This window comes from Nocardia sp. GP40, assembly GCF_050434125.1.
GTDB lineage: Bacteria > Actinomycetota > Actinomycetes > Mycobacteriales > Mycobacteriaceae > Nocardia > Nocardia albiluteola.
The window spans coordinates 114908-172578 of record NZ_JBNPVW010000018.1; the positions used below are offsets into that span (position 1 = coordinate 114908).

The 57671-nt window shown below is 69.4% G+C and carries 42 protein-coding genes and 1 pseudogene (2 of these 43 running past the window's edge); 17 read left to right on the forward strand and 26 right to left on the reverse strand.

What is annotated here, in order from left to right:
- From ABH933_RS39030 to ABH933_RS39055, 6 genes are all read right to left on the reverse strand, one after another.
- On the reverse strand, nucleotides 1-180 hold the beginning of the coding sequence (locus tag ABH933_RS39030; RefSeq protein WP_429419383.1) for an ATP-binding cassette domain-containing protein. 813 nt of this gene lie to the left of the window's left edge; the window shows 180 of its 993 coding nt (coding positions 1-180); the start codon lies at nucleotides 178-180; its stop codon lies beyond the left edge, outside the window.
- Nucleotides 177-14018: an amino acid adenylation domain-containing protein gene (locus ABH933_RS39035; RefSeq protein WP_429419381.1), complete on the reverse strand. Its 13842-nt coding sequence runs from the start codon at nucleotides 14016-14018 to the stop codon at nucleotides 177-179. The genes ABH933_RS39030 and ABH933_RS39035 overlap by 4 nt, the downstream gene beginning before the upstream one ends.
- A gap of 371 nt (nucleotides 14019-14389) precedes the next feature.
- Complete coding sequence (gene lnt, locus ABH933_RS39040) at nucleotides 14390-16348, reverse strand: apolipoprotein N-acyltransferase (protein ID WP_429419379.1); 1959 nt, start codon at nucleotides 16346-16348, stop codon at nucleotides 14390-14392.
- A 127-nt stretch (nucleotides 16349-16475) separates the two neighbouring features.
- Nucleotides 16476-18074, reverse strand: coding sequence for an amidohydrolase (locus ABH933_RS39045; RefSeq protein WP_429419377.1), 1599 nt, complete (start codon nucleotides 18072-18074; stop codon nucleotides 16476-16478).
- Nucleotides 18075-18219: 145 nt separating this feature from the next.
- Nucleotides 18220-19080 carry an alpha/beta fold hydrolase gene (locus ABH933_RS39050; RefSeq protein ID WP_429419375.1) on the reverse strand — a complete coding sequence of 287 codons (861 nt, stop codon included), beginning with the start codon at nucleotides 19078-19080 and terminating at the stop codon, nucleotides 18220-18222.
- 82 nt (nucleotides 19081-19162) lie between these two features.
- Nucleotides 19163-20332 carry an alpha/beta hydrolase family protein gene (locus tag ABH933_RS39055; RefSeq protein ID WP_429419374.1) on the reverse strand — a complete coding sequence of 390 codons (1170 nt, stop codon included), beginning with the start codon at nucleotides 20330-20332 and terminating at the stop codon, nucleotides 19163-19165.
- A gap of 110 nt (nucleotides 20333-20442) precedes the next feature.
- Between ABH933_RS39055 and ABH933_RS39060 the strand changes: the two genes are divergently transcribed.
- On the forward strand, nucleotides 20443-21045 hold the full coding sequence (locus tag ABH933_RS39060) for a TetR/AcrR family transcriptional regulator (RefSeq protein WP_429419372.1): 603 nt from the start codon (nucleotides 20443-20445) through the stop codon (nucleotides 21043-21045).
- 21 nt (nucleotides 21046-21066) lie between these two features.
- Here ABH933_RS39060 and ABH933_RS39065 read toward each other — a convergent pair whose 3' ends face one another.
- The 4 genes from ABH933_RS39065 to ABH933_RS39080 all read right to left on the reverse strand — a co-directional run bounded on the left by ABH933_RS39065 (nucleotide 21067) and on the right by ABH933_RS39080 (nucleotide 24412).
- Nucleotides 21067-21549 carry an FxsA family protein gene (locus ABH933_RS39065; RefSeq protein WP_429419370.1) on the reverse strand — a complete coding sequence of 161 codons (483 nt, stop codon included), beginning with the start codon at nucleotides 21547-21549 and terminating at the stop codon, nucleotides 21067-21069.
- Nucleotides 21550-21634: 85 nt separating this feature from the next.
- Nucleotides 21635-22294 (reverse strand): response regulator, encoded by a 660-nt coding sequence (locus ABH933_RS39070; RefSeq protein ID WP_215916984.1) that lies wholly within the window; start codon nucleotides 22292-22294, stop codon nucleotides 21635-21637.
- 54 nt (nucleotides 22295-22348) lie between these two features.
- The gene (locus ABH933_RS39075) at nucleotides 22349-23575 is read right to left on the reverse strand and encodes a sensor histidine kinase (protein ID WP_429419368.1); all 1227 of its coding nucleotides are present in this window, start codon (nucleotides 23573-23575) and stop codon (nucleotides 22349-22351) included.
- A gap of 159 nt (nucleotides 23576-23734) precedes the next feature.
- Entirely contained in the window at nucleotides 23735-24412 is a 678-nt protein-coding gene (locus ABH933_RS39080; protein WP_429419366.1) for a TetR/AcrR family transcriptional regulator, read from the reverse strand.
- 267 nt (nucleotides 24413-24679) lie between these two features.
- On the opposite strand from ABH933_RS39080, the gene ABH933_RS39085 reads away from it, so the two are divergent.
- From ABH933_RS39085 to ABH933_RS39105, 5 genes are all read left to right on the forward strand, one after another.
- Entirely contained in the window at nucleotides 24680-26206 is a 1527-nt protein-coding gene (locus ABH933_RS39085) for a TldD/PmbA family protein (protein ID WP_429419364.1), read from the forward strand.
- A complete protein-coding gene (locus ABH933_RS39090; protein WP_429419362.1) occupies nucleotides 26203-27597 on the forward strand; it encodes a metallopeptidase TldD-related protein in 1395 nt (464 codons plus the stop codon). Before ABH933_RS39085 ends, ABH933_RS39090 begins: the two co-directional genes overlap by 4 nt.
- A 184-nt stretch (nucleotides 27598-27781) precedes the next feature.
- Nucleotides 27782-28207 carry a hypothetical protein gene (locus ABH933_RS39095; RefSeq protein ID WP_215916981.1) on the forward strand — a complete coding sequence of 142 codons (426 nt, stop codon included), beginning with the start codon at nucleotides 27782-27784 and terminating at the stop codon, nucleotides 28205-28207.
- Nucleotides 28204-30939 (forward strand): hypothetical protein, encoded by a 2736-nt coding sequence (locus tag ABH933_RS39100; RefSeq protein ID WP_429419360.1) that lies wholly within the window; start codon nucleotides 28204-28206, stop codon nucleotides 30937-30939. The genes ABH933_RS39095 and ABH933_RS39100 overlap by 4 nt, the downstream gene beginning before the upstream one ends.
- Nucleotides 30939-31721 (forward strand): ESX secretion-associated protein EspG, encoded by a 783-nt coding sequence (locus tag ABH933_RS39105; RefSeq protein ID WP_429419359.1) that lies wholly within the window; start codon nucleotides 30939-30941, stop codon nucleotides 31719-31721. The genes ABH933_RS39100 and ABH933_RS39105 overlap by 1 nt, the downstream gene beginning before the upstream one ends.
- Nucleotides 31722-31922: 201 nt before the next feature.
- Here ABH933_RS39105 and ABH933_RS39110 read toward each other — a convergent pair whose 3' ends face one another.
- Nucleotides 31923-32684, reverse strand: a complete 762-nt coding sequence (locus tag ABH933_RS39110) for an SDR family NAD(P)-dependent oxidoreductase (protein WP_429419356.1) — start codon at nucleotides 32682-32684, stop codon at nucleotides 31923-31925.
- A gap of 463 nt (nucleotides 32685-33147) precedes the next feature.
- On the opposite strand from ABH933_RS39110, the gene ABH933_RS39115 reads away from it, so the two are divergent.
- Nucleotides 33148-34107 (forward strand): S1C family serine protease, encoded by a 960-nt coding sequence (locus ABH933_RS39115; protein ID WP_429419354.1) that lies wholly within the window; start codon nucleotides 33148-33150, stop codon nucleotides 34105-34107.
- Between the two features lie 102 nt (nucleotides 34108-34209).
- On the opposite strand, the gene ABH933_RS39120 is transcribed toward ABH933_RS39115, so the two are convergent.
- Nucleotides 34210-34473 carry a helix-turn-helix transcriptional regulator gene (locus ABH933_RS39120; RefSeq protein WP_429419352.1) on the reverse strand — a complete coding sequence of 88 codons (264 nt, stop codon included), beginning with the start codon at nucleotides 34471-34473 and terminating at the stop codon, nucleotides 34210-34212.
- Nucleotides 34474-34571: 98 nt separating this feature from the next.
- Between ABH933_RS39120 and map the strand changes: the two genes are divergently transcribed.
- The gene (map, locus tag ABH933_RS39125; protein WP_429419350.1) at nucleotides 34572-35339 is read left to right on the forward strand and encodes a type I methionyl aminopeptidase; all 768 of its coding nucleotides are present in this window, start codon (nucleotides 34572-34574) and stop codon (nucleotides 35337-35339) included.
- 236 nt (nucleotides 35340-35575) lie between these two features.
- The gene (locus ABH933_RS39130) at nucleotides 35576-35959 is read left to right on the forward strand and encodes a PPOX class F420-dependent oxidoreductase (RefSeq protein WP_429419348.1); all 384 of its coding nucleotides are present in this window, start codon (nucleotides 35576-35578) and stop codon (nucleotides 35957-35959) included.
- A gap of 59 nt (nucleotides 35960-36018) precedes the next feature.
- Here the strand turns inward: ABH933_RS39130 and ABH933_RS39135 are convergent, their stop codons facing one another.
- The 3 genes from ABH933_RS39135 to ABH933_RS39145 form a co-directional block, all read right to left on the reverse strand.
- Nucleotides 36019-36408, reverse strand: coding sequence for a PPOX class F420-dependent oxidoreductase (locus ABH933_RS39135; protein ID WP_429419347.1), 390 nt, complete (start codon nucleotides 36406-36408; stop codon nucleotides 36019-36021).
- A 133-nt stretch (nucleotides 36409-36541) separates the two neighbouring features.
- Nucleotides 36542-40180 carry a cobaltochelatase subunit CobN gene (gene cobN, locus ABH933_RS39140; protein WP_429420174.1) on the reverse strand — a complete coding sequence of 1213 codons (3639 nt, stop codon included), beginning with the start codon at nucleotides 40178-40180 and terminating at the stop codon, nucleotides 36542-36544.
- Nucleotides 40181-40655: 475 nt separating this feature from the next.
- Entirely contained in the window at nucleotides 40656-40919 is a 264-nt protein-coding gene (locus tag ABH933_RS39145; protein ID WP_429455239.1) for a thiamine pyrophosphate-binding protein, read from the reverse strand.
- 44 nt (nucleotides 40920-40963) lie between these two features.
- On the opposite strand from ABH933_RS39145, the gene ABH933_RS39150 reads away from it, so the two are divergent.
- Nucleotides 40964-41566, forward strand: a complete 603-nt coding sequence (locus tag ABH933_RS39150; protein ID WP_429419345.1) for a muconolactone Delta-isomerase family protein — start codon at nucleotides 40964-40966, stop codon at nucleotides 41564-41566.
- A gap of 115 nt (nucleotides 41567-41681) precedes the next feature.
- On the opposite strand, the gene ABH933_RS39155 is transcribed toward ABH933_RS39150, so the two are convergent.
- From ABH933_RS39155 to ABH933_RS39185, 7 genes are all read right to left on the reverse strand, one after another.
- Entirely contained in the window at nucleotides 41682-42212 is a 531-nt protein-coding gene (locus tag ABH933_RS39155) for an SDR family oxidoreductase (protein WP_429455244.1), read from the reverse strand.
- Nucleotides 42158-42607, reverse strand: coding sequence for a hypothetical protein (locus ABH933_RS39160; protein ID WP_429419343.1), 450 nt, complete (start codon nucleotides 42605-42607; stop codon nucleotides 42158-42160). Before ABH933_RS39160 ends, ABH933_RS39155 begins: the two co-directional genes overlap by 55 nt.
- Nucleotides 42489-44087 (reverse strand): nitrilase-related carbon-nitrogen hydrolase, encoded by a 1599-nt coding sequence (locus ABH933_RS39165; protein WP_429419341.1) that lies wholly within the window; start codon nucleotides 44085-44087, stop codon nucleotides 42489-42491. The genes ABH933_RS39160 and ABH933_RS39165 overlap by 119 nt, the downstream gene beginning before the upstream one ends.
- Before the next feature lie 65 nt (nucleotides 44088-44152).
- Nucleotides 44153-44818, reverse strand: a complete 666-nt coding sequence (locus tag ABH933_RS39170) for a response regulator (RefSeq protein WP_429419339.1) — start codon at nucleotides 44816-44818, stop codon at nucleotides 44153-44155.
- Entirely contained in the window at nucleotides 44815-45975 is a 1161-nt protein-coding gene (locus ABH933_RS39175) for a sensor histidine kinase (protein WP_429455241.1), read from the reverse strand. Before ABH933_RS39175 ends, ABH933_RS39170 begins: the two co-directional genes overlap by 4 nt.
- Nucleotides 45976-46185: 210 nt before the next feature.
- Complete coding sequence (locus ABH933_RS39180; RefSeq protein WP_429419335.1) at nucleotides 46186-47166, reverse strand: LLM class F420-dependent oxidoreductase; 981 nt, start codon at nucleotides 47164-47166, stop codon at nucleotides 46186-46188.
- A 551-nt stretch (nucleotides 47167-47717) separates the two neighbouring features.
- Entirely contained in the window at nucleotides 47718-48401 is a 684-nt protein-coding gene (locus ABH933_RS39185) for a CPBP family intramembrane glutamic endopeptidase (RefSeq protein ID WP_429419333.1), read from the reverse strand.
- A 345-nt stretch (nucleotides 48402-48746) separates the two neighbouring features.
- Between ABH933_RS39185 and ABH933_RS39190 the strand changes: the two genes are divergently transcribed.
- A complete protein-coding gene (locus tag ABH933_RS39190; RefSeq protein ID WP_429419331.1) occupies nucleotides 48747-49967 on the forward strand; it encodes a sensor histidine kinase in 1221 nt (406 codons plus the stop codon).
- Nucleotides 49958-50365: pseudogene (locus ABH933_RS39195) on the forward strand (response regulator transcription factor). The gene ABH933_RS39190 and the pseudogene ABH933_RS39195 overlap by 10 nt, the downstream one beginning before the upstream one ends.
- Nucleotides 50366-50522: 157 nt before the next feature.
- Here the strand turns inward: ABH933_RS39195 and ABH933_RS39200 are convergent.
- Nucleotides 50523-50930 (reverse strand): hypothetical protein, encoded by a 408-nt coding sequence (locus ABH933_RS39200; RefSeq protein WP_429419329.1) that lies wholly within the window; start codon nucleotides 50928-50930, stop codon nucleotides 50523-50525.
- Between the two features lie 257 nt (nucleotides 50931-51187).
- Complete coding sequence (locus ABH933_RS39205) at nucleotides 51188-52159, reverse strand: AraC family transcriptional regulator (protein WP_429419327.1); 972 nt, start codon at nucleotides 52157-52159, stop codon at nucleotides 51188-51190.
- An 80-nt stretch (nucleotides 52160-52239) separates the two neighbouring features.
- On the opposite strand from ABH933_RS39205, the gene ABH933_RS39210 reads away from it, so the two are divergent.
- Nucleotides 52240-53088: an NAD(P)H-binding protein gene (locus ABH933_RS39210; protein ID WP_429419325.1), complete on the forward strand. Its 849-nt coding sequence runs from the start codon at nucleotides 52240-52242 to the stop codon at nucleotides 53086-53088.
- Between the two features lie 406 nt (nucleotides 53089-53494).
- Here the strand turns inward: ABH933_RS39210 and ABH933_RS39215 are convergent, their stop codons facing one another.
- On the reverse strand, nucleotides 53495-54091 hold the full coding sequence (locus ABH933_RS39215; RefSeq protein WP_429419323.1) for a hypothetical protein: 597 nt from the start codon (nucleotides 54089-54091) through the stop codon (nucleotides 53495-53497).
- A gap of 306 nt (nucleotides 54092-54397) precedes the next feature.
- Between ABH933_RS39215 and ABH933_RS39220 the strand changes: the two genes are divergently transcribed.
- From ABH933_RS39220 to cobG, 3 genes are all read left to right on the forward strand, one after another.
- A complete protein-coding gene (locus tag ABH933_RS39220; RefSeq protein WP_215916973.1) occupies nucleotides 54398-54652 on the forward strand; it encodes a hypothetical protein in 255 nt (84 codons plus the stop codon).
- A gap of 10 nt (nucleotides 54653-54662) precedes the next feature.
- Nucleotides 54663-54992: a hypothetical protein gene (locus ABH933_RS39225; protein ID WP_429419321.1), complete on the forward strand. Its 330-nt coding sequence runs from the start codon at nucleotides 54663-54665 to the stop codon at nucleotides 54990-54992.
- A gap of 71 nt (nucleotides 54993-55063) precedes the next feature.
- Nucleotides 55064-56314: a precorrin-3B synthase gene (gene cobG, locus ABH933_RS39230; protein ID WP_429419319.1), complete on the forward strand. Its 1251-nt coding sequence runs from the start codon at nucleotides 55064-55066 to the stop codon at nucleotides 56312-56314.
- A 91-nt stretch (nucleotides 56315-56405) separates the two neighbouring features.
- Here the strand turns inward: cobG and ddaH are convergent, their stop codons facing one another.
- Nucleotides 56406-57278 carry a dimethylargininase gene (ddaH, locus tag ABH933_RS39235; protein ID WP_429419317.1) on the reverse strand — a complete coding sequence of 291 codons (873 nt, stop codon included), beginning with the start codon at nucleotides 57276-57278 and terminating at the stop codon, nucleotides 56406-56408.
- A gap of 139 nt (nucleotides 57279-57417) precedes the next feature.
- Between ddaH and ABH933_RS39240 the strand changes: the two genes are divergently transcribed.
- Nucleotides 57418-57671, forward strand: the 5' portion of a protein-coding gene (locus tag ABH933_RS39240; protein WP_215916970.1) for an Lrp/AsnC family transcriptional regulator. The gene runs 184 nt beyond the window's last position; only the first 254 of its 438 coding nucleotides appear in the window; the start codon lies at nucleotides 57418-57420; the stop codon falls past the right edge of the window.

Below are 57671 nucleotides of genomic sequence, written 5' to 3' on the forward strand. Positions count from 1 at the left end.
CGTGCCCGCGGTCGGCCGCAGCAGCGTGGTCACGATGCGCACGGTCGTGGTCTTACCGGCGCCGTTCGGGCCCAGTAACCCCATCACCGTGCCGCACGGGATCTCCATATCGATTCCGTCCAGGACGCGGACCCGGCCGTACTGCTTGACCAGCCCGGCGACCTCCACCGCCAGCGTCACCGTGCTTCCTTCCTGTCGAGAACGCGAACCCGGCCGCTCGGCCCGGCCACGCCGGCGGTCTCCAGCCGCTCCCGCAGCACCGGGCCGATCACGGCCAGCGCCTCCGGCGTCGTCATGCCCGAGTGCCTGCAGCGCACTTTCTGATCGTGGATCGCGCCGGTCACGTACGGCTCCCACGCCTGCGCGCAGCGGGTCGGGTCGGCCCGGTTGATCTCGTCCTCGGCGGCGGTGAAGAAGGTCAGGTCACCGTCGAAGACGCGGGGCCGGAAGCCGTGCGCGAGCACCGCACCGTGGGCGTAGCCGTTGTAGAGCCGTTGCAGATGTTCCACCGTCAGCGCCGCGAACGGGCCGGGCCGGTTGCGCAGCAGCTCCGCGGCATCCTGGAGAGTCAGGCGCGGATCCACCGCATTGTCTCCGCCGAGCAGGTCGCTGCCGAACTCTCCGATGATCTCGGCGACGCCGGGGATGGCGTGCTCGAGCCACTCGTCCGAGAGGCGATAGCTGTCCATCATCGCCAGCAGCGCCACCTGCTCGCCCGCCTCCTGCAGCTGCACCGCCATCTCGTGCGCGATCAGCCCGCCCAGCGACCAGCCCAGCAGATGGTACGGCCCCTCCGGCTGCACCGATTTGATCTGTGCCACATAGTTCTTCGCCGCGGCGACGAGGGTGCCGTGCTCGTCCCCGCCCGTCACGTGCGGCGCCTGCAGCCCGTACACCGGCCGATCGCCCGGCAACTGCGCCAGCAGCCCGGCATAGCACCAGGACAGCCCGATCGCCGGGTGGACGCAGAACAGCGGCGGCGGGGTGTCACCCCGCCCGGCGCCCGGCTTCCGGATCGCCAGCAGCGGTTCCAGCGCCGCGGTCAGCGCCTCCCCCGCGTCGGCATCCAGGCGCCGCGCGATGGCCGCAGGCGTGGAATCGCCGAACATCAGCTGCACCGGCATCTCGATGCCCGCGGAACGAAGCTGCGACACCACCTTGGTAGCCAGCAGCGAATTGCCGCCGAGCTCGAAGAATCCGTCGTCTACACCCACCTGCTCGACCCCGAGGGCCTCGGCGAAGGCCGCGCACAGCGCGCGTTCGGCCGGGGTGGACGGCGCTCGGTAGTCGCGCTCGGCGCCGAACACCGGTTTCGGCAACAACCGCCGATCCAGCTTGCCGACGGGTGTGAGGGGCAGCCGGTCCAGCAGCATGATCGACTGCGGCACCATGTAATTCGGTACCAGGTCGCCCAGGTGCGCGGCCAGCTCCGCGGCGGTCGGGGACGTGCCCTCGACCGGCTTCACATACGACACCAGCGCGGTGGCCCCGGCGGGGGTCGGCAGGCCCATCGTGCACGAGAACTCCACCGCCGCATGCCGTGCCAGCGCGGAGTCGATCTCGCCGAGCTCGATGCGGAACCCGCGGATCTTCACCTGGTGATCGCTGCGGCCCACGTACTCCAGTTCGTGCCGCCGCTCGCGCTCACACCAGCGCACCAGATCGCCCGTTCGGTACATCCGCTCACCGGGCTTGCCGAACGGGCTCGCCACGAATCGCTGCGCGGTCAGCCCGGGCCGGTGCAGATAGCCTCGGGCCAGCGCCGGCCCGGCCAGGTGCAGCTCACCGGTGACCCCGACCGGGGAGGGGTGCAGGCGCGCGTCCAGCGCGACCGCGCCCACCCCGCGGATGGGACTGCCGATCGCGATCGGCCCGCCGGGCGACAGGGACTCGGAGATGATCGTGACGATGGTGGTCTCGGTGGGGCCGTATACGTTGTAGAGCTTGCGCGAGGCCGCGTCCGCCGTCCAGCGGTTCACCAGGTCGGGCGGGAGGGCCTCGCCGCCGACCATGATGTGCCGCAGGTCGGTGTTCCCGGACGGATCCACCGTGCCCAGGGCCGAGGTGGTGATGAAGGCGTGGGTGATGCGCTCTTCGATCAGCACCCGCGCCAGCTCCGCCCCGCCGTACACCCCGGGCGGTGTGATGACCAGGGTGCCGGCGCCGCCCAGGGCCAGCAGCAGATCCAGCATCGCCGCGTCGAAACTCGGTGTGGCGAAATGCAGTACGCGGGCGCCGGGCCCGACCTCGAAGCGCTGCGCGGTCTCGGCCGCGAAGTTCGACAGGCCGCCGTGGCTGACCACCACACCCTTCGGGGTACCGGTCGATCCGGAGGTGTAGATCACGTAGGCCGGATTCTCCATCCGCAGCTCGCGCACGCGCTCGTCCGGGGTGATCGGCGCGTCCGAGGTGTTCAGCACCCGCCGCCGGAACGAGGGCGCATCCAGCACCGTCCAATTCGCCCCGTCCGGCATCCGTTCGCGATAGGACGCCAGCGTAATGCCCACGGCCGCACCGGAATCGATCAGCATATGGGTGATGCGGTGGTCGGGGTAGCCGGGGTCGACCGGCACGAAGGCCGCGCCCGCCTTGGCCACGGCGAGGGTCACCGCGACAGATTCCGCCGATCGCGGAATTCCCAGTGCCACCAGTGTTTCCGGTCCGACACCGGAACCGATCAGCACCCGCGCCAGCCGATTGGTCCAGCGGTCCAGGGCGTCGTAGGTGATCTGGGTGCCGCCACCGCGCAGCGCCACTGCCTTCGGATTCACGGCCACCGCCGCGGCGAACACCTCCGGGAAGGTCAGCGGGCGGCCCGGATTCGCGCCGCGGACCGGCGCCAGCGAGGACCACTCCACCGGCTCGAGCCACTCCAGATCGCCCACGGGCGTGATCGGGCTCGCCGCCGCCGCGGTCATCAGCCGCGCCAGGCGGTTGCCCAGCCGGGCCGCGGTGGGCGCGTCGAACAGGTCCCGGGCGTAGTTCACCGCGACGGCGATGCCGTTCGGGACCCGATCGCCGTCCTCGGATACAGCCCATGATTCCGTGATCGTGAACTGCAGGTCGAACTTCGCGATGCCCGGATCGGCGCCGCACGCCTCGATGCGCAGGTCCGGCAGCTCGAGCACCCGGATGGGCTCGTTGCGAACCGACAGCATCACCTGGAACAGCGGGTGATGCGACTGCGAGCGGGCCGGATTGAGCACCTCGACCAGGCGCTCGAACGGCACGTCGGCGTGCGCGAACGCCTCCAGGTCGGTCTCGCGGACCGCGCGCACCAGTTCGGCGAACGAGGCGCCCGGATCGATCCTGTTGCGCAGCACCAGGGTTCCGACGAACATACCGACCAGCCCGTCCAGCGCCGGATCCCCGCGCCCGGCGATCGGCGTGCCGACCGGGATGTCGTCGACGCCGGTGATCCGATGCAGCAGCGTGGCCAGCGCGGCGTGCAGCACCATGAACATGGTGACACCGTGCTGCGCGGCCAGGGCCCGCAGCTCGCGGTGGGTCAGCGCGTCGATGGTGCACTCGACCGTGCCGCCGCGGTAACTGGGCACCGGCGGGCGCGGGCGGTCCGCGGGCACGGCCAGCAGTTCCGGCAGGCCGTCCAGCGCGGTGCGCCAGTAGTCCAGCTGGCGGCTGATCGTCGAGTCCGGGTCGTCCTCGCTGCCGAGCGTATCCGCCTGCCACAGCGTGTAATCCGCGTACTGGACGGGCAGCTCGGACCACTGCGGGGCCTGTCCGTCCAGGTGGGCGCTGTAGGCCGCGGCCACATCCGCGGCGAGCGGCTCGAGGGACCAGCCGTCCATCGCGATGTGGTGTACGACCAGCACCAGCACGTGATCATCGCCGACGGCACCGTTGGCAGTCGAGGCAACGACCGCACGCCCGGACGACAACCCGGCACCGGACTGCGACCCCGTCGAATCCTCGGCGGTCGGCGAAGCGTGTGACTTCATCGAAGCACCACGGCGCCCGGCATCGGCAGCCGCAGACAGTACGACCTCGACACCCGGTACGTCCGCTGCTCCATCGGTCTCGGTGATGCGCAGCAGGTGGGCGCGCAGCGGGACGGTCGTCGCGAGGTCGAAACCCGGTGCGGCGACGCGGCGTACCGACTCGTCGATCTCGGATTCGGGGACGTCGTCGACTCCGAGCGTGATCGCCGCGGCGTCCGGCTCGAGCACCCGCTGGAACGGCACGCCCTCGAGTTCGCCGAAGACGGTGCGCAGGGTCTCGTGCCGGGACTGCACCGCGTGCAGGGCCGCGCGCAGCGCGTCGATGTCCAGCGCACCGCGCAGCCGCAGCGCGACCGGCACGTTGTACACCCCGTCGAGGTCGCCGACCCCGGATGCGTTGAACCGGTTCAGGAACCACAGCCTGCGCTGTGCCGCCGACAGCGGCACCCGGTGCGGCCGGCGACGGCGCTGCAGCCGCGGTGCATCGTCGTCCGCCGCCCCGCCCCGGCCCTCGAGCCGGGCCGCCAATTCGGCGACCGTCGGCGCGGCGAAGACCGTGCGCACCTCCAGCCGGATCCCGGTGGCCGCGGCCAGTCTGGCCACCAATTGCGTTGCCAGCAGCGAGTTTCCGCCGATCTCGAAGAAGCTGTCGGCGGCGCCCACGGTGTCGGCGCCGACCAGTTCGGCCATCACCTCCGCAACCAGTCGTTCGGCCTCGGTCTGCGGCGCCCGCGCCACGGTCACCACCGGCTCGGGCTCCGGCAGGGCCGCGCGGTCCAGCTTCCCGACCGGGGTGAGCGGGATGCGATCGAGCACGGTCAGGCTGCTCGGAACCATGTGCGCCGGAAGACGTTCGGCGACATGGGCGCGCACCGCGGCGGTGTCCAATCCGCCCTCCCCGGCGCCCGCCTCCGATCCCGCGGTGGGCAGCACGTACGACACGATGCGCTGTGCCCCGGCGATCTCCCGAACCTCGGTGTGCGCGAAGCGGATCGCCGGATGCGCGGTGAGCGCCTCGGTGATCTCGCTCAGCTCGATCCGGAAGCCGCGCAGCTTCACCTGGTCGTCGCCGCGGCCCAGGTAGACGATTTCCCCGCGATCGTTCCAGCGCACCACGTCGCCGGTGCGGTAGATCCGCGCGCCCTCGGACCCGAACGGATCGGCCACGAAACGCGTTGCGGTGAACCCGAAGCGGTCGAGGTAGCCGCGTGCGACCCCCTGGCCGCCGAGGTACAGCTCGCCGGGTACCCCGACCGGCACCGGGCGCAGCCGCTCGTCGAGCACCAGCGCCCGCGCCCCCCGCACGAGCGTTCCGATAGTCACCGGCGCTCCCGGCCGCAGCGGGACCGGAATGGTGATGACCACCGTCGTCTCGGTGGGACCGTAGACGTTGAACAGCATCCGGTCCGCGCCCCAGCGCGCCGCCAGCTCGGGGCCCAGCGCCTCGCCGCCGACGGCCAGGGAGGTCAGATGCGGCAGCGGCCAGCGGTCGCGATCTATGGTCGCCAGCACCGACGTGGTCAGGAAGGTGTGGCTGATCCGCTCCCGCTCCATCAGCGCCGCCAGCTCGTCGCCGCCGTAGATATCAGGCGGGCAGATGACCATCGTCGCAGCCGATCCGATGGCCAACAGCAGATCGAGGACCGCCGCGTCGAAGCTCGGCGTCGCGAAATGCAGTGTGCGCGAATCGCGCTCGACCCGCATCCGGTCGCGGAGCTCGTCGCCGAGGTTGGACAGCCCGCCGTGGGTCACGGCCACGCCCTTCGGCTTTCCGGTGGACCCCGAGGTGTAGATGATGTAGGCCAGATTCGTGGTCCACACCGTGCGCACCCGGTCGGCGTCGATGACGGTACCGGCGTCGCTCGCCTCTATCTCGGCCAGCAGGTCCTCGTCGTCCAGCAGGATCCAGTCGGTGTGGTGACCGCCGATTCCGGCCTGCCGCAACCGTTCCGCGTGCGCACCGAGTGTGACCCCGGCCCTGCAGTCGGAGTCGGTGAGCATGTGCCGCACTCGATCGACCGGGTAGTTCGGATCGACCGGCACGAATGCGGCACCGGTCTTGGTGACCGCCAGCATGGTCAGCACCGACTCGATCGACCGCGTCAGGCCCAGTGCCACGCGGTCGCCCGCGCCCAGGCCGCGCCGGATGAGTGTGCGCGCCAACCGGTTCGAATACTCGTCCAGCTCGGCGTAGCTGAGCTCGGTCTCACCCGAGCGCACGGCGGTGCGGTCGGGATGCAGGTGGGCGGTGGCGGTGAAATAGCTGGCCAGGGTGCACTGCGGGGTGGGCACCGGACCGTACGCGGGCGTCAACCGGGTCCGCTCGGATTCGGTGCGGGCGTCGATGTCGCGAATGCGGATCCGCGGATCCGCGGTGACCGCGGTCAGCACCAGCACCAGTCGCTCGGCCAGCGTCCGCACCGTTTCTTCATCGAAAAGTTCGGCGGCGTAAAGGAATTCGAAATCACCCGGGACGTCCCCGCCCAGCGCGACCCGCAGTTCCAGATCGAACTTGGCCAGCGCGATATCCAGTTCCTCCGCGTGCAGCGCCAGGCCCGGCAGCCGCAGCACGGGCACCGGCCCGTCCTGCACGGTCAGCGCGACCTGCAGCGGCGGGCGGATCCGCGCGTCCTCGCGCCGGTGCACCTCTGCCACCACCGCCTCGAATGGCAGATCAGCGTGCGCCATCGCGGCGAGCTCGCCGTCCCGGTCCGCCAGCAGCTGCTCGGCGAACGCGCGGTCCGGGTCGACATCCGAGCGCAGCGCCAGGGTGTTGACGAACATGCCGACGAGTTCGTCGAGCTGGGTGTCCGTGCGGCCGGCCACCGGCGTGCCCACCACGACGTCCCGGCCGCCGGTGATCACGCGCAGCAGCACCGCCAGGGCCGAGCGCAGCACCATGAACGCGCTCACACCGTGTGCGCGGGCCGCCTCGTCCAGGCGCCGCCGTACCTCCTCGGGCACCGCGAATCGCACCGAACCGGCGCGCTGGGATGGATTCTCCGGCCGCGGCCGGTCGTACGGCAGCGGCAGTTCCTCGGGCAGATCGGCGAGGGCATCGCGCCAGAAGCGCAACTGGGCGGCCGCGACGCTGGCCGGATCGTCCTGATGACCGATCCAATCCCGTTGCCACAGACTGAAATCCGCGTACTGCACCGGCAGCGGCGCCCAGGTCGGCGCGGCGCCGCCGCAACGGGCGGCATAGGCCACCGCGAGATCGCGGGTCAGCGGGATCAGCGACCACCCGTCCGCGGCAATGTGATGCAGCACGATGCCCAGCGCGTACCGCTCGGGGCCGGTGCGCAGCAACGTCATCCGGACGGGGATCTCACGGGCCAGGTCGAATCCGCGCCGGGCCAGGTCCCGCAGCGCCAGCGCGGCGCCCTCCTCGCCGGTGGCGACAGGCTCGAGCACCGGCATGCACCGGTGCGCATCGAGCACGACCTGATAGGCGCCGCTGCGATCCTCCGGGAAGATCGTACGCAACACCTCGTGCCGCGTGATGAGGTCCGCGATGCCCGACCGCAGCGCCGCGATGTCCGGATCGCCGTCGATTCGTATCACGAATGCGATGTTGTAGGCACTGGATTCGGGAGAATAGCGGTTGAGGAACCAGACCCGCTGCTGCGGCAGCGACAAGGGGATGCGTCCCGGACGCGGGGTGTGCACAGCCAGCGCCGCCCGCTGCGTCCGGGGCGCTTCCGTCAGGCGTACCGCAACCCCGGCCACGGTCGGCGCGTCGAAGATCGCGCGCACCGGCAGGTCCACACCGAATTCGGCGTGCAGCGCCACGGTAAGCCGGGTAGCCAGCAGTGAGTTGCCACCGGCCTCGAAGAAGCTGTCCTGCACGCCCGGCATCGGATGCCCCAGCACCGTGCCGAAGACCCGCGCGACCTGCCGCTCCAGTTCGGTGCCCGGGGCGCGCGAGGCGCTCCCGGACGCGAAGACGGGCTCCGGCAGCGCCTTTCGGTCCAGTTTGCCTGAGGGCGTCATCGGCACCTCGTCGATGACGGTGATCGCGGCCGGAACCATGTAGGCGGGCAGCTGCTGCCGAGCGGCCTCGAGCACCGCGCCGGTGTCGATCTTGCCCTCGGCGGCGAGATACGAAGCCAGGCGCTGGTTTCCGTGCTCGCCGGTGTGCACGACGGTCAGCGCGAATCGCACGCCCGGCTGCGCACGCAGCACGTGGTCGATCTCGCGCAGTTCGATGCGGAACCCGCGGATCTTCACCTGATCGTCCGCGCGGCCCAGGAACCGAAGCTGCCCCGAGGAGTCGGCGACCACGAGATCGCCCGTGCGGTACATCCTTTCGCCGCGGCGGCCGTGCGGGTTAGCCGGGAAGCGCTGTGCGGTCATGCCCTGCCGGCCCAGATAACCGCGCGCCAGCCCCGGCCCGGAGAGGTACAGCTCCCCCGGCACCCCGGGCGGTACCGGATGCAGCCGGGCGTCCAGCACGAACAGCCGCATACCACGGATCGGCAGGCCGATCGGCACGGCGCTGCCGGCGACCATCGGGCCGGTCGCGGTCGCGGCGACGGTCGCCTCCGAGGGGCCGTACATGTTGTGCATGCGGTGCGCGGCGGTCCACGTGGTGACCAGTTCCTCGGGGCACGCGTCGCCGCCGACGATAACGGCCTCGAGCTCGTCCAGGCCCTCCGGCGGCACCGTGGCCAGCGCGGCCGGGGTGATGAACGCATGGGTCACCCGCTCGGTGCGCAGCAGCCGCGCCAGTTCCGCGCCACCGTAAAGCCCCGCCGGGGCGACCACGATGGTGGCGCCCGCCGCGAAGCCCAGCAGCAGCTCCAGCACCGAGGCATCGAAGGACGGCGACGAGAAGTGCAGCGTGCGTGCGGAATCGGTGACGCCGAACAGATGCATCTGCTCGTGCGCCAGCGAGGCCAGACCGGCGTGGGTGACCACCACGGCCTTGGGCGTGCCGGTCGAGCCGGAGGTGTAGATCAGATAGGCCGGATGGCATACGCGCATCGGATAATGGCGGTCGGCGTCGGTCACCGGGATGGACGGCCGGCGCCCGGTCTCGGCGGCCAGTTCCGGGGAGCCGACCAGCAGCCAGTCCACGTAGCGCTTGCGGTGCCGCCCCCCGCGCCCCGGCCAATCCGGCAGTGCCGCATGGGATTGCGCGTCCGTCAGCCCCAGCATCGCGCCGGAGTCGATGAGCATGTGCGCGATCCGGTCGGCCGGATAGCCCGGATCCACCGGCACGTAGGCGGCGCCGGTCTTGGCGACGGCCCACACCGCGGTGATCGAGTCCAGCCCGCGCGGCAGCGCCACCGCGACGACCACCTCGGGCCCCGCGCCGTGCCCGATCAGCACGCGCGCGAGCCGGTTCGAGGCCTCGTCGAGCTCGCGGTAGGTGGTGTCGTGGCCGAGGTAGCGCACCGCGACCGCCTCGGGCAGCCGCTCCGCGGTCTCGGTCAGCAGGCGTGCGAGGGTGATCGCCGGTTCGCCCGGGGCCCCCGTGATCGGCACCAGCCTGCCGGTCTCGCGGGCATCCAGGATGCTCAGGTCGCCGACGGGCACGCTCGGCGCGGCCACCGCGGCGGTGACCAGCCGCACGAAGCGCTGCGCGATGGCCGTTACCGTCGCCTCGTCGAAAACATCCGTCGCGTAACCGAATTCGGCCGCCAGCGGGCCGTCGGTGGCGTCGTCGGCCTCCTGCACGGTCAGCTGCAGATCGAATTTGGCGATGCCCGTGTCCATCGGCGCCACCCGAGCCTCGGTGCCGGGCAGGGTGATTCGCAACTCGGGGGTGTTCTCGTAGGACAGCATCACCTGGAACAGCGGATGCCGCCCGGCGTCGCGGGTGGGATTGACCGCCTCGACCAGGCGCTCGAACGGCACATCGGCATTGGCGAAGGCGTCCAGGTCGGTCTCGCGCACCCGGTCGAGCAGCGCGGCGAATCCGGCGGCCGGATCGACCTCGGTGCGCAGCACCAGCGTATTGACGAACATGCCGACCAGATCGTCCAGAGCCGGATCCGACCGTCCGGCGATCGGGGTGCCGATCGCGATGTCGGTGGTGTTGCACAACCGCGACAGCAGCACCACCAGGCACGCATGCAGCACCATGAAGGTGCTCACACCGCGCTCGGCCGCCAGCGCGGCCACCGCGCGACGGGTGGCGGCCGGGATCGTGAAGCCCACGCGGGCGCCCTCGGCGGCGCGCTGCAGCGGGCGCGGGCGATCCAGCGGCAGATCCAGCTGATCGGGCAGATCGGCCAGCGCAGCGCGCCAGTAGCTCAGCTGCTGCCCCAGCGCGCTGGCCGGATCGTCCTCGTCGCCCAGCAGTTCGCGCTGCCAGAGCGCGAAATCGGCGTACTGCACCGGCAGCGGGGCCCACCGCGGCGCCTGTCCGGCGGCGCGCGCGGCAATCGCGGTCATCAGGTCGCGGGCCAGCAGCGCGATCGACCAGCCGTCGCCGCAGATGTGGTGCAGCACAACGAGAAAGACATAGCTGTCCGGACCGGTGGCGTACAGCGCGACCCGGATCGGCGCCTGGGTGCGCAGGTCGAAACCGTATCCGGCGTACTCGGCGGCCAGCGCCATCGCATCGGCGCCGGTGGCGTCGATGGGATCGGTGCTCAGCGGGATCTCCGCGGCCGGATGCACCACCTGCGTCGGCCCCTCGACCGAATCCGGGAAGGTGGTGCGCAAGCTCTCGTGCCGCTCGAGCACATCCAGCAGCCCGGCGCGCAGCACCTCGGGATCCACCGTGCCGGTCAGCTCGACGCCCAGCGGCATGTTGTATGCGCCGGCGTGTTCGGCGAACCGGTTCAGGATCCACAGCCGCTGCTGTGCCAGCGACAGCGGAATGCGGTCCGGCCGCGGTCCGGCAACAAGTTTGGGCTGATCGGAGACGGCGTACCGAGAATCCAGACGAGTGGCGAGAGTGGCCACCGTGGCGGACTCGAACAGATCCCGGATGGACAGATCCGTGCCCAGCGAGCCGTTGATCCGTGCGACCGCCCTGGCCGCGGACAACGAGTTGCCCCCCAGGTCGAAGAAGCTCTCCTCCACGCCGATCTCGGTGTGGCCCAGGACCTCGGTGAAGATCGCGGCCAGGCCGCGTTCCACCTCGGTGCGTGGCGCGGTGAGCGGCTGCCCGGAACGGTACGCACCGGTGGCGGGGGCGGGCAGGGCGCGGCGATCGACCTTACCGTTGGGGCTCAGCGGTAGTTCGTCGAGCACGATCAGGTGCGCGGGGACCATATACCCGGGCAGGCTGTGGCGCAGCCCCTCGGCCACCTCCGCGGCGTCCAGCTCGGCGCCCGGGGTCGCCACCAGGTATCCGACGAGCTCATCGCCGCCGTGCGTGCTGTGCGCGACGCAGACCGCCCGTGCCACGCGCGGCTGCGCCAGCAGCGCCGCCTCGATCTCGCCGAGCTCGATGCGCAACCCTCGGATCTTCACCTGAAAGTCGCTGCGGCCCAGGTATTCCAGCACACCGGCGGCGGATGCGCGCCAGCGGACCAGATCTCCGGTGCGGTACATGCGGGCGCCGGGCGCGAACGGGCTGGCCACGAACCGGTCCGCACTCAGCCCCGCGCGGCCCAGATATCCGCGCGCCAGCTGCACACCCGCCAGATACAGCTCGCCCACCACGCCGGGCGGGGCCGGACATAGGCGCTCATCGAGCACGTACACCTGGGTGTTCCAGATCGGCGCGCCGATCGGCACGGTGTCCTGTCCCGGGGCGCAGCGCCAGGACGTGACGTCGACCGCGGCCTCGGTGGGACCGTACAGGTTGTGCAACTCCACCGTCGAATGCGCAAGGGCGGCATGGAATTCGCGCACCGTGGCGGCGGGCAGCGCCTCGCCGCTGCAGAACACCCGGCGCAGGCTCGTGCAGCCCCGGATATCGGTGTCGGTGACGAACACCGACAGCATCGACGGGACGAAATGCACCGTGGTGACGCCCTTCTCGGCGATCACCGCGGCGAGATAGGAGGGATCGCGATGGCCCTCGGGAGCGGCGACCACCAGCCGGGCCCCGATCTGCAAGGGCCAGAAGAACTCCCACACCGATACGTCGAAGGTGGCGGGGGTCTTCTGCAGTACCACATCACCCTCGTCGAGCGGATATTCGTGCTGCATCCAGCACAGCCGGTTCACGATCGCCGCATGCGAGACCCCGACGCCCTTCGGGCGGCCGGTGGAACCCGAGGTGAAGATCACGTACGCCAGATGATCCGGGCGCAGCGCGGCGCGGCGCTCGGCATCGGCGATCGGGCCGCCGCCGAAGCCGGACAGCTCGGCGGTATCGATGTCCATGCGCGCGGTGGCGGCGGGCAGCTCGATGTCCTCGTCATGCAGGGTCAGCACGCACAGGGGCCGCGCCTGCTCGAGAATGTGCGCCGTCCGCTCGACGGGATGGTCCGGATCGATCGGCAGGTACGCCGCGCCCGCCTGCACGATCGCATACATGCCGATCAGCAGCTCCAGCCCGCGACGCAGCGCCAGCCCCACGACCGAATCCGGTCGGGCACCGCGCGCGATCAGCGCCCGGGCCAGGCGATTGGCACGCTCGGACAGCTCGGCGTATGTCATTGTCTCGTCGCCGAATTCGAGCGCGATCGCCTGCGGGGACGCCGCGGCCCGCGCGGCGAACAGGCCCGCGAGCGTGCCCTGCCGGCGACCGGCATACGTCGCATTCCAGCGCCGCACCACCAGATCGCGTTCGGCGTCGGTGGTGACCGGCACCGCCGCGACGGCCGCGTCCGGTCCGGCGGTCAGGAACCGCGCCAGAAAGTCCACGTACCGGCCGTGATGGACGGACAGCTCGGGCGTGTCGTAGAGGTTGGGATTGCCCTCGAAATCGACGTGGATGCGGTTTCCGGCGCCGTTGTAGAGATTGATCGACAGATCCTCCACCGGACCGGTGGACAGCACGTTGAGCGAGCCGACGAGGCTGCCGAAGTGCAGCTCGCTGTGGAACAGCATGATGTTGACCATCGGCCCGAAGAATCCGCGCGAATCCCGGGAATACCCGCAATCGCGCCGGATGTCGTCGCAGCGGTAGCGCTGATGCCGCAACGCGCCGGTGATCTGCAGCTCGGTCGCCTTCACCACATCGCGCAGCGTGGTCGCGGCGTCGAAACGCAGCCGGATCGGCACCACGTTGGACACCACGCCCGCCGAGCGCCGCAGCGCGACCGTCGTGCGCGCGGAGACCGGCAGGCTCAGCACCACGTCCTGGTTGCCGGTGACGGCGCGGACGTAGCAGGCCAGCGCCGCCACGAACAGCGTCGAGTTCTGGGTGTCGAAAACACCTGCGGCATTGGCCAATTCAGCCTCGACCTCGGGACCGAGCACCGCGGCCGCGTGAGTGCGGCCCGCATCGGAGCCCGCGGCCATCGCGACGGCGGACAGGCTCATGACCTCCCCGACGCCGGCCAGCTGCTCGAGCCAGTACTCCCGATCGGAGCGGAAGCGGCTGGAATCGCGGTAACTCAACTCCCCCGCGTAGATCTCGGCCAGCGGCGTCGCGCGCGAGGCGACCGGTTCGGTGTGGTTCTCCAGGGCGGTATATATCTCCGCGGTGCGGGTGAGCGCGTTCATCGCGCCGTAGCCGTCGATGACGATGTGATGACCGCGGCAGTACCAGATGTAGTCGCGATCGCCGGTGCGCAACACGGCATTGATCGTCAGGGGGTCGCGCTCGAGATCGATCGGGCTGCTGGCATGCGCGTTCATCCAGCGCAGTGCCGCCGCGCGGGGATCGGCCTCGTGCCGCAGATCCACCCGTGCCCAGCCCGGACGACGGGTGGGATCCACCACCTGGTGCGGGATGCCATCGATCTCCAGTATCCGCACGTGGCCGACCTGAGCCTCGGCGCCGAACCGCTCGATCGCGTAGAGCAGGCGACCCACATCCAGGTCACCGTGTATCTCGACGTACTGGGCAATAGTGAGCGGAACATCGGGGCGGATCCGCTGGGCATACCAGAGGGCGACCTGCGCGGGAGACAGAGCGAACGGTTGTGCTGAGAATTCGCCAGAAGAGCATTGGTCTACGCGATCGGTGGCCAATGAACTCATCAATCACTCCGTTCTGCCGCTGGTTACGCATCGCGCCGAGCACCGCCACCGCAGGCGCGCAGGCGCCAGCCGTGGGACGTGATCCACGCCCTATGATTCGGAGCATCGGGACGAGCGGATCGGTAGCGATCTCGGAATGTTTCACTTCGAACCACGTTGCCGGAGTGCAGTTTAGCAAGCTAACTCTCTGCAAACCCCATTATTAAACCGAAATTCGCACGAAAAACGGATACTTCAGACAGCCTGAATTGAAACAGGGGCACCTCGCTACAACCCCGCGAACATGTTGTCGCTACGCCGGCCTACGCGCCCTCAGCGCGCCGGTCCGATCGTGCGCAGTGTGTTCGAAACCCGGGAGACCGCGTTCGCAGCTATCGATCCGCCCGTGCGGCGATGGGCTGGCAGTCCACCGTCTGCGGCGGCAGCGAGGTTCGCCGCCGAATAGCCGAAGCCACAACAGCGATCGCGGACACGATACACAGCATCCATTCCGGCCACGGGCCCGAGGCCGTCGCGGGTGTCGTGGTGTGGCGTAGCGGCAGGCTCGCCTCGAGCCAGGCAGGGACGAATTTGCTCGTCTGCGCCCGCACCGAGCCGTCGGCGGTGATGATCGCGCTGACCCCGGTGGTGGCGGCGACGACCACCGCGCGGCCGTGCTCGACCGCCCGGATCCGCGACATGGCCAGCTGCTGGTACGTCATCTCGCTGTCGCCGAAGGTGGCGTTGTTGGTCGGAACGGTCAGCAGCTGCGCACCGGCGTGCATCGAATCCTCGAAGGCGCGATCGAAGGCGACCTCGTAGCAGGTCGCCACGCCGATCGCCACCGGCGGACCACCGCGGCCCGGCTCGGCGTGCACGACGCCGTTGCCGTGACCGGGGACGAAGTAGCCCGCCTTGTCGGCGTACTTCGAGAAGTGCTTGAAAAAACTGCGATAGGGCAGGTACTCGCCGAAGGGCTGGATGATCTTCTTGTCGTGCCGCTCCCCCGGCCCGTCCGCACCGTTCCAGACGAGCACCGAATTGGTGGTCGTATCGTCGTCGTTGAGCAGCACCGCACCGACCAGGATCGGGGCGTGGATCCGCTGGGAGACCGCGGTGATCTCGGCCGACGCGTCGTCGTTGCGCAGCGGATCGATATCCGAGGAGTTCTCCGGCCAGATCACCACGTCCGGCTGCGGAGCCCGCCCCGCCGCGACGGCATCCGCCAGTGCGGCGGTCTCGCGGACGTGATTGTCCAGCACCGCCCGGCGCTGGGCATTGAAGTCCAGTCCCAGACGCGGCACGCTGCCCTGGATCGCGGCCACCGTGATCGACCGGTCGCCCGCGTCCGGGGCGGGCAGCGCGGCCCGCAGGAGCAGTCCGGCGACGGGCAGGACGACCACACCCGCCGCGGCGGCGCCGATCGCCCTGCGCCGACCGGCGGTTCGGACCGCGCTCGGCAGCACGATCTCCGAGCGCCCCGCGCCGCCTCGCGCGCCGCGCACCGCAATCACCAAGGCCGCTATCGCCGTTCCGGTCAGCGCCACGGCAAAGCTCACTCCGGGTGCGCCGCCGAGCCACGCCAGCGGCAGATACCACCCGTCACCCTGCCCGAACGCCAGCCGCCCCCACGGGAACCCACCGAACGGAAAGCTCGACCTCCCCCATTCGGTCAGCGACCACACCGCCGCCACCCACAGCGGCCACCCCGGCAGCGCACCCACCAGCCGCGCCAGCAACCCGAACAACCCCACATAGATCGCACACGCCAGCGACAACGCCAGCCACGGCACCGGCCCCACATAGATCCCGGTCCACGGCAACAGTGGCAGGAAAAACGCCAGCCCCGCCAGCAGTCCGTACCCGAACCCCCCGCGCAGCCGCCCGCTCCCGCGCACCACCAGGGTCAACACCGCAATCCCGAGCGGCGCGAGATACCAGCAGGTCCGCGGCGGAAAACTCGCATAGATGAGCAGCCCCGCGACAATCGCCCCCACCAGCCGCACCAGCCCCGGGTGCCGCGTCACCCACGCCCGAGCCCGCCTCGCCACACCGACATCCCCGGCCGCCGCTGCGTTCGCACCGGGCCGCTCAGCCCCGGACTCCCCGAGCGCAACATCACCATGCCCAGTATTGCGCGATGCAGCACCGTTCTCCGACGCGACGCCGTCGCCCTGCTCGCCGCTGCCTCGCACAACGTTTCCCTGCACGGCACCGTCGTCACCCACAGCCGCATCCCCTGGCTTCGCAATCGTCTCCAGCTCAGCCGCATCGGCTCGGACAGTGACATCCTCACGCGCGGCGTTACCGTCACGCGTGGCGTCTGCCGGTTCGGCCGGGTTACTCGTCATGGCCGCCGCTCCATTTCACCGCGCGTTGTCTTCACTCTGTTGCCGGACCGAATGCCTGTCGGCACCAACCCGATTCGGGAGGCACCGTGGTCGGTACACACTGTGCGGGTCCATGGTCTTGCCGTGACTACACCGCATGGATGGTGGTCCCCCGGTGCACGGTACGCAGGCAGCGCGGTAGGGGTGCGCCCGGGTCGAGCGGGGGCAGGCCGGGGACGCGGGAGCGGGGGTCGGTGGACCAGCGCTGCACTGTGTCCGAGGCCGCGGCCACCACAAGGTCCGCGGCGTCCCAGACGGCGTAGGAGGCCGGTGCGCCGGGCACGAGGGTGCCGGCCACGCCGTCGCGCACGCCCCCGGCCCGCCAGGCGCCGCGGGTGGCGGCGGCGAAGGCGGCGCGGGGGGAGATCTGATGTCCAGGCGTGCGATGGTGCGCGGCCGCGCGGACAGCGGCCCACGGTTCCAGCGCCGTGACCGGGGCATCCGAGCCGATGGCCAGTCCGATTCCGGCGGCAGCCATGGCGGAGAACGGATTCAGGGCCGCGGCGCGCTCGGCGCCCAGCCGCGCGGCATACATGCCGTCCGGGCCGCCCCACGCGGCGTCGAAGCCGGGCTGCACACTCGCCAGGACCCCGTACCGGGCGAAGACGGCGATGGCGTCGGCATCGAGCAGCTCGGCATGTTCGATTCGATGTCCGCGCGCGGCCACGGCCGGTCCGCCGAGCTCGGCCGCGACCCGCGAGACACCCTCGGCTACCGCCGATACCGCGGCGTCGCCGATGGCGTGGAATCCGGCCTGGATCCCCGCCTCGGTGCACGCCCGCAGGTGCGCGGTGATGGCATCGACGTCGAGATAGGACGTGCCGGTACCCGCACCGTCCGCATACGGCTCCCGCAACCACGCGGTGTGCGAACCCAGGGAGCCGTCGGCGAACAGGTCACCCGCCAGGCCGTGCACGCCGAGCTCCTTCGCCAGCGTGCGGGCCTCGTCGGCGGTGCGCACCGCCGCACCCCAGTACGCGCGGACCTCCACGCCGTGCTCGAAGTCCAGCAGTTCGGCGAGGTCGGCCCGGCCCGAAATCTCCGGCCCGGCGCATTCGTGCACGGCGACGATGCCCCGGGCGGCCGCGTGATCGAGGGCGACGCGGCGGGCACGATCGCGCTGGGCTCGGTCCAGCCGGTCCAGCACCGCCGCGCGCGCGAGGTGATGTGCCTGCGCGCGCAGCGGTTCCCCGCGGGTGTAGCCCTCGGCGGCAACGATGTTCGGCACCGCATCCAGCACCGCCGTCGACACCACCGCCGAATGTGCGTCCACCCGAACGAGATACGCCGACCGCCCCGGCCCGGCCGCGGCGTCCACCTGCTCCGGTGACGGCGGCCGCCCCTCGGCCCACCGCGTCTCGTCCCAGCCCTCGCCGATGATCACCCCGTCCGGGTGTGCCCGCGCATACTCCCCGACCAGCGACAGGCACTCCGCCAGCGACCCCGCCCCCGACAGATCCAGTCCCGTCAGCTGCAGCCCCAGCGCCGTGACGTGCACGTGCGGATCCACGAACCCGGGCGCCACGAAAGCCCCGTCCAGATCGATGATCTCCGCATCCGGATACAGCGCCCGCCCCGGCCGCTCGGCCCCGAGCCACACCACGGTCCCGCCCGTCACCGCCATCGAGGTGGCATCGGGCGAACTCGGACTGTGGATGCGACCGCCGATCAGCAACTGGGTACTCACGACACCCCAGTCTGCCGGAGCCGCCGGCCCCGCTCGCCGCCGCCCCGTCCACGATGACCGCCTCCTGTCTCCGCATCCGCAACGCCGCCGGATACTCCCGCACCTTCTCGCGGCCCCGAGTTTCCTCCCGCCTTGCCGAGTCCGTTCAGCGCAGGAATTCGGTCAGCGCGGCGGCGACCGCTTCCGGATTCTCCACCTGCGGGTAGTGCCCCGTCGCGGGAGGCTCGTCGAGGACGACGAGCCGAGCGCCCGGCAGCCGCTCGCGCAGGCGAGGCAGTACATGGGCGCCGCTCACCGGGTCCGCGGGACCCCAGACGAACAGCATCGGGCCCCCATAGTTTTCGAGTGCCGATTGCCAGCGGCCGGCGTGCACCCGCCGGTCGTCGATGTAACGCAGCAGCCGATGCTGCACGCGCCTGCCGCCGTTCATCGAGGTCGCTCGCCACATGTCGTGCAATTCGTCGCCGGAGACCGGACGCCCGAGAATTTCCCGTATCGACCTGCGATACATCGGCTCGGTCGACAGGTACTGCAGGGCCGCGCCCGCGGGGCCGTGCAGCAACTTCTGCACGCGGACGGGCCGGTGCAGGTCCGGGTACAGGCCGCCGTTGAGGAACGCGGCGGCGGTGATACGCGCGGCGTCGCGATGCAGTAGCTCCTGGGCGACCGAGACGCCGTAGTCGTGCGCGACCAGAGCCGTCCGGCCGATACCGAGATGGTCCCACACCGCCTCGACGATGGATGCCTGCTCATCGATCGTGTACTCGTGACCACTCGGCTTCGCGCTCGCACCGAAGCCGAGCAGGTCGAGAGTCGTGACCCGGCAACCGGATTCGGTGAGCGCGGGCATGATCGCAGCCCAGTCGTGCGAGGACGTGGGGAAGCCGTGCACCAGGGTCACCGGACGCCCGTCACCGGGACCGTCCTGCCGGTGGAAGATCTCGCGGCCACCCACCCGGAGGCGTTCGCCGCCCGCGAGCCACTCGTCGAGACTCGGTGATCCCATCGCTGCTCCCTCCGGACTATCACGGTGGCGGCGGCCCGCGGGCGCCATCTTCGTCGAATCGTAAACGCCGGGAGCGCGACCGTCAGGCCGCAAGCAGCTCGTCCAGCCAATCGAAGGTGCGCTGATGCCACAGGGCGACCGCACCCTCGTGGCAGTGCTCGCCACCGCCCTCGTCCTCGCGGAACGCGATGAGGTCCTTGCGGCAGGTCAGCGCGTCGTAGATGCGCTGCGGCTGGCCCTCGAAGAACTGGTCGTTCTCGGCCTCCAGAACCAGGGTCGGACACACGATTCGGTCGGCCAGCCCCGCCATCGTGTACGGCCGGGTCACCTCGACGAGTTCCTGCGCGGTCGAGACCCCGAAGGTCCACCGGCCGTTGCGAACGGCCCAGCGCGCCTGTGTGTTCTGCGCCAGCACCGCCTCGAGCCCACCGGGCGCCCGGGTCGCGAGTTCCAGGGTCGTCGCGAACGGTTCATGCATGTCGTAGACGCCGTCGTGCAGCACGCATGCGGCGAGACGGTGCTCGAACGCGGCCGCCCGGGCCGCGAGATAGCCGCCCATGCTCGTGCCGACCAGAACGAGCCGGGCGGGGTCCGCCTCGGGCAGGGCGAGGGCGAAATCGACGACGGGGGTGACGACGGCCTCCCAGTCGGGCCGGAAGTGCAGGCCCTGTTCGCGCACGGTGCTGCCCTGGCCGGGACCGTCGAAGGCCAGGACGTGGTAGCCGCGCCGCAGCGCACCGGCGGCGAGCCCGAGGTAGTCCTCCTCGAGGGTGGAGTCGAATCCGCCGTGGTAGAGCACCGTCGGGCGCGGCTGTCCCGAATCGTCCGCGAGAAACAGGTAACCCGGAAGCGTCGTGTCCTCGTAGGGGATCCGCACGGCGCGGGCCGGGGTATCGAGCAGGGCCGCGGCGTCGGCGAAGGTCCGCTGCGACGCCGTGGCCAGCCGTGCGGACTCGGCGTCGCTCGCCGGATCCTCGCGGCGGTAGAAGTCGGCGGTCCGGTAGTAGTTCGACGCGCGCAGCAGCGCCTCGCGCGCGCTCACCCGGTGCCCGGCGGCCAGTGCGTCCCGCCCGATGCCCTCGACCCGGGCGGCCGTCGCGGCCCACTCGGACGACCAGGCGGCCTCGTCGCCCTCGGGGATCCGCCCGCAGGTCACCAGCACCTCGCCGAGTTCGGCACCGGCATAGGTGGCATATCCGGCCGCGCGCAGCGCCTCGAAGGAAAAGGACTCGTCGTCGTAGAGGAATTTCATCGCCGCTCTCCGCTCATTTTCGGAACGATACGGTGCCGTTCCGTTTCATGAACGACCGTACCGCCGAATCAAACGGAACGCAACCGTTCCGTCTCGGCTATCCTCGGCACATGGCAATCGAGCGAACGGCAACCGGAGGCGCCGCCCTGCGACAGCAGGTGACCGACGCGATCACCGCGGCGACCTTCAACGAACTCGCCGAGACCGGCTACGCGCGACTGTCCATGGAGGCGATCGCCCGGCGCGCCGGCGTGGGCAAGGCGGCCCTGTATCGGCGTTGGTCGTCCAAGGAGGACATGCTCACCGAGCTGATCCGCGACGCGGTCACCGGGGCGCTGCCCCCACCCCCTGCCACCGGCGCCCTGCACAGCGACCTACGCGAACTGCTGGACAGCATCCGTGGCCAGTTGGCCAATCCGCTGGTCAGCCGGATCGGCCTCGGACTGCTCGCCGACGCGGGCCGCTCGAGCGCGCTCGAGGAGGTGCTGCACACCGGGGTCGCGGTGCCGCGCCGGGCCGCGGCGCGGGCCGTGCTGGAGGCGGCGATCAACCGCGGCGAGCTGCCGGCCCGGCTGGATCTGGAGCTCGGCATGGATCTGCTGATCGCGCCGCTGGGCTTCCGCATGCTGATCCTGCGGGGCGACACCGGCGACGAATACCTGGAGACGCTGACCTGCGCGGTCGAGGCCGCGTTGCGCGCCGCCGTGCGGTGACCGGCAGGCCGGCGGATCCGGCTACTTGCCGTCGATCATCGGACGAGCGGCGCCCTGTCCGTCGTCGTAGTACTCGTGCACGACCGTGCCGTCGACCACATCGCCCGACGGGTCGACGACCACGCCGCGATATCCGCCCGCCATCGACAAGCGATCGATGCGGCGGGTGGCAAAGGCGGACACGAAGGGCCGCAACAGGGCTCGGGTGGGCAGCAGCAAGAGCAGGCCCAGCACGGAGGTGACCAGGCCGGGGACGAACATCGCGACCGCGCCGAGGGTGACCAGCGCGCCGTCGGCGACCGCCGCGCCCGGGGTGATCTCCCCGCGCCCGGCACGCCGGAACTGATCGAACACCCGGCGGCCCTGCGAGCGCACCACGATCAGGCCCAGGCCCGAACACGCGATGAGCAGCAGAATCGTCAGGGCGGCACCGATGAAATGGCCGACCACGACGAGGGCGGCGATCTCGACAACCAGGTAGAGGGCGAACAGTACGGCGGGCATGACGGTCCTTTCCGAATCCATCTACCCCATTCAACGACCGGGCGACCGGATTTTCTCCCGCCGAGACTGAACCCTTACTGAGAATTCACGCCCCCGGCCGGACCAGCCCCGTCTCATAGGCCAGGACCACCGCCTGCACCCGATCGCGCAGGCCCAGCTTGGTGAGCACGCGGCCCACGTGGGTCTTGACCGTGGCCTCGGACAGGTACAGCTCCCCGGCGATCTCGGCATTGGAGCGGCCTGCGGCGATCTGCTCGAGCACCTCCCGCTCGCGGGCGGTGAGCACATCCAGCACCGCGCTGTCGCGCATGCCGCCGGGGTCGTCGGCAATCAACCGATCCAGCAGGCGCTTGGTCACCTTCGGGGAGACCACGGCGTCACCCGCGGCCACGCTGCGAATCGCCGAGATCAGGTCCTCCGGCGGGGTGTCCTTGAGCAGAAAGCCGCTCGCGCCCGCCCGCAGCGCACCGAGAGCGTGTTCGTCCAGGTCGAAGGTGGTCATGACGAGAACCTTGCTGCCGCAGCCGGATTCGAGGATCCGACTCGTCGCGGTGACGCCGTCGACCACCGGCATGCGGACGTCCATCAGCACCACGTCGGGCGCCAGCTCCCGGGCCTGCTGCACGGCCGCGGCGCCGTTGCCGGCCTCCCCCACCACCGTGAGATCGGGGTGCGCCCCCAGCACCATCCGCAGCCCGGCTCGCATCAACTCCTGGTCGTCGACGACGAGTACGGTGATCGGCACCCGTCCAATCTACTTGTCCGCCGGGGCGATCCGTGCGGGCGACCCGACCGGCGACTACTCGGAGCCATCCCGGGTGAGCGGGATGATCGCCCGGACACGCCAGCCGCCCTCGGGGCGCCGCCCGGCCTCGAGCGAACCACCCAGGACCGCGACGCGCTCGCGCATGCCCACCAGGCCGAGGCCGCTGCCGGTGAGGCCGTTGCGGGCCATCGCGCCGGACGGACGGGCGGACGTGCCCGGCGGCGGATCGGCGGCCGGTTCCTGTGCTACCCACTGATGGCCCATATCGACGACCTCCACCAGCACATCCTCGTCCCGGCGATGCACCCGCACCCACGCCTTCGGGGCGGGGCCCGCATGGCGAAAGGTGTTGGTCAGCGACTCCTGCACGATGCGGTGCACACCCAGGCTCACCTCGGGGGCGATGCTGTCGAGTTCACCGGCCAGCTCCAGTTCGACCGCGAGGCCGGCACTGCGCATCATCCCCACCACCCGCGCCAGGCCGGCGGTGCCGTGCTGGGGCAGCTGTTCGGGGGAATGCTCGGTGCGCAGCAGCGCGACCGTGCGCCGCAGCTCGCGCAGCGCCTCGCGCCCGGTGGCCGCGATGGTGCCCAGCGCCCGATCGGCCGCATCCGGATCGGTGCGCAGCGCGTAGCGGGCGCCGTCGGCGTGCACGACGATCACGCTCACCGCATGCGCGACGATATCGTGCAGCTCGCGCGCGACCCGGGTGCGTTCGACCGAAACCGCCTCGTGCGCAGCGCGTTCCCGGTCGTCGTCGGCCACCGCCAGCCGCGCGGCCACCTCGGCGTCGTAGGCGTGGCGGGCGCCGAGGAATTCCGCGAGGGTCCAGCACAGCGCGTAGTACAGCGTCAGGATCGCGATCGTCATCGGGATCGATTCGTGGTTCAGCGCATCGGTCAGGGCCGCGTCGAGGGTCAGTCCGCCGAGATAGATCAGCCCGTCCCGCCGCCCCACGTACGCGACCAGGGTGTACAGCGCGATGCCCAGCGCACCCAGCGCCGGATTCTGCAGGTTTTCGCCGATCGCGCCGCTCACCAGGCTGTTGAGAATCGACACGCCCAGCAGCGCAGCCGCACTCGCGCGTGGATACCTGCGCCGCACGATCACCGGCAGCGGAACCAGCACCGCGAATACGAGATAGAGCGCCAGATGCCGCTTGTGAACGGCCGAGGCGAGATCGGCAGCGAGCAGCAGTGCGGCCAGCATCGCATCGGCGACCATGGGCTTGCCGCGGAGCCACAGGCTGAATCGACGCACGTCCTCAGCCTAGAACGCGCGACCGAGTGCCCGGCCGGACGTGCGGCACCGCCTCGCACACACGTATCGGGCCCCGGCCATCACATCCACTCGCCGCGACCGATGTCGAGCTGCCTCCGGCACGAATGTCCAGCACCGGCCAGGGGGTGTCCGCCGCGCTCAGCAGCGCACCTCGGCGGGCAACGGCCGTGCCCCGGACGCGGCATGGGTCGAATGCCCGGCCAGCCAGGGCGCGAGCACGCGCGAGGTGGTCTCGCGGATCTTGCGCTGCAGGCGTTCGCCGTCCTCGATGGCGTGGCGACCGGAGAACAGGACGGTCAGCGCCCCGGAGACCGCGCCGACCACCGCGCCGACCAGGGCCGCCGCGCCGACGTCGTCCAGCTCGTCCGGAAAGGCCGCGCGCAGCTGACGGGCGATCTCCTGCTGCGCCGCCAGTTGCGCGTGCGCCGCGCGGCCGCTGACCGCGGGCACCGTGCGCGAGACCTGAGCCCGCAGGACGGCGATCCGGGCGGCCAGGTCGTCCCCGAGGTGCTCGCCCGGATTGTCGCCGGCCGCACGTAGCGCGCGCAGAAGCACCTCGACCGGCCGCTCGTCCGGGCGGCGGGTCCCGATGGCGTGGATGGCCGCGCGCACGCGCTCGTCGGGCTCGGGGAAGAGCAGTTCTTCCTTGCTCTCGAAGTAATTGAAGAAGGTGCGGGTGCCCACCTCGGCGGCCGCGGCGATGTCGGCGACCGTAGTCGCCTCGTAGCCACGGGATTCGAACATGTCGACGGCGGCCTCGAGCAGGGCGCGGCGGGTGCGTTCTCGCTTGCGGTCACGGAGGGCGGATGGCGGCACGCGGGCAGACAGTACGGCATACGAGATCAAATACCCGGCAGGCTGCGTGTCGCCGCGCGTTACACCTCGCGCGCACACGCACAGCCTGCGACATTGCACTCACTGCCAGTTTGCGCGGCGTGTCGCACTGGGCCGCAACGCATTCACCGCGCCGCCCGCCACCGACGCGCCCGCACGCGCGCGGCTCGCCACGGATTCGCCGTCCGCACCCGAACGCTCGGCTTTTGTTCTTGAAGAGGCAGCTCCCGAGCAATTACGGTGTGCTGCGTGAGCATTGCATCCCGTGCCGTGGACGAGGAGTTCCGTGCGCTGCCGCTGGCCGCATTGGCCGAGGCCGCGCTCAGCGCCGCGCGCGCCGCGGGGGCCGGCTACGCCGATCTGCGCGTCCACCGCCAGGTCCGGCAGTCGATCCGGCTGCGGGACGGCCGCGTGGAGGCGGTCACCGACTCCATCGACCTGGGCTTCGCGGTCCGCGTAATCGTCGATGGCACCTGGGGTTTCGCCTCCCACGCCGACCTGTCCCCCGCCACCGCCGCACAGGTCGCGCGCCGCGCGGTGACGGTGGCGACCACGCTGCGCGCGTTGAACCGCGAGCGCGTGGAGCTGGCGGACGAGCCCGTCTACGGCGACGCGCAGTGGGTCTCGGACTACGCGATCGACCCGTTCGAGGCGCCGACGCCGGAGAAAGTAGCACTGCTGCAGGACTATTCGGAGCGCCTGTCCGCCGCCGACGGCGTCGATCACGTCGAGGCGCACGTGCTACAGGTCAAGGAGCAGACCTACTACACCGACACCGCCGGATCAGCGATCACCCAGCAGCGGGTGCGATTGCATCCGCACCTGGAGGCGATCACGGTGGACGCCAGTGCGGGTGCGTTCGAGACGATGCGCACCCTGGCCGCGCCGGCCGGGCGCGGCTGGGAGTACGTCACCGGCGCCGACGGCGTCTGGGACTGGACAGGAGAACTCGCCCGGATCCCGCAGTGGCTGGCCGAGAAGGTGAAGGCGCCCACGGTTACTCCGGGCCCTACCGATCTGGTTGTCGACCCGACCAATCTGTGGCTCACCATCCACGAATCCATCGGCCACGCCACCGAATACGACCGTGCGATCGGCTATGAGGCGGCCTATGCCGGAACCTCGTTCGCCACACCCGATCAGCTGGGCACGCTGCGGTACGGCACCCCGATCATGCACGTCACGGGCGACCGCGTCGAGCGGCACGGCCTGGCCTCGGTCGGCTACGACGACGAGGGCGTGGCCGGCCAGCGCTGGGATCTTGTGCGCGAGGGCGTGCTCGTGGGCTACCAGCTGGACCGCGTCTTCGCGCCGCGGCTGGGCCTGGACCGCTCCAACGGCTGTTCGTACGCGGATTCGGCCCACCATGTGCCGATTCAGCGGATGGCCAACGTCTCACTGCAGCCGGATCCGGTGCGCGACACCGGCACCGAGGAGCTGATCTCCCGCATCGAGAACGGCATCTACATCGTCGGCGACAAGTCGTGGTCGATCGACATGCAGCGCTACAACTTCCAGTTCACCGGTCAGCGGTTCTTCCGGATCCGCAACGGGCGCTTGGCCGGCCAGCTGCGCGATGTCGCCTATCAGGCCACCACCACCGATTTCTGGGGCTCGATGGAGGCGGTCGGCGGACCCTCCACCTGGGTGCTGGGCGGCGCGTTCAACTGCGGCAAGGCCCAGCCCGGCCAGGTGGCCGCGGTCAGCCACGGTTGCCCGTCGGTCCTGGTGCGCGGGGTCAACATTCTCAATACTCGATCGGAGGCGGGGCGATGAGCGTCCTACACGGCGGCGAGGTCGTCGAGCGGGCCCTGGCCGCCTCGCGGGCCGACGAGGCGATCGTCATCGTCACCGACCAGTCCGAGGCCTCGCTACGCTGGGCCGGAAACTCCATGACCACCAACGGATCCTCGACCTCGCGCGAGTGGGCGGTGGTCTCGATCCTGCGCGAGGGGCCGAATGCCGCCCGGGTCGGCAGCGTGAGCTCGACGAGCGTGGCCGCCGCCGACATCGAATCGGTGGTGCGCGCCAGCGACGAGGCCGCGCGCTCCGCCACGCCCGCGCGCGATGCGATGCCGCTGCTGGACCCCGAGGCGGTGGGCCTGCATCTGGACCCGGGCTGGTCGGGCGAGCCCGCGACAACGGGCATCGAGGTCTTCACCGGCCTGGCGCGCGAGCTGGCCACCGGTTTCGACGGCGCGGACATGCTGTACGGCTTCGCCGAGCATCAGCTGCACACCACCTGGCTGGGCACCTCGACCGGGATCCGCCGCCGCTGGACCCAGCCGACCGGATCGGTCGAAATCAACGGAAAGCGCGGCGCAGGGGCCGATCTCGCCAGCGCCTGGGTCGGCGCGGGCACCCTCGACTTCGCCGATGTCGACGCCTCCGCACTGCTGACCGAGCTCGCGCGGCGGCTGGACTGGAACGCCCGCAACGTCGAGCTCCCCGCCGGACGGTACGAGACGCTGCTGCCCCCATCGGCGGTCGCGGATCTGCTGATCTACATGAACTGGGAGATGCAGGGCCGCGGCGCCAACGAGGGACACACGGCCTTCTCGCGGGCGGGCGGCACCCGCGTCGGGGAGCGGCTCACCGATCTCGGGTTGACCCTCTACTCGGATCCGAGCGCGACCGGCCTGGAGTACCGCCCGTTCGTGGCCACGACGGCCTCCTCGCCCGCGCTCTCGGTCTTCGACAACGGCCTTCCGGCCCAGCGCGTGGACTGGATCCGCGAGGGCGTCATCGAGAATCTGGTGTATCCGCGGGCCACCGCAACGGAATTCGACGCACCGATCACGGTTCCGGGCGATAACCTGCTGATGACGGGCGGTTCGGGCGCGACGCTGCCGGAGATGATCGCCCGCACCGAGCGCGGGCTGCTGTTGACCTGCTTCTGGTACATCCGCGAGGTTGATGCTGCCACCCTGCTGCTCACCGGGCTCACCCGCGACGGCGTCTACCTCGTCGAGGACGGCGAGGTCACCGCCGCGGTGAACAACTTCCGCTTCAACGAGAGCCCGCTGGATCTGCTGCGCCGCACCACCGAGGCGGGGGCCACCGAGGTCACGCTGCCACGCGAGTGGAAGGACTGGTTCACCCGCACGGCGATGCCGCCGCTGCGGATTCCCGATTTCCACATGTCCTCGGTCAGCCGCGCGACCTGATCCCAGCCATCTCACCCGCTCCGCCGCTGTGTCGGGGCCGCTCGTCCGGACCGGACGTTCGGTCCCCGACCGCACCCGTGTCCCGCACCCATGTGGCAGAATCGCTGGCCAGGACAGCGATGCTCTGCCGCATCGAAACCACTCGGCTCGGGGGCAGGCGCGCACAAGTCGAGGTGGGGACTCAATGACACAGGACACCGGAGCCCCGGTCTTCGGTCCGCTCATCGAGCAGGCCAAGACCGGATCGGTCTCGCTGAATGTGGAGCCGCAGGCGTTCCTGGCGCTGGATAAGGCACTGCAGCAGCGCAAGACGGAGATCCAGTCGATCCAGCAGCTGGTGCAGAAGGTGCACAACCAGGACTCGTGGGGCGTGGGCGAGCAGTCGCCGATCCTGACCTCCGCCCACACGATCGTGCAGCGCCTGCGGGACAAGGGCAGCGGCGGGGCCAACAACGCCTACGACACCCTGCAGGATCATTGGAAGACCGCCGACGAACTGCAGACCCTGTTCCGCACGATCCGTGATCGCCTGCAGCAGACCGACAGCGAGTTCGCCGCCAAACTCCGCGCGGCCCAGGCGGCACTCCCGGAGGCCGGGGGCACCGCGTGACGACCTATGACGCACCCGGAATCACCGATCCGGAGAATGTGGACGCCCTGACCCATCAGCAGATCTACGACGCCTTCCAAACGGTCGGTGATCACTGCGCGGATATCGTCACGGCCTGGCAGCAAGCCCGCGACCAGTGGCGCACCTCCACCACCGGCCTGGTGCAGGCCGTGCGCACCGCCGTGGACGGCCACTGGACCGGCTCCGCCGCCGAGGCCGCGGTGCAGGCGGTGACCGGATACGGCACCCGGGCCACCGATCTGGCCGACCTGTTCGACCAGACCGGGCAGGTCGTGGCGAATACCGCCCAGGCCGCGCAGACCACGAAGGCGTACATATCGAAGCCGGTTCCGGTCACCGCCGACCAGACCAAGGATCCGACCGAATTCGACACCCAGACGCGCAACGCCAGCAAGGCCCAGGACGACGCCCGGCAGATCATGCAGCAGCGCTACGTGGTCCCGTTCACCACCGAAGACGCCCGCATACCGACCTTTCCGCCGGCGAATTCGACCGGAGCCGGCGACAATCCCCTCACCGCGCTGGCGTCGGCGACGACCAACGGTGTGCGGGTGTCGATTCCGGGCGTGGCCAGCATCGATATCCCCGGCCTCGGCACGCAGCCGGACAGCACCGTGCCCGCGGGTGTGCACACCAGCCTTTTCGGTACGCCGGTAACGAATCCCGACGCGAGCGTCACCGCGCTCACGGACAATTCCGCAACGTCGCGCCCGACCGCCAGCGACGTGCTCTATCGCCCGCAGGACCGGACCGTACTCACCGGTGACCCGCAGGTTCCGGCCGCTACCCGCCCGGCGAGCACCGCGCCGGTCACCGCTCCGACGACCCCGGCCAGTACATCGCCGCACGATGCCCCGACCGATACGACCTCCCGTGACGGCACACACGACACGCCGCAGCACTCGGATTCGGATACGCCCCGCTCGGAGCACGGGACGCACACCACGCCCGCCGACAACGGTTCCCAGTCCGACGGCAGGACTCCCGCCGAAACCCACTCAGCGGCAAACGATTCCGCGGCGAGCCAGACCGCATCGAACCAAGCCGCGGCGAACGAGACGACTGCGAACCAAGCCGCGGCGAGCCAGGCGACGTCGAACCAGGTCACGGCGAACCAAGCGACCTCGATCCAACCCGCGCCGACTACGCACACCGACACCGGCTCGACGGCCGCGCCGAGCGCCGGTTCCTCCGGCGGCGCGCAGAATGCCACGGCCACGCCCGGTTCCACAGATTCCGGCGCGGGCGGGTCCTCCGACAGTGGGCGCGGCGGAGCAAATCTCACACAGAACACGCCGCGGCTGCCGACGACGGTGCCGGGTACGGCCCTGCCCGGCGCGCTGGCCGCCTCGAGCGCCGCCGGATCCGCACTGGGCGCCGCGGCCAGTATCGCCGCACCCGCTCTCGGCGCGGGATCGATGATCCCGAATCCCCCATCGACACCGAACATTCCGCCCGCTCCCACCGCTCCGGCGCCAGGCCCTTCGGCCCCTCCGCCGAGCCCCGGCGCCCCCGCACCCGGATCCTCGGCACCCGGGCCGATCCTCCATTCCGGTCCGATCGGCCAGGGACCGAATTCCCCAGCACCGGTACCGAGTTCCCCGACCCCCGGTACGAATCCCCCGAGCCCCGCGCCGAATACCCAGACGCCCAGGCCAATCGCGCCCACCCCGACCGGTGGAACCCCCGCGACTCCCCCGCTCGGGTCGGCCGCCGCGACGAATTCGATTCCCCCCGACGCGCTGACCGAGCCCGCGGCGACCGCGATCACCGGCGCGGCCGCGGCCGAACTCAGCGACGACCCACACCAGCACCACGATCCGCGGATGCCGCGCATGCGGGTCAAATACGAGGGCGACCGCGACCGAATCGGCAAGACCGTCGACCTCAGCAACGAGTCGACCACGGCCGAGATGGCGCGCACCGAGGACTACGTCCAGGCCACCATCGGCGACCACACGCGTCGAGACAACCGGGAACGAGCGGCGACCGAGGACGAACTCAACCCCACCGCAGCCGAAACAGCGGGCGCCGAACCACCTGTCGAGCCGGTCATCGGCGAATACGAATCGGTGGACGACCAGGACCCCGCCAGTCCGATATTCGACCGCGGTGCCGGGTCCGCCCCGCACACCGATCAGAACGTTCGACCACAGATCGGTGACCACACCGCCCGAGGCGACCACGAGCGGCCCGATACCGGTACCACGCGGGGCAACGAGCCCACCGTCGCCGAAACAACGTCCACGGCGCACCTCGTTCAGCCGGCGATCGGTAACCCCGGCATCGGATCCGCCGCCGCCGAGACGATACGCGCGAACGATGTACGACCGTCCATGGCCGGAACAGAGTTCGCCGGACCGCATGTCGAGCCCGTAATCGGCGAATACGGATCCGCGGACGACCAGGAAGATGCCGATATGAATATCGGCGCATCCAGATCAACCGCACACGCCGATCACTACGTTCCACCGACAATCGGTGACCACACCCCCCAAAGCGCCCGCAGCGGCCTCGATTCCGGGGCAGCCCCGAGCAACGAGCCCCGCACCGCCCCAACACCACTCACCGAAAGCTACGTCCAGCCCACGATCGGCGAATACCCGTCCCCGGACGATCCGAACCGGGAAGGCGCCGATCCCCGCGGCGAATCCCTTACCGCCGGAACGACACTCAGCGGGCAGTACGTTCAGCCCACGATAGGTGAATAATGACCACTTGGTCGTTCGACGAGGAGGAATTCGCAGCCCTGTGGTTCGGGCCGGCGAACGACCGCATGCTCTACCCGCTCACCTATCTGTCTCGCTTCGCCCATGTGAACGAGCGTGACCGCTACTGGGAGCACGTCCGCCACGAGTATTCCGACCAGGGCAGGCTGACCTGGAACGAGGCAGACCTGCTGCGGCGCGCGTTCCGTGTGCTCACCGAGCCGGAGGTGTGGGCCGAGATTCACGGCGTCTCCGACCAGGCGGGCCCGATCCGGGTCACCGCCGCCCGCCACGACCGGCACGCCGCTCTCGCAATACAATTCACTCGCCGCCCGCGCATCGAGGTCAGCATCATCTCCGCGGACCGGCTGTCCACTCAGCTGGGTGGCCTGTTGCCGCGGGTCGCGCCGGGCAGTCATCCACCCCAGGCGTTCGCGGTGGCCGACCTGTACCCCGAGCGCCAACCGGAACTGCACTACACCGGGGAATCCACGCCGCTGCAACGCTATCGGCGACTGGTTCGCCGCCCGGCCGGTGGCGCCGGCGTGATCACCGTATTCCGCGGCCCCCGGAGCCTCGGCGGCAAGCAGCCGCGCAAGGTCGGCACGGTCCGCTGGTACGACATTCACGACGACGGCCGATACTTGGAGACGGGCAACCGCACCATCACCGTCCAGCCGGCCGACGCCGGCGCGGTGCAGGGCGCAGTCGCCCGCCTGCTCGACCTCGCCCTGTTCGAATACCGCGACTTCGTCGACGATATGGGCGAATTCGTTACGCACTAGCCGACATCCACCTCGGGTGGAGTGCGCACACCATCTCGGCCGCGGCCGATGCGAGCGTCCTCATCGCCGTCCGACCCCGGAAGCGATCGACGCGAGCCACCCAGCACAGACCCCGGGCCGAGACCCGCCTCACCGCGGTCACGGAGTACGCCGAGAAGTGGCTCGACATCGCTCGCGCCTTCCGCTGAACCGACCGCGGGACTACTGCGCGGTGAAGCCGCCGTCGATCGCCAGCGCCGCGCCGGTGACGAAGCTCGCCTCGTCGCTGAGCAGATAGGCGCACAGCGAGGCGATCTCATCGGGCCGGGAGATGCGGCCCAGCGGATGCAGGGCGGCCACCGCGGCCGCGCCCTCCGGTGTCGCACCCATCGAGCCGCGAAACGCCGGAGTGTCGACCGCGCCGGATACCAGCGCGTTCACCCGGACGCCCTGCGCGGCCGTTTCGAGAGCAACGGCCTTGGTCAGGCCGACGACGCCATGTTTGGCGGCCACATACGGCGCCACCGACCCCATGCCCACCACACCCAGATTCGACGCATTGTTCAGAATCGCGCCGCCGCCCGAGGCGATGATCGCCGGAATCTGCTGGCGCAGACCGTAATACACGCCGGTCAGGTTCAGTTCCAGATCGGCCCGCCAGCTCGCCTCGTCGATGTCCTGGATCGGGCCGAACGCCTTGACGGCGCCGGCATTGTTGAACGCCGCGTCCAGCCTGCCGAATTCGTCGATCGCGGTGCCGGTCAGGCGCTCCTGGTCGGCGGGGTCGGTGACATCGGCCGAGACGAACACGGCGCGGCCACCCGCCGCCCGGATCTCGGCGGTCACCCGGTCGCCATCTGTCTTTCCCCTCGCACCCAGCACAACCGCGGCACCCTCGGCCGCGACGCGCCGCGCGACCGCCTCGCCCACACCCGAGGTTGCGCCGGTGATCAGCACAACCTTGGACTCGAACCGAGAATTCACTACAGACTCCATTTCTGTCGCACCATTCGCGATCTCGTCGCATCGACAAGTCAAGCCCGGGCGACAGGCGGAAGCTGGCGAGAATCGGACCGCGCGCTCAGGCTGCGCGGGGTGGCCGGTTCGATTCCCATGTGCCGCCCTGCCGGTGAGCGAGGGCGGCGTGATGCGGTTGAGGGGACCCCGCGACCGCCACTGAACACGCCGATCTGCACGGCCTCCCGCCGCCCCTGCATCCGCACCAGCGCTGGCGCCCGCGGAAGAAGCGCTCGATCAGCCGCGCGATGTCGGCCTCGGGCACTCCGGTCCAGTCCTCGGTGACGCGGTCGATACGGCAAGTCCCACGGGTGAACAACCGACGCGATCGCGGACCATCGATTCGGCCCGCGGCGAACGGGGTCACCGACGGCCCACAGGCGAGCGCATGCTGGTGGGAAGGTTGTAATGATGTAAGCAGGTGATCGCGGTGGACGACGAGACGATCCGGTCCCGTGAGTCGGGTATTTCGGACGACGCGGCCGCGCTGGATGCCTACTCGCGCACGGTGATCGCGGTGGCACAGGCGGTGACCCCGCACGTGGCGAGCGTGCAGACGCGGCGCGGCGGCGGGTCGGCGGTGGTGTTCACCGACGACGGATTCCTGCTCACCAATGCGCATGTGGTGGGGTCGGCGGGCAGCGGCGATGTCGTCTTCGCCGATGGCACCGAATCGCGGTTCGACGTGGTCGGGGTCGATCCGCTCTCGGATCTGGCGATACTGCGTGCCCGCGGCGGCGCGCCGGCCGCCGCTGTCCTCGGCGATGCCGACTCCCTGGTCGTCGGGCGGCTGGTGGTGGCGGTCGGCAGCCCGCTCGGCCTGGCCGGATCGGTCACCGCGGGCGTGGTCAGCGCCCTGGGGCGCGCGGTTCCCGTCGGGGATCGCCGCATCGCCCGCGTGATCGAGGATGTCATCCAGACCGACGCCGCACTCAATCCTGGCAACTCAGGTGGCGCACTGGCCGATTCGTCCGGACGGGTGGTCGGGGTCAATACTGCCGTCGCGGGAATCGGCCTGGGACTGGCGATTCCGATCAATTCGACCACCCGCCGGATCATCAGCACGCTGCTCACCGACGGCCGGGTGCGGCGCGCCTATCTCGGCGTGGTGGGCGTGCCCGCACCGCTACCCGAGGCGGTGGCCACCCGCACCGGCCAGCGCGCGGCGCTGCGGATCGTGGAAGTGGTGCGCGACGGCCCTGCCGCCCGCGCCGGCCTGCGCCGCGGCGATCTGGTGCTCAGCGTCGATCGCGCGAAAATCCATGACGCCCAGGGCATTCAACGCCACCTGTTCGCGGACGCCATCGGCCGCTCGCTGCCGGTCACCGTCCTGCGCAACGGGGCGATGGTCGACGTCATCGCTGTACCGACCGAACTGACCGCCGGCTGATCGGCACCGGCGGCCATCGCACGCAATCCGGCCGCCCCTAGGCGTACCTCCGCATTCGCTCCGGCCATGCGCGGCTTCGGACGGCTTCGCCGACGGCGCCCATTATGCGGATTCGGCCAGTGCCGCGGCCTGCCAGACGTCCGCGAGGTCCTGCAGCGGGATGTGCAGGGCGCGGCTCAGGCCGACGACCGTGCCGAAGGCCGGGCTGGGAAGGCGGCCGGATTCGATCTTCCGGAGGGTTTCCGGTGAGATCCCGGCCGCGGCCGCGACCTCACCGAGGTCCCGACCGGCACGGGCCGAGCGCAGGCAGGCGCCCAGGCGGCGACCGGCCTCGATCTGGGCTGGGGTGAGCGGCAGTCGGACCATGCGGCCAGCGTACGGCCGGTATTAAAATAACGCAAAGTGGTATACAAATACCGGCTGCGCTACAGTGGTATTTAAATACCATCACAGGAGAGGTCATCGTGGTCGAGCTGAAGACGCCCGCCGAGATCGAGAAGATGCGCGTGACAGGGCAATTCGTCGCCGAGACGCTGGCGGCGCTGCGCGAGCGCGCCCGCGTGGGCGTGAATCTGCTGGAACTCGAGCGGTTCGTGCGCGAGCGCATCCGGGAGCGCGGTGCGGTCTCGTGCTACTGGGATTACGCGCCCTCCTTCGGCCGCGGCCCGTTCCGCAACACCGTCTGCCTTTCGGTGAACGATGCTGTACTGCACGGACTTCCGTTCGATTACGCGCTACGCGACGGCGACATGCTGACCGCGGATCTGGCGGTCGGGATCGATGGCTGGGTCGCCGACGCCGCGACCACCGTCATCGTCGGCACACCCGCCGAGCCCGACGTGCGCCTGGCCACCGCCACCGAGGAGGCCCTCGCGGCGGCCATCGCGGTCGCGGTGCCCGGCAACCGGATCGGCGACCTCTCCGCCGCGATCTCCGCGGTGGCCCGCGCACACGGATATCCGGTGAACACCGAATTCGGCGGCCACGGCCTGGGCCGCACCATGCACGAGGATCCGCACGTCGCCAACGACGGCCGTCCGGGCCGTGGCCTGCGCCTGCGGCCAGGTCTGACCATCGCCATCGAGCCGTGGTTCGCGGCCACCACCGACAAGATCGTCGTCGACCCCGACGGCTGGACGCTGCGCTCGGCCGACGGCTCACGCACCGCCCACAGCGAGCACACGATCGCCGTCACCGCCGACGGGCCGCAGATCCTCACCCTCGCGGCCTGAAACTGCCGCCGCTCTCACGGCAACTCGGCCCGGATCGGCTGCTCTGGAATGCGTATCGCCCAGCGAGATCGGCGCTGCACACCGGCCAGGCCACGGGGAATGACGTCGGTCGGGATCCGCTGGCCGCCTGTGCCGTGCGGAATCCGCATCGACGGGCTCGGGATCGGCGACGCATCGGCGGGCCGAACCGCCAGGCATGTCTGCCGTCCCACCTCCGAACCAACTAGGCTGTGGCCGTGGACAACCCCTTCGGCGCGATCGGCACCGCGAATTACGTTCTGCTGACGACATTCCGCAAGAACGGCACACCGGTGGGCACGCCGCTCTGGGCGGCCCTGGACGACGGCAAGCTCTACGTCTGGACGGTCACCGACAGCTGGAAGGTCAAGCGGATCCGCAACAATCCCGCGGTGACCCTGCAGCCGTGCAGCGCCGGCGGCAAGACTCGCGGCGCGGTGGTGAACGGCAACGCGCGGATCCTGGACGAGGCCGGCGGCGACCGGGTCCGCGGGCTGATCAAGCGGAAGTATTCGCTGCAGGGCTGGCTGATCGTGACCGGCAGCCAATGGCGGCGCGGGCGCGGCGGCACCGTAGGCATCGAAATCACGGCCGACGCATAAATTTCAGGACGGTAGGGCCAGCGCCTCGGGCCCGACTCGGCCGTAGGCACTGCCCGCAACTACCCCGCGGCGGCCCGTTCGGTGATTGCGATGCCGATCGAGCGGTCGCTCCCGAGGAACAGCTTGTGCGCCCGGATCAACACGGTGCCGAGCGCCCCGTACTTGTGCCCGACCAGCCCGCGCACCCGCTCGGTCCCGGGCGCGTCGAGGAGTTCGGCGGTGCCGTTCAGCACCTCACCCCCGGCCGGCTGCCCGCGGCGATCGCATTCCTGCAGGGTGACCTCGGGATTGCGGCGGATCCGCTTGACCTTCCAGGCCTTGGGATTGGTCCACACCACAATCCGGTCGCCGTCGGCTGCGATCCACACGGGAGCCCCGACCGGTGTGCCGTCCTTTTTATAGGTCGTCAGCACCGCGTATTTACTCTGCGCCAGCTCGTTCCATGTCATGACACAACGCTATGCCTCGAGCGCCCGCGGGTACATCCGCTCCCGGACGCACCCGCAGGTACGACCACGGACGTAACCGACCACGCCATCACGCACCCGGTGACGCAGGCGAGGCCTCGAGGCGAGCGGACCCCTACTCCAACTCACCCTCGGTCTCGAGATACACCTGCCGCAGCCGATCCAGCGTCTCCCGCTCGGGCGCTTCCCACAGCCCGCGCTCGGCGGCCTCCAGCAGTCGCTCGGCGATGCCGTGCAGCGCCCACGGATTCGACTGCTCCATGAACTTGCGGTTGGTCTCGTCGAATACGTAACTCTCGGAAAGTTTTTCGTACATCCAGTCGGCCACGACATTGGTCGTCGCGTCGTAGCCGAACAGATAGTCGACGGTGGCGGCCATCTCGAACGCGCCCTTGTAGCCGTGCCGGCGCATGGCCTCGAGCCAGCGGGGATTCACCACCCGGGCGCGGAATACCCGGGTGGTCTCCTCCGACAGCGTGCGGGTGCGCACCGCATCGGGCCGGGTGCTGTCGCCGATGTAGGCCTCCGGATTCGTGCCGGTCAGCGCCCGGACCGCGGCGACCATGCCACCGTGATACTGGAAGTAGTCGTCGGAGTCGGCGATGTCGTGCTCGCGGGTGTCGGTGTTCTTGGCCGCGACCGCGATGCGGCGATAGGCGCTGCGCATATCGTCCGCCGCGGGCGCGCCGTCCAGGTCGCGGCCGTAGGCGAAGCCGCCCCACGCGGTGTAGACCTGTGCGAGGTCGTCGTCGGTGCGCCAGCTCTTGGAGTCGATCAGCTGCAGCAGGCCCGCGCCGTAGGTGCCCGGCTTGGAGCCGAATATGCGTGTGGTGGAACGCCGTTCGTCGCCGTGCTCGGCCAGGTCGGCCCGACTGTGGGCGCGGACGTAATTCGACTCGGCGGGCTCGTCCAGGGCCGCGACAAGGCGCACCGCATCGTCGAGCATCGCGAGCACGTGCGGGAAGGCGTCGCGGAAGAACCCGCTGATCCGGACCGTCACATCGATGCGCGGGCGGCCGAGTTCCGCCAGCGAGATCGGTTCCAGGGTGGTGACCCGTCGGCTGGCCTCGTCCCAGACCGGCCGGACGCCCAGCAGCGCCAGCACCTCGGCAATATCGTCGCCCGAGGTCCGCATCGCCGAGGTGCCCCACACCGACAGGCCCACCGAGCGCGGATACCCGCCGTGATCGGCGAGGTACCGCTCCAGCAGCGAGTCGGCCATGGCCTGGCCGGTCTCCCAGGCCAGGCGCGAGGGCACGGCCTTGGGATCCACCGAGTAGAAGTTGCGACCGGTCGGCAGCACGTTGATCAGGCCCCGCAGCGGTGACCCGCTCGGTCCGGCCGGGATGAATCCGCCGTTCAACGCGTGCAGGATGCGTGAGATCTCGACCCCGGTCCGGCGCAACCGCGGCACCACCTCCGTCGCGGCGAAACCGAGGACTCGGCGAACCGCGGCCCGCCGATCATTCTGGCCTTCCGGCGAATTCGCCCCTTCCGGGACGGCGGCGTTCACGAACAGGCTCTCGGTGAGCGCGTCGATGGCATCGACGTCCCAGTCGGCCTCCTGCATCGCCGAGACGAGTTCGCGCGCCAGCTTCTCGAACGCGTCCACCCGCTCGCGCGACTCGTCACCGGATTCGCTCAGCCCCAACGCCTCTCGCAGGCCGGGCACGTGATCCTCACCGCTCCACAGCTGCCGGGCGCGCAGCATGGCCAGGACCAGGTCCACCTCGGCCTCGCCGGTGGGCGCCTGGCCCAGCACGTGCAACCCGTCGCGGATCTGCACATCCTTGATCTCACACAGCCAGCCGTCGACGTGCAGCAGCATGTCGTCGAAGGATTCCTCGTCCGGGCGCTCGGCCAGTCCCAGATCGTGGTCCATCTTGGCCGCGCGCATCAGAGTCCAGATCTGCTGGCGGATGGCGGGCAGTTTGGCCGGGTCCAGGGCGGAGATGTTGGCGTGCTCGTCGAGCAACTGCTCGAGCCGGGAGATGTCGCCGTAGGTCTCCGCGCGCGCCATCGGCGGGATCAGGTGGTCCACCAGGGTGGCGTGGGCGCGGCGCTTGGCCTGGGTGCCCTCGCCCGGATCGTTCACCAGGAACGGGTAGATCAGCGGCAGATCGCCCAGCGCGGCGTCGGTGCCGCAGGACGCGGACAGGCCCAGCGTCTTACCCGGCAGCCACTCCAGATTGCCGTGCTTGCCCAGGTGTACCACCGCGTCGGCGGCGAAGCCGTCGGCGTCGGCCAGCCAGCGGTAGGCGGCCAGGTAGTGATGGCTCGGCGGCAGGTCCGGATCGTGATAGATCGCGACCGGGTTCTCACCGAATCCGCGCGGCGGCTGCACTATCAGCACCACATTGCCGAATCGCAGTGCGGCGATGACGATCTCACCCTTGGGGTCCGCCGAACGGTCGACGTACATCTCGCCCGGCGGCGGGCCCCACGCCTCGACCACCGCGGCCCGGAAATCCTCGGGAAGGGTGCCGAACCAGGCGGCGTACGCGTCCGCACCGATCCGAATCGGGTTGCCCTCCAACTGTTCCGCGGTAAGCCAGTCCGGATCCTGGCCGCCGGCGGCGATGAGGGCGTGGATCAGTGCGTCGCCGTCGCCCTGCTCGAGTCCGGGAATCTCCCCCTGGGCCCCCAGATCGTAACCGGCGGAACGCATCTCGGACAGCAGCGCGATCGCGCTGGCCGGGGTGTCCAGGCCGACGGCGTTGCCGATCCGGGCGTGCTTGGTGGGATAGGCGGACAGCATGAGCGCGATCTTCTTGTCCTGCACCGGAATATGACGCAGCCGCGCGTGCCGCACCGCGATGCCGGCCACCCGGGCGGCCCGCTCCGGATCGGGGACGTAGGTGGACAGCCCGTCCTGGTCGAACTCCTTGAACGAGAAAGGAACCGTGATGATGCGGCCGTCGAATTCGGGCACCGCCACCTGGGTGGCCACGTCCAGCGGGGACAGCCCCTCGTCGGCGGCCGACCACTGCTCGCGCCCCGAGGTCAGGCACAGGCCCTGCAGGATGGGCACATCCAGGTCGGCCAGCGCGCCGATGTCCCAGGCCTCGTCGTCGCCGCCCGCCGAGGCGGTGGCGGGCCGGGTGCCACCCGCGGCGAGCACTGTCACCACGAGGGCATCCGCGGCGCGCAGGGTGTCGATCAGTTCCGGCTCGGCGGTGCGCAGCGAGGCACAGTACAGCGGCAGCGGGCGGGCGCCCGCGCCTTCGATCGCCGCGCACAGCGCCTCGATGTAGGCGGTGTTCCCGGCCAGGTGCTGGGCGCGGTAGTAGAGCACCGCCACCGTCGGGCCGGTGATCCCGGCGCGCGGCGTGCGCTCCAGTTCACCCCAGTTCGGCAGCTGGACGGCCGGCTCGAAGCCGTGACCGGTGAGCAGCACCGTGTCCGACAGGAAGTTGTACAGCTGAAGCAGATTCCCCGCACCGCCCGCGGCCAGATAGTTGTGCGCGTCGGCCGCGACACCGCCGGGCACGGTGGAGCATTCCATCAGCTCGGCATCGGGCGCCATTTCGCCGCCGAGCGCCACCACCGGAACTCCGCTGGCACGCACCGCCTCGAGCCCCTCCTCCCAGGCACGGCGACCGCCCAGGATGCGCACCACCACCAGATCCGCGCCCTCGAGCAGGGCGGGCAGATCCTCGAGTAGCAGCCGGGCCGGATTGCCCAGCCGGTAGCCCGCCCCGCTGGCCCGCGCGGACAGCAGGTCGGTGTCGGAGGTGGACAGCAACAGGATCACGATTCGGACCTTTCCTCGGGGTAACGCGCCCATCAGGGTGTACGCCTGCCGAGAGGGTCTGACTGTCACAGTGGCGCGACCGTACCGGAATTGCACCGGATTCCTTCGGAGGGTGAGCTCTGCGAAACCTTACGTGATCGCGGATGATGGCCGGTGACCCGGATACACCTTCTGACCTCGGGTGTACCGAGTCACCGGTGTCCGGCCCGCCCCGGTTGTCTCCGAATCACTGCACATCACTGCCAAAACATCAACAAAACTGCAACAGAGAAGGCCAGAACTACTCCGCCAGCAAACTTCTGGCCGTCTTGATACGGCCCCCGACGGGACTATCGGCGTGTTGCGGTAGCAGCGCACGGAGAGAATTCCGACCGAACCAGCGGACAGCAGTCACGCAGCAAACGATGACGGTGCGCGTCGAGAGGCTGAGCGAGACAGGCATCGACCGTACGGAGCCACCTGATCGACCACTACCTCACCGGGTAAGCCTGGCGTGTTCGGCTGTCACCTGCGCGAAAGCGCTGAGAAAACGGTCCCAGGTCCCGTCGGCCATCGAGTGGTGCATCCCCAGACCACGATCGATCGACCGGAGGGGAATCGACCCGCAGATACAGATCGCCGGAACGTGCTCGGCGTAGCAGCCGGCAATCCCGTTGATCGCACTCATCGAGCCGACAGCGTTCGTGACGAGCAGCGCCCCCCGGATTCGCGAACTCCTCGGCCCAGTAACCGGTCGCATACCGCGAACCGTCCTTCACCACCCAGTAACTGGCACCGCTGACGATGAAAAGTACCTTCGCCACAGTCAATGCTCCTCTTCGATTCACGCATGCCGTCGACGGCATGCGGGCCCGCGAGGCAGTCCGCGCGCACGAACTGGCGGGCGAGGGCCATCTGCTGCGGCTGTGGCGGCCGCCCTTGGCACCGGGACAGTGGCGGACACTCGGACTATTCTCCGCCGAGACCTCGGACCAGCTCGAGACCGAACTCGCGTCGATGCCGTTGCGCGTCTGGCGCACTGACGAGGTGACGCCCCTGGCGGTACATCCCAACGACCCCGGCAACCGGACCTCAGCGGCGCCATCGATGGAGTTCCTCGTGACGATGACGATCACTACGCCGGAGGATGCGACGACCGAGGCGATCGAGGATCGGGAGACTCGCGAGGCCGCCCGCGCCGGCGAACTGGCAACGCAGGGCATTCTGCGCCGGCTCTGGAAGCTCCCGGCCGCGGCCGGGCAGCAGCGAACCTTGGGCCTGTGGGCCGCGTCGGATGAGCCGGTTCTGGCCTCGACGTTCCGGTCACTCCCGTTGCACGACTGGATGATCGTGACGACAACGCCACTGTCGGCACACCCGAGTGACCCGCTGAGCACCGGGACCTGACCCGGTTCACGCACGGCACCGTGCCGTCGGTTCGCGACGGCCTGTGGTCAGCGGCCCGGCCCGCCGGTCGGTCCACGATCGCCGCTGCCGAGACCGGGATCAGCACCCTGCGCCGTCACAGTGTGGTGATCATTCCGCCGTCGATGATGAAGTCCGATCCGGTGATGTTTTCCGCCCGCGAACTGGAGAGAAATACCGCGGCAACATCCTTCGGACGGGTGAACCGCCCGGTCACAGTCTGCTCCGCTACGGTGCGGGCGACATCGTCCGGATCGCCGCCCGCGGTGGCGGCGATGGCGCGGGCCACACCCTGCTCACCCATCCACAGGTCGGTCGCGACCGGACCGGGGCTGATGATGTTCACCCGAATACCTTGCGCACCTACCTGTTTCGACAAGGCCTTGCTGAAGTTGGTGAGGGCGGCCTTGGCGGCGCTGTAATCCATCACGGTCGGATCGGGCAGCTTGGCGTTGACCGAGCTGATGGTAACGGTGAGGTCGGCGCCGGCATGGCGGGTATCGGCCTCGCGCCGGTCACCACCGCAAGCGTGTCGGTGAGTCCCAGATCCACAGCCGTGCTCCTCGTTCGGTATCAGAATCCTTTGTCCGCCAGCCAGTCCAGGACCGCGTCCGCGACCTCTTTCCAGCCGCTAACGATGGTGAGCGAATAGCCGCGGCCTTCGAACTGCCGCAGTTCGGTGACCGCGGTGGAATCGCGGTACTGCTTCAACGTCGAGCGGGTCACCACGTCCCGGACGGTATGGTCCTCAAGACCCGAAATGAGAAGCAAGGGACCACGATCCGCATTGCCGGTGTCGACCGCCGCCTGCGAGTGCAGGACAAAGTTCGCCGCTGCAGCCTGGAAGAGCGGGCGGGCCGGCGAGGGCACGGTCCACGTATCGAACAGCTCGTCGGACTCCTGATCACTGACCGCGCTTCCGAAGCCGAAGCGGAATTCCTGTTTGGTGAGCGATACCGCCTTGTGCAGATTCGCCGGGTTGCCCAGGGCCGGCAGGCCGGCGCGCAACTGCGCCAGCGGCAACGGGAGCACCCCCCTTGATCTGGGCCGGATCGATCGCGACTCCCGCGACGCCGAGCCTCGGGATCGCCGTTGACGTCGTGTCGCGATTTCGGAAGGTGCCGAGCACGGCGATGGCGAGCAGCAGTGCCGCGGCTGCGGCGAACCAGTCGCCGAAGCGGGCATAGACGGTGGGGCCGGCGGGCTGGGGGATGTCGGCGAGGACCGATCGGGTCAGGGTGATGTCGGTGTTCGAGGAGGCTAGGATTCTGCCGTGCGCGTCGCTCAGGACCAGGTCGCCCAGTTGTGCGGCACGGGCTGTGCCGAGACCGGATTCGACGCCGCGCAGCACGGCCATGCGACTGTGCAGCCAGTGATCCTTTCGGAAGTCCAAGGCCGGAACCAGCAGCAGGCTCGCGCCGTGATTGCGGTTGGCGCGCACCAGATCCGGGAAGTCGAGGTCGAAGCAGACGGCCAGTGCCCATGAGGTGCCGGGTAGCCGTGTCAGTTCGGTTCCTGCGCTCGAGGCGGACTCCAAACCCGGCACCAGGTGGTGTTTGGCGTAGACGAGGCCGGACGGGAAGTCGATCGCGGCATTGATGGCGGTTCCGCCCCGGGTGAAGATCAAGCCCGCGATCACGTCCACATTGCGGCGCACCGCCACCTCGCTGAGTGGGCCGGACAGCATGGGCAGAGTGGATTCGGTGGCGCGCCAAGATTTCTCGGGCAGGACCACGATTCGGGCGCCGCGGTCGGCGAGCCGGTCGATCTCGGCGACGGCCCGGGTGATCATGTCGCGGCCGTCGGCGCTGTCGACCGGCACGTAGTCCTCGGGCTGTGTCACTGCGAGCAGGGCCACTGGCACCGGGTCACGACCCGCGGGGCCGGACAGCTGCCAGAATCCGTAGCCGCCGACCGCGATCAGCACCGTGAGCGCGACGGCCGCGCAACGAATGCGGGAGCGGCGCGGAACGGTGACGTCGATCAGTATCGCCGCTACCGTGGGGACCAGCAGGATCAGGAACGAGATGCCCAGTCGCCCAGTCAGTGCCGCGACCTGGATCACCGGCAGCACATCCGCCTGCGTGTAGGCCAGGCTCCACCAGGCGCCGAACGGCGCGGCGATGGAGATCAGGTATTCCATGAGAACCCAGCCCGCCGGTAACGCGAGTACGGCCGAGCCGGGTCGGCCGCGCCGGATCAGGGTGCTGGTCAGCGCGATCAGGCCGGCGTAGGTTGTGGCCGTGACACCGAGCAGCAGGATGGACGGTAGAGGCGGCTGTTCGAGTGTGCTGGAGAAGTAGGGAATGAAGGGGATCGCGCCGAGAAGCCAGGAACCGAACCCGGCAGTGAAGGCCACCCAGCTCGATACACGGGAGGCGATCAGCAACACCGGGAGCGGAGCCAGGGCAACGATCCCGGGATACGGGTGCAGACCGGTGCCGAGCAGCCACAACACCGCCGAGATCGCCACCGCGATCGGAACCGACAGAGAATGTTTCATTCCATCGATGCTGCTTGGCGCGGCTACCTCACGCATCGCCGACGGGAGCGAATCGGGGATCGCTCCTACGAGTGATCGCGCCCGGGAATCACCAGTCCGGCCTCGTAGGCGAAAACCACGGCCTGCACGCGATCTCGCAGTGCCAGCTTCGAAAGCACAGTACTCACATGGGTTTTCACGGTGTGCTCACTGACCGTCAGCGCGCGGGCGATCTCCGCGTTCGATTGGCCGCGCGCCAGTTCACGAAGCGTGTCAAGTTCTCGGTCGGTCAGACAGCCGAGGCGGTTCGCCAGCTCCGGGCGTGGGCGGCCCGGCTCGGTCAGCCTGGTGATCAGGCGGCGGGTAATCGCCGGTGACAGCAGTGCCTCACCGGCGGCGACCACCCGGACCGCCTGCACGAGTTCGTCGCGGCGCGCGTCCTTGAGCAGGAATCCGCTCGCACCCGCATTCAGGGCGGCGTAAACGTATTCGTCGGCGTCGAACATGGTCAGTACCAACACTTTCGCCCTCGTGCGCGCACAGATAGCCGCAGTGGCCGCGACCCCGTCCACACGTGGCATGCGGATATCCATCACCACCACTTCGGGGGCCAGCGCCTCGGCCTTCTCGATGGCCTCGAACCCGTCGGCGGCCTCTCCGACCACCGTCATATCAGCTTGGGCGGACAGGATCATGGCGAAGCCGCCGCGGAAGAGGTCCTGATCGTCGACGACGAGTACTCGCATGGTCACAGGCCCCTGGTGATCGGCAATTCGGCGACGAGAGTGAAACCGGAGCCGGAGCCGTTGTCACGCAATACACCACCGCAGGATTCGACACGTTCGCGCATACCGATCAGGCCGGATCCCGTGCGCACGGTGTCATGTCGCCCGCGACCGTCGTCGCTGACTCGTACTGTGAGCTGTGTTGCCGACCAGTGCAGTTCGACGTCGGCATGCTCGGCACGCGCATGTTCGAGTGTGTTGGTCAACGCCTGCTGCACCACTCGGTACGCCGTCACATCGACCTCTCCCGATACTGCTCGGCGCCCGCCCTTTTCGTGGAACGTCGCCGACACGCCGCCGCGGCCGCACATTCTCACGAGGTCGGGGATCGCGGCGATACCGGGCTGGTGGCGCGCATCATCCCAGCCGTCCCGCATGCTGGCGAGGCTGAGCCGCAGTTCGTGGACCGCGGCACGGCCGGTATCCGAGATACCGGCGAAGGTGGCGTCGGCCCGATCCGGATCGGCGCGGGTGAGCAGCGGGCCGGTCTCGGCCTGCACGATCATCAAACCCAGCGCGTGCGTGACGATATCGTGCACATCGCGGGCGATCAGTACTCGCTCACGCGCTACCACCGCGACCCGCTCCTCATCGACGCGAAGTGCCCGCTCTCGCAGCAGCTCGATCTGTGTGTGACGTGCACGCACACCCGTGCCCAGCGTCCACGCAGTCAGGAACGACAGTGCCGCATAGCCGTAGGCCTCGATCGGTTCGCCGGGCAGGACCAGCGAGGCGACGATGCCCAGTACCCCGGTCACCGCCGCGACCAGCCGCACGGCGGCCCCGCTGTAGGCGGCGATCGTGTACGCGCACACCACGGTCGCATACGGCAGCACTGGCAACGCGTACACACAGGCCAGTGCGATGATCCCGGTGCCGACCACACCCAGAGTGGGCAGCGGTGCACGCCTGCGCCACAGCAGCGGCACCGACGCCACCAGCGCCAGCCCGATCACCCATGGGGCGCGCCCCTCCGCGATCTGTGGTCCGACTGTCGCCGCTGTCACCAGCACGGTGATAGCGGCATCGACCATCCACCCTGGCGCTTGCCGGAACCGCTCCGCAGTCCTTCCGGCAAGCCTCTCCTGGGCTTGCATCACCTCACCACCTTCGCGAACACCCATAGCCCGTCGAGTCTCCCTGGTACCGCGCCGCCGCGCCTCCCCTATGCGGACGATCCGCCTCTCATTCGCGAGATTGATCGTTGCGAGCGGCCATGGCGGAGCTGTCCGAACAAACGCACCAGTCCGGGCGGCCGAGGCGGACGACCACGACGGCGTCGGCCGCTCTCATCGTGGGCGGGGCGGTCTCCTCTCGTCGCCGTGCGGACCCGGTCAGTGTGTGGGTATGAGTGGTCGCAGTGCCTGGGCGATGAGTTCGATGGTGTCCGGTTCGTGGCCGTTGACGGGGGCTGCTGCGGTGAATCCGTTGATTCCGGCGGCCAGGACGCGGGTGCGGACTTGTTCGGCGACATCGTCGGGGGTGCCGACGAAATGGGTGGAGGTGAGTGATGCTCGGAGGTCGTCGGACAGGATGTCGAAGCCGCGGGCGTGCATGTAGTTCTGGTGGTGTCGGTGAGCCGTGGTGCGGTCGGCGGCAATAAATACGGTGCCGAAGACGCTGGTAGTGAGGGTGGACGGGTCGCGCTGTTGTTCACGGCAACGTTGGTGAAGCGCCTCGAGTTTGCGGGGCAGTTCCGCCGGCAGCGCCATGATGTCGGCATGGGAGGCGTACCGCGCAGCCAGGGCGAAGGTCTTCTTCTCGCCGCCACCGCCGATCAGGATGGGCAGGTCGTCACGCAGGCGCGGCTCGTTGATGGCGTTGTCGGTGTCGTACCAGGTTCCGGTGAAGGTGGAGCGTCCGGTGCGCAGCATCTGCTCGATGATCTGCAGGGCTTCGGCGAGTCGCTCGAATCGCTCGCCGGTGGTGCCGAAGTCGTAGCCGAGTTGCCGGTGTTCGGGCTCGTACCAGCCTGCTCCAATGCCGAGCTGTGCGCGGCCGCCGCTGATCACGTCGAGGGTAGTGACCATCTTGGCCAGCAGGGCTGGGTTGCGGTAGGTATTGCCGGTCACGAGGGCGGTCAGTTGCACCGTCGAGGTGGCCGACGCCAAGGCTGCCAGGGTGGTATAAGACTCCAGGATCGGTGCGTCAGGCGGGCCCCAGTGCGGGATTTGGGAGAAGTGGTCGATCACCGCAACGGTATCGAAGCCGGCGGCCTCGGCGCGGCGTGCTTGCGCCATCACCGTCGGGAAAAGGGCTTTCACCGGTACCGCATAGTCGAAGGCAGGAATGACGTAGCCCAGCCGGATTGCCATGGTTCTCCTCGGATCGCTGGTGGGGGCCGTCGGAGAACCGTGCCGGTGCATCGCCTCGTCCGGACAACCCCACGTTGACCAGCAGAATGAAATCAGGGGATGCGGCAGCCAATCAAACAACCAATCCCCAGCAAGCCACAGCGATTGGTTGTGCAACCAGATCGCGTTGGCCCCCGTGATGTCTTGGGACGCACACTGTTCGTTGGCCTCGGCGGCGGTGAGGAATCCGGGTTGGATCTACCGCAAGCGGTTGGTGCCCGTAGGTCGGTGCCGGTGCGACGGTATAGGTGCCGCCGGTCAGCACGCTGGGGCAGTCGATGAAGCAGGCTACGACCAGTCCGTCGGGACGGCCGGCAGGTCGGAACAGGCCGCTGACCGCGCCGGTTCGGCGTCCACCGGGCCAGCCGGGCGTAGCGCCCCGGCCGGCCGGTCGTCCTACCAGGCGACCACATCCCCCTGGTTCTGATCGCGAACCCTGGTGCCCTTGTTCACGACACCAGCTCAACCACTCGTGTCGCCCCGGCTCGGCCGCAGCGAGCCGACACGTCTGGTCACCGTGAGGTGTCGGGGCGACGCACGTCGCGGACGGTGCGCAGGGCGGCGCTCGAGGCGATGATGAGGATCGGCAAAGTGAGCAAGCCCAGCGGCCCCACGAGCAGGGGGTCGGGCACGTGATCGGGGGAAGCGGTGAGTCCTGGCAGTGGTAGCGCGAACTCGTTCAATCCGACGTGGGCTGCCACTGCGGGCCAGACCGAACCAGTCTTTATCCGGATGACGGCAATCAAGGCGCCTGCGCCGACCGCGACGGCCACGGCCACCGGGATCGCGATGTACAGCGGATGGCCAGGATAGCTGCCGCCGAGCGCAGTCATCGGCAGATGCCACAGACCCCACAGCACGCCGCCAAGGCAGATGCCCGCCACAGTGCCGAAGCGAAGTGTCAATCGCGGCATCATGTATCCCTGCCAACCGATCTCCTCGCCGAGGTACAGCGGAAGGGAAACCAGCGCCGATACCGGTAGCGCGAGCAACGACCACCACGAATCCGACCATGTCGGTCGATACGTACCGAGCACTGCTGCGGGGATCAAGCCCACAGCAGTGATCGCAGGCAAAGCCATGCTGGCGTACAGGCATTGGAGCAGGACTCGCCGTGGCGAACGGGGCAGGCCCAGCGCGAGGATCCGCGGCAGGCTGCGCCATGGATGATGCCGTCGAGTCAGCACGATCGCCACCGCGGCTGGGACCACCATCATGGTGAACAGGCATGCCGCCACCAACGGCCCCGCATGTTGTGACGGCGCCGCACGCCGGAATCCCGACAGCCACAAGGGCGACGCCACCAACCATGCGCCGATATAAGCGGCCGGCACGAAATACCACAGCTCCCGGACAGCCCGCCTGATCGGATCATTTCGATGATCTCCAGTGGCGGAACGCAATTCGCTCTGATTCGTCACACTCGGCAACGCTATGCACGTCACGGTGGTCGCGCGGTGACGTGCGCACCCCGGCCGATGGTGGAGCCTGCGACACCATCGGTGGCTGAGCCGGGATGAGAGACTCTCGAGGTGTCTGGTGTGTTGCGGTGGGATCGTGTGTGGGGCGGGGTGCGCGCCAGTGCGGTCACGCTCGGGATTGGCCTCTACGCGATCATCGCGGTGCCCGCGATGGCCTATACCGCGGTCACGTGTGTTGTGGGCATTGGATTCGTACTCGTGCCACCACAATTACGGCTTCTCGGACGGATCGCGGATGCCGAACGCCGCAGGCTGGGCGTGTCACTGGGATTAAGATGCGAACCGCAGACAGGGCGGCCTTTCCGGTGGCTGCCCGCGCTCGTGGTCGACCCAGCGGTATGGCGCGAGTTGCGATGGGCCGTGATCATGCTGTTCGGCGGAACTCTGCTGGGTGTATTGGGTATCGCACTGTTCGTGTTGCCGTTGCTTTGCTTCGCGGCGGTGTGGCTGTGGTGGTTGTTCCCGGCCGACGACCCCATCCGGATCATCGCCAATGTCCCGATCACCGGGTGGATGTCGGCGTTCACGGCGGGAGTCGTGCAGTTGGTCATCACCGTGGCGGCGGCCGTCGTTTGTGGGCCGAGGGTCGCTCGCGCGGGCCTGTGGCTGTCGTGGGCGGGCCTACGAGCGAGTAGACGAGGGCGCATGGCGCAACAGGTCGCCGAACTGCGGCGCACCCGGTCCGGGGCCATCGACGCACACGCTGCGGACCTCCGGCGCATCGAGCGCGATCTGCACGACGGCACGCAGGCGCACCTGGTCGCCCTCGCACTGCGATTGGGACTGGCACTGCGTGTGCTGCAACGCGATCCAGCCGCGGTCGCGCCGCTGTTGGAGCAAGCGCGCGACGGCGCGGAAGCCGCGATGGCCGAGCTGCGGACCGTATTGCGCACCACATATCCACCGGTCCTGTCCGACTACGGACTCGACGGCGCCCTGTCCGCCGCAGCGGCACGTTGCACCGTTCCCACTCGTGTGCGGGTCGAGACCATCGAGAACCCGCCTGCTGCAGTGGAAGCGGCGGTCTATTTCGTGGTCACCGAGGCGATCACCAACATCGCCCGTCATTCGGGCGCCACCGCAGCACTGGTCGACATCCGCGCGATCCGCGAATCCGTCACGATCGAGATACGCGACAACGGGCGTGGCGGCGTCGACGAGTCCGGCGGCACGGGTGTGTCCGGCATGCGGCGGCGACTGGAAGCACTTGATGGTGTTCTCACCGTGGACAGTCCCGCGGGAGGACCGACGATCTTGCGAGCGGAGTGCCCATGCGCATAGTGATCGCTGAGGACAATGTCGTTCTCGCTCAGGGACTTTCGCTGCTGTTGGAGGAGGTAGGCGATGAAGTCGTGGCGATTGCCGGCGACGGCGACTCGTTGGCCTCCTACCTTCCGCCACGAAGGCATCCGCGCGGCATTGCGCGTGCGTTCGGAAATTCCCGGCCCGCCCGTACTCGTCTTCTCCACGACCCCGTTTCCACCCTGACGCCGAGAGAACGTGAAGTCCTCGAATTGATGGCCCAGGGCTATGCCAACGGCGAGATCGCCCGAAAACTCACCGTCACCGAACGCGCCATCCTCAAACACATCGGCAATATCTTCACCAAACTCGATTTGCCGGCGGAAGAAACCGGCCACCGCCGGGTCCTCGCCGTGCTGGCCTACCTCAGTCGATAGATGCCGCCCGGATAGCGCCCGAGAGAGGCTGTCACTCCAGCATGTCGGCGTGCTGGAACTTGGCGGGTTCGGTGGTCCGGGAACCGTGGTGGCCGTGGAACTCGAGCGCGATCGAGCCGTCGGCGAGTCTCAGCAGCGGTTCGGAGGCGGTGTCATTTCAGCCAACGGACCCGGCTGGGGTCGGCTCGTGTGAGGCAGGATCGTTGTCCACCTGCGCGCCGAGGTATTCGATGCTGCGTGGGCGACCCGTTGTCCACTGGGTGAAATCATGTCCGAAACCAGGCTTCCAGTCCGTCGGGCAGGAGGGCCGCAACACCTCGGTCCGGTGCGGGCCGACCCAACTGGTGGCCCGTTGTCCCATGCCGGTTGTGCAGTTCATCTGCCAGGTCACACGGTAAGTGTCATCGGTGTCGTTATGGCATCTGTAGTCGTCGCCGCAGTTCAGCCCAGGGGCTACTTCTCCGGCGGCGGCCTGGGGGGAGAGTATCGCGGCGATGGCAGCGATCAGGGCAGTGATGCCCACACCCGCTGCGAATCGGGCCCGCGGTTCATTACTGTGCGTCATGATCGCCAACGGTAGACACGCCAGCACACCCACACAGTAGTGCTGCCTCCCCAACCCAGGGTGGCGTCTGCGACACCGCCGAGACGTCCCCACCACCGAAATTCGCACCTGCGCATGGAGTTTCGGATAGCGGTGACATCCTGAGCTCTACCCGTCAACTGGGTCCACCACCCAGCATGCCTCCTCGCCCAATGCCGGCTACCGTCCACATCACTGTCATCAATCAGTGGCTGCGGCACTTCACTTCGGAACAGAACCTAGCCGCGCGTCGAATCCGACTGCCGTACAACAGAATCAGAGACGCCGATATGGAAGCGGTGGTCCCGGGGGCTGATGCCGAAGTGGCGCTTGAAGGCGGAACTGAGAGCGAAGGCCGTGCCGTACCCGACCTGGCGGGCGATGGATTCGACGGTGGCATCGGATTCGGCGAGCAGATCCGCGGCCAGCGACAACCGCCATTCGGTCAAGAAGGTCATCGGAGGTTCGCCGACCAGGTTGGTGAACCGGCGGGCCAGGGCCGCCCGGGACATGCCGACCGCCTCGGCCAGCGCGGCCACGGTCCAAGGGTGGGCGGGATTGTGCTGGAGCAGGCGCAGCGACTTGCCGACCAGCGGGTCGCTGTAGGCGTGGTACCAGGTGGGGGCGTCAGCGCGGTCGAACCAGGCCCGCAACGCGGCGATGAGCAGCAAATCCAGCAGCCGGTCCAGCACCGCACCTTGCGCCGGCCGATCCACGGTGGCCTCGTCGACCAGCAGGTCGAGCAGGCGGGTGTCGACCTCACCGCGCGCCAAGACCGCGACGTCCGGCAGCGTGCGCAGCAGCCGGTGGCTGACCGCACCGGCGGATTCGTAGGTGCCGGTCACCGGCATCGTCGCGCCCTGGGCGGCGGTACCCCACTGCCGCCCGCCGAGACTCGACTTCTCGCAGAGGATTTCACCGTCCGGAGTGGTCGTCACCCGGCCGGGGCGGATGAGGATCTGCGGTGCGGTCGCCGGGTCGTCGGCGACCGTATACGGCCGCGGCCCACGGAAGATCGCGATGTCACCGGCGGTCAGCTGTCGCGGTGGCGCGGAATCTGCACGCACCCAGGCAGTTCCGCGAATCAAGGCCACCAGGGTGAACGGCGCTTCATCCTGGATCCGCAGCGACCACGGCGGATCGAGCAGCGAGCACATCAGGAATGCACCCCGTGCGCGCGTACCCTCGAGCAGACCGGCCAACACATCCACGGCTTCAGCGTGGACGCCCGCGTATGCGGGCGAGCGCCTCGACGATGTCGCCACGGCCCGCGCGCTGGTGTACTGAACGCATGACGGAAAACAGCATCAACCAGCCCTTGCACCTCGTTACCGGCGGCACCGGAAAGACCGGACGGCTCGTCGCGGCCCTGCTCGACGCGGTCGGCGCCCGGGTCCGGATCGGCTCGCGCACCGCCACCGTTCCCTTCGACTGGACCGACCGCGGCACCTGGGACGCGGCCCTGGCCGACGTCAGCGCGGTGTACCTCGCGTTCCAGCCCGACCTGGCGGTCCCCGGTGCGCCGGAGACCGTCCACGCCTTCGTCGCCGCAGCCCGGGCCGCGGGTGTCCGGTCGGTGGTCCTGCTCTCCGGGCGCGGCGAGCCCGAGGCCGTGGAATGTGAACGGATCGTGCAGGATTCGGGCCTGGCCTGGACCGTGGTGCGGTGCAGCTTCTTCATGCAGAACTTCGACGAGGGCGCGTTCGTTGACGATATCCGGGCCGGAGCGCTCGCCCTGCCCAACGGCGATGTGCCGGAACCGTTCGTACACGCCGACGACATCGCTGAGGTCGCGGCCGCCGCCCTGACCGACAGCCGGCATCACGGCCGGCTCTACGAACTCACCGGCCCCCGCGCCCTCACCTTCGCCGACGCGGTGGGCGAGATCGCGGCCGCCACCGGCCGCGAGATTGCCTTCGTCCCGGTGTCGCGCCCCGAATTCGTCGCCGCGCTCACCGAATACCAGGTTCCCTCCGACGTGATCACCCTGCTGGACTACCTTTTCGGCACCGTCATGGACGGCCGCAACACGCCGACCACCGACGGTGTACGGCGGGCACTGGGCCGGGAGCCACGCGACTTCGCCGACTACGCGAAAACAGTGGCCGCCACCGGCATCTGGAACCCGCCGGGCGAATAGGCCACGTTTCGTCCACTTCGGCAGGCGTCCGCTTTCTTCCCCCGCCACCGCCACGCCGGTCACGAGGTCTCGGATTGTTCGTTGAACCACCTACCGGAAACCTCACCCATATGCAGGACTGTCGCTTGCTCCTCTGTCAACCGGCGGTGGCAGACTCGGATGATCGGAGGTCGCTGATCATGGCTCGGAACACGACATCGGACAGCCTCGGTTTTGAGGATGCAGAGCGCTTCCATGCCGCCGTTGCCGCTGGCTTTCGCCGCGCGAGTAGTTCCTGTGTCGTATAAAACTGACGGAGATGCTTGACACTCGGATCCCCTGAGCTGTAAGGAGATTCGGGTGAGTGAGCCTGTCTTGGACCGCGAGGTGCGTCGGCACCTGGCGGTCCTTCGTCATGTCGAGGAAGTCACCGGCAATGTCGCGATGACCTGCCAGCGACCCTGCACCACACCTTGGCGCCTTGATGCCCGTCCGGAGTCGAATACCGCACCGACCCCCACCGGATCGTCTGATCGTCGCCGACCAGGCGCTCCTCGCCCAGGACGATGGCATGCGGCTCATCGGGCAGCACATGCAGATGCTCACGCTCGATACTCAACCGGGCCACCGGCGCGACCCCAGTCTCGCGATGCGGGCGCGCGTTGACTCGCTCGCACCATGCCCGGCGGTGACCGCTGTTCCATGCCCTCTTCGCCGCGACGACCGCACGTCGCGTCGATCGGTCGGTGCCGGTGAACCCCATCGCGGCCAACCGCTGATGCACCACATCCGCGCGCACCCTGCCCTGGGACTTGTCGACCCACTCCTTGATCTTGCCCATGAACGGGTCGATCGACCGCGGCCGCGGCAGCTTCACCAGCGGATCGCGGCCCGCGTCGCGGATCGCGACATACCGGGCCACCGTTTTCTCATCTACTCCCGACAGCACTGCCGCCGAATGCCCGCAGCGTGTCAGATCGAACGCTTCCAGAATCTCCATGATCTCCCTGTCAGACTTGGTCAACGGGATCCCTTCGACGCAGTTGGCGAGCGATCACACACCGCCAGCCAACTCGCCTGAAGAGATCCCGTTTCGCATTTACTCAGGCGTGTCCCGGAGACCCAGACGTCCGCCCATCCGGAGAAATCATGCCCACCAGCCCGGACCCACATGTCCGCCCACCGGGATTATCCGGTGTCCGCTGGCACCCTCGCCGACCTGCGAATTCCGCTCCCGGACCGGACATCACCGGCGTACGCTCGTCATATGCCGAACTCACCAGGATGGGCCAGGCGAAATCGCTTCGCTGCCTGGTCAGGAATAATTTGCATGATGGTTGCCGTTGCATTGCTCGCAATGACGCTCGCGTCCGCCGCCGAACATCGCAACACCCTGGCAGTCATCGCTGGCTGCGCCTGCGCGACGATCGCCCTGACGGGTCTGCTGGTCTTCGAATCCACGGCCCACCGAGACCGGATCCACCGTCACGAGAAACCACATCTGTTGTCCGAGAGCTACGCTCCGCCCCCGCGGTGGGCGCGGCGCGTCCGGCTGCGCCTGTTGATCGGGGAGAGAGGACGCTGAGAATATGCCGATGCCCCCTAACTGGGTCCGCCGCAATCACTTTGCCGCATGGTCCGGCTACTTCTGCGCACTGGTAACTTTCGCGACGCTGGCGATGACACTCACGGCCGCGGGCAGCGGCCACACCGAGTGGGCGGTGATCTGCGGGACCCTGTGCGCGCTGACCCTCCTGTACGGCCTCACCGTCATCGCGACCACGGTCCACCGCGACCACGCCGACCATCACGCCACCCCGAATCTGCTCGCCGACAAGTGGGACCAGACGCCGCGGGCGCTGCGCACGCGCGCGATGCTCACCCCGGTGCGGGCGCGCGCCCGGCGTCGCCACATCCGGGCCTGAGTACATCGCCCAACGGGCCGCGCAAGGGTTGTGAGCGGCCCGAACAGCCCGCGCCGTAGGCTGATCCCATCATGACTCGTTCCGCACCCGATTCGTGCCCCGGCGTGCTGCGCCTGCACGAGGCCGCCGACGGGCCACTGGCCCGGATCCGCCTGCCCGGCGGCCGCCTGCGCCCGGATCAGCTGCAGGCCCTGGCCGAGGCCGCCCGCACGCTGGGCGACGGCGCGATCGAGCTGACCTCGCGCGGCAATGTGCAATTGCGCCGGATCCACGATGCCACCGCACTGGCCGAGCGGCTCGCGGCCGCGGATCTGCTACCCAGCCCCACCCACGAACGGGTCCGCAACATCATCGCTTCGCCGCTCTCGGGCCGCGTCGGCGGCCTGACCGATGTGCGTGATGTGGTGCCGCGCCTGGACGAGGCGCTGCGCGCGGCCCCCGCGCTGGCCGAACTGCCGGGCCGGGTCCTGTTCACCCTCGACGACGGGCGCGGCGACATCAGCGGCCTCGGCGGCGATTTCGGCGTCCATGCGACCGGCGAGAGCACCTACGCGCTGCTGCTGGGTGGACGCGACAGCGGCATCCGGATACCGGCCGACGACGCCGTCGCGGTCCTGCTCGCCGCCGCGCACGAATTCCAGGGGCTGCGCGGTGAGCGGTGGCGGGTGCACGAGGTGGACGACGGCCCCGCCCGCATCGCCGCCGCCCTGGGCCGCCCGGCCACCGCCGAGTCGCTGGAATTCGCTGCGCCCCACGATATTCCGATCGGCTGGCACGATCAGCGCGACGGCCTGGTGAGCCTGGGTGCCGGTATTCCGCTCGGCAGTCTGCCCGCCCGGACCGCGGAATTCCTTGCCGCCGTGGACCGCCCGATCGTGCTGACCCCCTGGCGCAGCCTGGTGCTGGCGGACCTCGACGAGTGGGCCGCCGAGCAGGTGGTGCGGGTGCTCGCGCCGATGGGCCTGATCTTCGACGCCGCATCACCCTGGTTGCTGGTGACGGCCTGCGCGGGGCAGCCCGGCTGTGCCAAGTCCCGCACCGACGTGCGTGCCGACGCCGCGGCGGCGGTCGCCGGCGGACGGGTGCTGCATCACACCGCGGAGCTCGATGCGCCGGAAGGCATCACGGCGGGTGAGCACGGGCCGTCCGATTCCCCGGAGGCCGAACTCCGTGGCCTGGATGCGACCGAGATCGTCGGGGCGGGCCGCCAGCACTGGTCCGGCTGCGAACGCCGCTGCGGCCGCCCGCGCGGTGCTGTCACCGATGTCGTCGCCGAACAGGATGGCTACCGCATCACCCCGCCTGGTCGACCGCGCGACTGACGCTCGCAGCACCAGCCCCCCAAACGATCCGCGCCGACGCTTCCCGACGGCGAGCCCGAGGCCTCGCGCGAAGCAGGGATGACCCGGGCAATTAGTCGATGGCGGCCGGTTCGGTTGCACGGTGGTGCATTTCGAGCGTGCAGCATTTCACGCCGCCGCCGGCCTTCAGCAACTCGGACAGGTCGATGCCGATCGGGTCGTAACCGCGGGCCCGCAGTTCGTCCGCCAGTACGGTGACGCGGTCGCTGAGGAAGACGTGGTAGCCGTCGCAGATTCCGTTCAGGCCCAGCACATCCGCGTCCCGCGCGGTGGCCACGACCGCATCGGGGTACATGCTCGCCAGCAGTTCCGCGCTGGCCGGGCTGAACGCGGGTGGGTAGTACGCGATGGTGTCACCGAGCACCATCAGCGCCGTGTCGAGGTGGTAGAACCGCGGATCCACCAGTTCCAGCGAGACCACCGGCAACCCGAAGAATCGCTCGACTTCCCGATGCGCGGCGGGTGAGCTCCGGAATCCCGTGCCCGCCAGGATGCGTCCGGGCGCGGGCGCGAAATCGCCCTCCCCCTCGTTGATCTCGACCGCGGCCGCGACCCGGTGCAATCCGCGCCCGGTCAGCCAGCGGTGATAGGCGGGTCCCTCGGCCGCTCGCTCGGGGCTGGCGAACCGCGCCGACAGGGCGCGGTCACCGATCACCAGGCCGCCGTTGGCCGCGAAAACCATATCGGGCAGCCCGGGTTCACCGGCGATCGTCTCGACGATGTGACCGTGCCGTTCGAAGGTGTCGCGCAACGTATCCCACTGCGCGAGCGCGCGGACGCGATCGACCGGGGCGGTGGTGTCCATCCAGGGATTGATCGCGTAGCGGACGTCGAAATGGTCGGGGCGGCACATCAGGAACCGGCGCGGCACCGGCCGGCGAGCGCCGGACGGTTCGGGGGCGCGCAGCGTGGCGACAGACGTCAACGGGACTCCCTGTGATCGGCGTTCTCGAGGCTAGAAATGACGGTAAGCGGCGTACTATTGCGCGAGAAATACGGATTCGTTGCACAAAGACGGCTCGAAACGGCGATTCATTGCAGGCGCGACGAACGGAGGCCCGGTCGTGGACGACATCGATCGCGATATCCTCGCCCACCTGCTCAAGAGTGCGCGCGCATCGTTCCAGGACATCGGGGCGCGGGTCGGGTTGTCCGCGCCCGCGGTCAAGCGCCGGGTCGACAGGATGGTCACCGGCGGGCAGATCACCGGCTTCACCGCGCAGGTCAATCCGGCCGCGCTGGGCTGGCGGACCGAGGCGTACGTCGAGGTGTACTACCGCGACAACATCTCCCCCGCCGAGCTGCGCCGCAGCCTCGA

What these genes read in the sequence shown, in the direction of transcription:
- ABH933_RS39095 (WP_215916981.1), top strand. Translation starts at nt 27,782, where the DNA reads ATGACACAGGACACCGGAGCCCCGGTCTTCGGTCCGCTCATCGAGCAG.
- ABH933_RS39175 (WP_429455241.1), bottom strand. Translation starts at nt 45,975, where the DNA reads ATGGGTGTTCGCGAAGGTGGTGAGGTGATGCAAGCCCAGGAGAGGCTT.
- ABH933_RS39145 (WP_429455239.1), bottom strand. Translation starts at nt 40,919, where the DNA reads ATGCGACCGGTTACTGGGCCGAGGAGTTCGCGAATCCGGGGGGCGCTG.
- ABH933_RS39055 (WP_429419374.1), bottom strand. Translation starts at nt 20,332, where the DNA reads ATGAAATTCCTCTACGACGACGAGTCCTTTTCCTTCGAGGCGCTGCGC.
- ABH933_RS39225 (WP_429419321.1), top strand. Translation starts at nt 54,663, where the DNA reads ATGCCCCCTAACTGGGTCCGCCGCAATCACTTTGCCGCATGGTCCGGC.
- ABH933_RS39135 (WP_429419347.1), bottom strand. Translation starts at nt 36,408, where the DNA reads ATGACATGGAACGAGCTGGCGCAGAGTAAATACGCGGTGCTGACGACC.
- ABH933_RS39200 (WP_429419329.1), bottom strand. Translation starts at nt 50,930, where the DNA reads ATGACGCACAGTAATGAACCGCGGGCCCGATTCGCAGCGGGTGTGGGC.
- ABH933_RS39210 (WP_429419325.1), top strand. Translation starts at nt 52,240, where the DNA reads ATGACGGAAAACAGCATCAACCAGCCCTTGCACCTCGTTACCGGCGGC.
- ABH933_RS39090 (WP_429419362.1), top strand. Translation starts at nt 26,203, where the DNA reads ATGAGCGTCCTACACGGCGGCGAGGTCGTCGAGCGGGCCCTGGCCGCC.
- ABH933_RS39150 (WP_429419345.1), top strand. Translation starts at nt 40,964, where the DNA reads ATGAAAAGTACCTTCGCCACAGTCAATGCTCCTCTTCGATTCACGCAT.
- ABH933_RS39165 (WP_429419341.1), bottom strand. Translation starts at nt 44,087, where the DNA reads ATGAAACATTCTCTGTCGGTTCCGATCGCGGTGGCGATCTCGGCGGTG.
- ABH933_RS39120 (WP_429419352.1), bottom strand. Translation starts at nt 34,473, where the DNA reads ATGGTCCGACTGCCGCTCACCCCAGCCCAGATCGAGGCCGGTCGCCGC.
- ABH933_RS39180 (WP_429419335.1), bottom strand. Translation starts at nt 47,166, where the DNA reads ATGGCAATCCGGCTGGGCTACGTCATTCCTGCCTTCGACTATGCGGTA.
- ABH933_RS39065 (WP_429419370.1), bottom strand. Translation starts at nt 21,549, where the DNA reads ATGCCCGCCGTACTGTTCGCCCTCTACCTGGTTGTCGAGATCGCCGCC.
- lnt (WP_429419379.1), bottom strand. Translation starts at nt 16,348, where the DNA reads ATGACGAGTAACCCGGCCGAACCGGCAGACGCCACGCGTGACGGTAAC.
- ABH933_RS39105 (WP_429419359.1), top strand. Translation starts at nt 30,939, where the DNA reads ATGACCACTTGGTCGTTCGACGAGGAGGAATTCGCAGCCCTGTGGTTC.
- ABH933_RS39050 (WP_429419375.1), bottom strand. Translation starts at nt 19,080, where the DNA reads ATGGGATCACCGAGTCTCGACGAGTGGCTCGCGGGCGGCGAACGCCTC.
- ABH933_RS39035 (WP_429419381.1), bottom strand. Translation starts at nt 14,018, where the DNA reads ATGAGTTCATTGGCCACCGATCGCGTAGACCAATGCTCTTCTGGCGAA.
- ABH933_RS39060 (WP_429419372.1), top strand. Translation starts at nt 20,443, where the DNA reads ATGGCAATCGAGCGAACGGCAACCGGAGGCGCCGCCCTGCGACAGCAG.
- cobG (WP_429419319.1), top strand. Translation starts at nt 55,064, where the DNA reads ATGACTCGTTCCGCACCCGATTCGTGCCCCGGCGTGCTGCGCCTGCAC.
- ABH933_RS39220 (WP_215916973.1), top strand. Translation starts at nt 54,398, where the DNA reads ATGATGGTTGCCGTTGCATTGCTCGCAATGACGCTCGCGTCCGCCGCC.